46 protein-coding genes and 1 pseudogene (2 of these 47 running past the window's edge) are annotated in these 57671 nt (G+C 51.6%); 23 read left to right on the forward strand and 24 right to left on the reverse strand.

Annotated features, from left to right (window positions below; translation table 11 throughout):
* From AC286M_RS09335 to AC286M_RS09370, 8 genes are all read right to left on the reverse strand, one after another.
* Positions 1-293 carry the 5' portion of a GAF domain-containing protein gene (locus tag AC286M_RS09335; protein WP_488204118.1) on the reverse strand. 142 nt of this gene lie to the left of the window's left edge, so only the first 293 of its 435 coding nucleotides appear in the window; the start codon lies at positions 291-293; its stop codon lies beyond the left edge, outside the window.
* Positions 294-343: 50 nt separating this feature from the next.
* Positions 344-1333 (reverse strand): pentapeptide repeat-containing protein, encoded by a 990-nt coding sequence (locus AC286M_RS09340; protein WP_488204119.1) that lies wholly within the window; start codon positions 1331-1333, stop codon positions 344-346.
* Positions 1334-1697: 364 nt separating this feature from the next.
* On the reverse strand, positions 1698-2285 hold the full coding sequence (locus AC286M_RS09345) for an endonuclease dU (protein ID WP_488204120.1): 588 nt from the start codon (positions 2283-2285) through the stop codon (positions 1698-1700).
* A gap of 126 nt (positions 2286-2411) precedes the next feature.
* On the reverse strand, positions 2412-3020 hold the full coding sequence (locus tag AC286M_RS09350) for an HD domain-containing protein (protein ID WP_488204121.1): 609 nt from the start codon (positions 3018-3020) through the stop codon (positions 2412-2414).
* 6 nt (positions 3021-3026) lie between these two features.
* Positions 3027-3392 (reverse strand): DUF2237 family protein, encoded by a 366-nt coding sequence (locus AC286M_RS09355; protein ID WP_488204122.1) that lies wholly within the window; start codon positions 3390-3392, stop codon positions 3027-3029.
* 261 nt (positions 3393-3653) lie between these two features.
* On the reverse strand, positions 3654-4559 hold the full coding sequence (locus AC286M_RS09360) for a ferritin-like domain-containing protein (protein WP_488204123.1): 906 nt from the start codon (positions 4557-4559) through the stop codon (positions 3654-3656).
* A 409-nt stretch (positions 4560-4968) separates the two neighbouring features.
* A complete protein-coding gene (locus tag AC286M_RS09365; RefSeq protein ID WP_488204124.1) occupies positions 4969-6465 on the reverse strand; it encodes an MBOAT family O-acyltransferase in 1497 nt (498 codons plus the stop codon).
* Positions 6466-6615: 150 nt separating this feature from the next.
* Entirely contained in the window at positions 6616-10041 is a 3426-nt protein-coding gene (locus AC286M_RS09370) for a hypothetical protein (RefSeq protein WP_488204125.1), read from the reverse strand.
* 421 nt (positions 10042-10462) lie between these two features.
* On the opposite strand from AC286M_RS09370, the gene AC286M_RS09375 reads away from it, so the two are divergent.
* Positions 10463-10717 (forward strand): hypothetical protein, encoded by a 255-nt coding sequence (locus AC286M_RS09375; protein ID WP_488204126.1) that lies wholly within the window; start codon positions 10463-10465, stop codon positions 10715-10717.
* A 278-nt stretch (positions 10718-10995) separates the two neighbouring features.
* Positions 10996-14124, forward strand: coding sequence for a phosphoenolpyruvate carboxylase (gene ppc / locus AC286M_RS09380; RefSeq protein WP_488204127.1), 3129 nt, complete (start codon positions 10996-10998; stop codon positions 14122-14124).
* A 232-nt stretch (positions 14125-14356) separates the two neighbouring features.
* Here ppc and AC286M_RS09385 read toward each other — a convergent pair whose 3' ends face one another.
* From AC286M_RS09385 to AC286M_RS09405, 5 genes are all read right to left on the reverse strand, one after another.
* Positions 14357-17584, reverse strand: coding sequence for an efflux RND transporter permease subunit (locus tag AC286M_RS09385; RefSeq protein WP_488204128.1), 3228 nt, complete (start codon positions 17582-17584; stop codon positions 14357-14359).
* Positions 17585-17690: 106 nt separating this feature from the next.
* Positions 17691-19112 (reverse strand): efflux RND transporter periplasmic adaptor subunit, encoded by a 1422-nt coding sequence (locus AC286M_RS09390; RefSeq protein WP_488204129.1) that lies wholly within the window; start codon positions 19110-19112, stop codon positions 17691-17693.
* A 556-nt stretch (positions 19113-19668) separates the two neighbouring features.
* Positions 19669-20409, reverse strand: a complete 741-nt coding sequence (locus AC286M_RS09395) for an SDR family oxidoreductase (RefSeq protein ID WP_488204130.1) — start codon at positions 20407-20409, stop codon at positions 19669-19671.
* A gap of 108 nt (positions 20410-20517) precedes the next feature.
* Positions 20518-21984 (reverse strand): DASH family cryptochrome, encoded by a 1467-nt coding sequence (locus AC286M_RS09400; protein WP_488204131.1) that lies wholly within the window; start codon positions 21982-21984, stop codon positions 20518-20520.
* Positions 21985-22315: 331 nt separating this feature from the next.
* Complete coding sequence (locus AC286M_RS09405) at positions 22316-22690, reverse strand: hypothetical protein (RefSeq protein WP_488204132.1); 375 nt, start codon at positions 22688-22690, stop codon at positions 22316-22318.
* A 10-nt stretch (positions 22691-22700) separates the two neighbouring features.
* Here AC286M_RS09405 and AC286M_RS09410 point away from each other — a divergent pair, with 10 nt between their 5' ends.
* The 4 genes from AC286M_RS09410 to AC286M_RS09425 all read left to right on the forward strand — a co-directional run bounded on the left by AC286M_RS09410 (position 22701) and on the right by AC286M_RS09425 (position 26349).
* Positions 22701-22979 (forward strand): lysozyme inhibitor LprI family protein, encoded by a 279-nt coding sequence (locus AC286M_RS09410; RefSeq protein WP_488204133.1) that lies wholly within the window; start codon positions 22701-22703, stop codon positions 22977-22979.
* Positions 22980-23055: 76 nt separating this feature from the next.
* Positions 23056-23982: a hypothetical protein gene (locus AC286M_RS09415; protein WP_488204134.1), complete on the forward strand. Its 927-nt coding sequence runs from the start codon at positions 23056-23058 to the stop codon at positions 23980-23982.
* 165 nt (positions 23983-24147) lie between these two features.
* Positions 24148-25275 carry a GNAT family N-acetyltransferase gene (locus AC286M_RS09420; RefSeq protein WP_488204135.1) on the forward strand — a complete coding sequence of 376 codons (1128 nt, stop codon included), beginning with the start codon at positions 24148-24150 and terminating at the stop codon, positions 25273-25275.
* Between the two features lie 84 nt (positions 25276-25359).
* On the forward strand, positions 25360-26349 hold the full coding sequence (locus AC286M_RS09425) for an NAD-dependent epimerase/dehydratase family protein (RefSeq protein WP_488204136.1): 990 nt from the start codon (positions 25360-25362) through the stop codon (positions 26347-26349).
* A gap of 258 nt (positions 26350-26607) precedes the next feature.
* Here the strand turns inward: AC286M_RS09425 and AC286M_RS09430 are convergent, their stop codons facing one another.
* Complete coding sequence (locus tag AC286M_RS09430; RefSeq protein WP_488204137.1) at positions 26608-27186, reverse strand: SMI1/KNR4 family protein; 579 nt, start codon at positions 27184-27186, stop codon at positions 26608-26610.
* A 259-nt stretch (positions 27187-27445) separates the two neighbouring features.
* Between AC286M_RS09430 and AC286M_RS09435 the strand changes: the two genes are divergently transcribed.
* On the forward strand, positions 27446-28774 hold the full coding sequence (locus AC286M_RS09435) for a TldD/PmbA family protein (protein WP_488204138.1): 1329 nt from the start codon (positions 27446-27448) through the stop codon (positions 28772-28774).
* Positions 28775-28781: 7 nt separating this feature from the next.
* Positions 28782-29258, forward strand: a complete 477-nt coding sequence (locus tag AC286M_RS09440; protein WP_488204139.1) for a GNAT family N-acetyltransferase — start codon at positions 28782-28784, stop codon at positions 29256-29258.
* Between the two features lie 169 nt (positions 29259-29427).
* Here AC286M_RS09440 and AC286M_RS09445 read toward each other — a convergent pair whose 3' ends face one another.
* Positions 29428-29661 carry a hypothetical protein gene (locus AC286M_RS09445; RefSeq protein ID WP_488204140.1) on the reverse strand — a complete coding sequence of 78 codons (234 nt, stop codon included), beginning with the start codon at positions 29659-29661 and terminating at the stop codon, positions 29428-29430.
* A gap of 631 nt (positions 29662-30292) precedes the next feature.
* Positions 30293-31417 (reverse strand): hypothetical protein, encoded by a 1125-nt coding sequence (locus tag AC286M_RS09450; RefSeq protein ID WP_488204141.1) that lies wholly within the window; start codon positions 31415-31417, stop codon positions 30293-30295.
* Positions 31418-31767: 350 nt separating this feature from the next.
* Here AC286M_RS09450 and AC286M_RS09455 point away from each other — a divergent pair.
* The 5 genes from AC286M_RS09455 to AC286M_RS09475 all read left to right on the forward strand — a co-directional run bounded on the left by AC286M_RS09455 (position 31768) and on the right by AC286M_RS09475 (position 39723).
* A protein-coding gene (locus AC286M_RS09455) for an ISKra4 family transposase (protein WP_488203071.1) occupies positions 31768-32852 on the forward strand; the annotation gives its coding sequence in 2 pieces (ribosomal slippage) (positions 31768-31954 and positions 31954-32852; 1086 coding nt in all).
* Between the two features lie 952 nt (positions 32853-33804).
* Positions 33805-34296 carry a GNAT family N-acetyltransferase gene (locus AC286M_RS09460; RefSeq protein ID WP_488204142.1) on the forward strand — a complete coding sequence of 164 codons (492 nt, stop codon included), beginning with the start codon at positions 33805-33807 and terminating at the stop codon, positions 34294-34296.
* Positions 34297-34632: 336 nt separating this feature from the next.
* Positions 34633-37938, forward strand: coding sequence for a sll1366 family intein-prone helicase (locus AC286M_RS09465; RefSeq protein ID WP_488204143.1), 3306 nt, complete (start codon positions 34633-34635; stop codon positions 37936-37938).
* A 754-nt stretch (positions 37939-38692) separates the two neighbouring features.
* The gene (locus tag AC286M_RS09470) at positions 38693-39184 is read left to right on the forward strand and encodes a helix-turn-helix domain-containing protein (protein ID WP_488203817.1); all 492 of its coding nucleotides are present in this window, start codon (positions 38693-38695) and stop codon (positions 39182-39184) included.
* Positions 39136-39723, forward strand: a complete 588-nt coding sequence (locus tag AC286M_RS09475) for a transposase (protein WP_488203438.1) — start codon at positions 39136-39138, stop codon at positions 39721-39723. Before AC286M_RS09470 ends, AC286M_RS09475 begins: the two co-directional genes overlap by 49 nt.
* On the opposite strand, the gene AC286M_RS09480 is transcribed toward AC286M_RS09475, so the two are convergent.
* The 3 genes from AC286M_RS09480 to AC286M_RS09490 all read right to left on the reverse strand — a co-directional run bounded on the left by AC286M_RS09480 (position 39692) and on the right by AC286M_RS09490 (position 43542).
* On the reverse strand, positions 39692-40291 hold the full coding sequence (locus tag AC286M_RS09480; RefSeq protein WP_488204144.1) for an ankyrin repeat domain-containing protein: 600 nt from the start codon (positions 40289-40291) through the stop codon (positions 39692-39694). The two genes, AC286M_RS09475 and AC286M_RS09480, sit on opposite strands and share 32 nt — an antisense overlap.
* A 198-nt stretch (positions 40292-40489) precedes the next feature.
* Entirely contained in the window at positions 40490-40888 is a 399-nt protein-coding gene (locus AC286M_RS09485) for an ankyrin repeat domain-containing protein (protein WP_488204145.1), read from the reverse strand.
* Positions 40889-40974: 86 nt separating this feature from the next.
* The gene (locus AC286M_RS09490) at positions 40975-43542 is read right to left on the reverse strand and encodes a U32 family peptidase (RefSeq protein ID WP_488204146.1); all 2568 of its coding nucleotides are present in this window, start codon (positions 43540-43542) and stop codon (positions 40975-40977) included.
* A gap of 248 nt (positions 43543-43790) precedes the next feature.
* On the opposite strand from AC286M_RS09490, the gene AC286M_RS09495 reads away from it, so the two are divergent.
* On the forward strand, positions 43791-44222 hold the full coding sequence (locus tag AC286M_RS09495) for a hypothetical protein (RefSeq protein WP_488204147.1): 432 nt from the start codon (positions 43791-43793) through the stop codon (positions 44220-44222).
* Positions 44223-44375: 153 nt separating this feature from the next.
* The gene (locus AC286M_RS09500) at positions 44376-44702 is read left to right on the forward strand and encodes a DUF6464 family protein (protein ID WP_488204148.1); all 327 of its coding nucleotides are present in this window, start codon (positions 44376-44378) and stop codon (positions 44700-44702) included.
* A gap of 52 nt (positions 44703-44754) precedes the next feature.
* Here the strand turns inward: AC286M_RS09500 and AC286M_RS09505 are convergent, their stop codons facing one another.
* The 3 genes from AC286M_RS09505 to AC286M_RS09515 form a co-directional block, all read right to left on the reverse strand.
* Positions 44755-46155, reverse strand: a complete 1401-nt coding sequence (locus tag AC286M_RS09505; protein ID WP_488204149.1) for a sensor histidine kinase — start codon at positions 46153-46155, stop codon at positions 44755-44757.
* A 154-nt stretch (positions 46156-46309) separates the two neighbouring features.
* On the reverse strand, positions 46310-46633 hold the full coding sequence (locus AC286M_RS09510) for a hypothetical protein (protein WP_488204150.1): 324 nt from the start codon (positions 46631-46633) through the stop codon (positions 46310-46312).
* Positions 46634-46710: 77 nt separating this feature from the next.
* Entirely contained in the window at positions 46711-46944 is a 234-nt protein-coding gene (locus AC286M_RS09515; RefSeq protein ID WP_488204151.1) for a hypothetical protein, read from the reverse strand.
* Between the two features lie 139 nt (positions 46945-47083).
* Between AC286M_RS09515 and AC286M_RS09520 the strand changes: the two genes are divergently transcribed.
* From AC286M_RS09520 to ruvB, 5 genes and pseudogenes are all read left to right on the forward strand, one after another.
* The gene (locus AC286M_RS09520) at positions 47084-47917 is read left to right on the forward strand and encodes a photosystem II manganese-stabilizing polypeptide (RefSeq protein WP_488204152.1); all 834 of its coding nucleotides are present in this window, start codon (positions 47084-47086) and stop codon (positions 47915-47917) included.
* 344 nt (positions 47918-48261) lie between these two features.
* Positions 48262-49533 (forward strand): MFS transporter, encoded by a 1272-nt coding sequence (locus AC286M_RS09525; protein WP_488204153.1) that lies wholly within the window; start codon positions 48262-48264, stop codon positions 49531-49533.
* 32 nt (positions 49534-49565) lie between these two features.
* The gene (locus AC286M_RS09530; RefSeq protein ID WP_488204154.1) at positions 49566-50012 is read left to right on the forward strand and encodes a hypothetical protein; all 447 of its coding nucleotides are present in this window, start codon (positions 49566-49568) and stop codon (positions 50010-50012) included.
* Positions 50013-50380: 368 nt separating this feature from the next.
* A pseudogene (locus AC286M_RS09535) lies at positions 50381-51279 on the forward strand (ISAzo13 family transposase).
* Positions 51280-51467: 188 nt separating this feature from the next.
* Positions 51468-52646, forward strand: a complete 1179-nt coding sequence (ruvB, locus tag AC286M_RS09540) for a Holliday junction branch migration DNA helicase RuvB (RefSeq protein ID WP_488204155.1) — start codon at positions 51468-51470, stop codon at positions 52644-52646.
* Positions 52647-52710: 64 nt separating this feature from the next.
* Here the strand turns inward: ruvB and AC286M_RS09545 are convergent, their stop codons facing one another.
* Positions 52711-53403, reverse strand: coding sequence for a Uma2 family endonuclease (locus AC286M_RS09545; protein ID WP_488204156.1), 693 nt, complete (start codon positions 53401-53403; stop codon positions 52711-52713).
* Positions 53404-53585: 182 nt separating this feature from the next.
* Between AC286M_RS09545 and AC286M_RS09550 the strand changes: the two genes are divergently transcribed.
* Entirely contained in the window at positions 53586-54395 is an 810-nt protein-coding gene (locus tag AC286M_RS09550) for a tetratricopeptide repeat protein (protein ID WP_488204157.1), read from the forward strand.
* A gap of 60 nt (positions 54396-54455) precedes the next feature.
* Here AC286M_RS09550 and AC286M_RS09555 read toward each other — a convergent pair whose 3' ends face one another.
* A complete protein-coding gene (locus AC286M_RS09555) occupies positions 54456-55208 on the reverse strand; it encodes a hypothetical protein (protein ID WP_488204158.1) in 753 nt (250 codons plus the stop codon).
* Positions 55209-56094: 886 nt separating this feature from the next.
* On the opposite strand from AC286M_RS09555, the gene AC286M_RS09560 reads away from it, so the two are divergent.
* Positions 56095-56490, forward strand: coding sequence for a hypothetical protein (locus AC286M_RS09560; RefSeq protein ID WP_488204159.1), 396 nt, complete (start codon positions 56095-56097; stop codon positions 56488-56490).
* Between the two features lie 476 nt (positions 56491-56966).
* Positions 56967-57671, forward strand: partial view of a polysaccharide deacetylase family protein gene (locus tag AC286M_RS09565; RefSeq protein ID WP_488204160.1) — the 5' portion only. Its footprint extends 669 nt past the window's final position; 705 of the gene's 1374 nt are visible here — the first part of the coding sequence; its start codon is at positions 56967-56969; its stop codon lies off the right edge, out of view.

The following is a 57671-nucleotide window of genomic DNA, read 5'->3' on the forward strand; positions in this document are numbered from 1 at the left end:
GTGTTGATTCTCAGCGCTTCGACTAAATCCTGGCGGACGCGCAAGTCTCCTTGGGTTTGGCAAACCAATTCCGCTTGCCCTGAATCCAAGGCAACCCCGCAGAGACCTGACGTTTCACGAGCGCCGCGCTTGCCTTGAATGGCCGCCGCATGTTTGCCGATAGCGGCGGCGTAGAAGATGGTTGCGCCATCTGTTTCGGACAAGGCCACAACCGCTGTTTCTGCTCCGACTAGGCGTTGCGTCTGCTGGGCGATGGTGGTTAAGGTTGCGGCAGATGGCGTTGATGGCGACATGGGCGGATTAGCGGCTTTGACTTCAGCTTTACTCTGATTTTTACTCTTTCTTACTCTAAGAGCGTACCGTCAGGCATGGTCGCTTCTGAGAAAATGGTATCGGATGAGAGGAGCGTATCCAATGCGGCACCGCGCAGGCTGGCTTTGCTAAAGTTGGCTCGCTGGAGATTGGTGCCAATTAGCTTTGCACCCCAGAGGTAGGCACCACGCAGGCTGGCATCTGATAGGTTGGCGGCTGTGAGGTCGGCTAAATTGAGCTTGGCTCCGGTTAAATCCGCGATCGCAAGATTGGCGTTGGTCAAATCAGCTTTATTCAGTGTTGCTTCGCTCAGATCGGCTCGGCGCAGATCCGCCTCGGTTAAATTGGCGGATTGAAGTTGCGATCGCATCAGATTGGCTACCCGCAGTTGCGTATGGCTCAGATTAGCCGCCGAGAGATTGGCATTGCTGAAGTTTGTCCCCGATAGCCGCGCCTCGCTCAGGTTAACGCCATCAAGGTCAAAGCCGCTGAAGTCAACCCCATTCAGCCAGGCTTCACTGAGACGAGTGCCGTTCAACACCGCATCTTCTAAGCAGGCTCCACTTAAGCGGGCTCCACTCAGATTTGTCCAGTTGAGGTTGGCGGATCGAAGATTGGCACCGCGCAGGTTAATGCCCTGTAGGTTTGCACCGCACAAGTTGACCCGTTCTAGGCTGGCTCCCCGCAGATTGACCGCTTTCAACACTGCACCACTCAGCTTGGCATCCGTAAGATTTGCGCGAATCAACGATGCTCCTTGGAGGTTGGCTTTCGTTAAATCTGCATTGGCCAAATTGCAGTAGTCAAGCTTGGCATAACTTAAGTCCGCACCGTAGAGGAATGCGTCCTTTAAGTTTGCGTCCCGTAGCGATACATGGCTGAGGTTGGCCGAGCCGAGATAGGTGCCAGTTAAGTCTGCCCCAGCTAACTTCACGCCATTGAAATTTGCACCCATAAAGTTGAGATCACGAAATGACCGTTCTCCCGCTTCGTAGCGCTTCACTAATTCCGACACATCCATAAGGTAATACCTCGCTAATCTGTCCCCAAATTCACTTTTTGCTGAATAGGAGCAACGCAAACCAAGATTTGAGGATACAGAACCCTGATCCTCGTGCCTTTAGCGTGCCCGTTTACACGCCCCACTAATGGAAATCTTGGTAAATGTGAGAATTAGCAACACAGCGATACGTTTGTTCACGCTGATCCCGAGTTCTCTTCGTAGGGATACCGCAATTGCCGTGTCCCTAATATCAAATCTGGTTGAAAACCCATCATTTATTTTTATGAAACATTTGCTCAGCAAACGTTTCATAAAAATAAATTGGGTTCTTATACACAGACTTGATATAACCCAGAGATTTCACCTGATTAAATTCGCGTTTCTAAGCTTGCCGACCGCTTTCGCCTGTGAGCACGGCGGCACCGATTAAATGGGCCAGTCGCAGCGCTTCCGGGACGTGACCGCGATCGCTAATTTGCTGAAGGACTTGAGCAATCACCACGGGATCGGCATCGCCACAGACTTGAAAATAAAACGGCGGAAACTCGTGTATGGTTCCCGCCTGCTGCATGATGGCGTATCGTTTTTCGAATTCGGGCAGTCGCTGCATGGCCTGCTGAATTCTGGCCAAGCGAGGCAAACGGCGCATGACGGCGACACAGGGCCGCTCTAGCCGCTGCGCCAGCCGGGGTAAGTTAATCACGTTAAATCCGCCCATACAGATGCCGTCCAGCAGGACAAGGTGAAGCTGGGGCAGAAACTTACCGTCGATCAGCAACTTGCAGACCGTATCCGTCGCGTCCCAGCCATCGGCCTCGATCTCGCCCCAGACCATGCCCTCGAACCGGGTGCCGCCACATACCACACCTGCGATCGCAACTGGCTCGCTCTGCCCACGTTGAAACGGCGCATCGTCAAATCCAATCACGCGAATGGTGCGATCGCGCCGCAGGAGTTCGCTCAGTTCCATACCACAACTAGTGGTAGCGTTACGGTCCCCCCTGCCCCCCTTGATAAGGGGGGTGGCGTTAGCCGGGGGGATCTTGTAACCTGTGGAACCTCATCAACTGTGGAAGTCCTGCATATCCTGGAATACTCAGTCATCTCGTAAGTAGCCTGCTGCAATGGAGTCCTCGATGATCGCTTCCACCAGTGGCCAGAGGGCAGGAGCACCCTGCTGGACGGGAGCCATCCGTTTGAGTACCTGACTGCGGCAAATATCATGAATCTTCCAAGTGCCGCCTTCGGTGTAGTAGTTGTGCAGAATCGGCTGGATACGGTCTAGAGAAGCGGCAAAGCGGGCATCGACGGTGGCTTGGGTTTCGAATTCATCCCACAGCGATCGCAACTCGGCCTGCTGGGCATCGGGTAAGAGACTAAATAACCGATCAGCGGCTTCCTGCTCCCGATCTGCCTTGTCTACGTGGCCTTGCGTGTCGTAGCAGAAGGTGTCGCCGGCATCGATTTCCACAATGTCGTGGATCAGCACCATTTGAATCACCCGCAGCACGTTAATCGGCTCTGGGGCATATTCCTCTAGCAAAACCGCCATCAGCGCCAGGTGCCAGGAATGCTCGGCGCTATTTTCTCGGCGCGAACTGTCGGTCAATAAGGTCTGACGCAGAACCCGCTTCAGCTTGTCGATTTCCATGACAAACTGCAACTGCTGGGCTAAACGGGCCGATTGATTTGCGATCGCTTGCATGATGTCTTACTCCGCAGCGTGCTGTTTTAGCTCGCTCATGGAGGCATATTCCAGGGTTGAGGCGTGGGTGGCCGACAGCACGACTTTGGGAGCCATGCCTGCATCTAGCGCCTCTTTCCAGCGGGAGGCACACAGGCACCAGCGATCGCCGGGTTTGAGTCCGGGAAAGTCGTACTCTGGGCGGGGCGTAACCAGGTCATTCCCTTGGGCTTTGGAGAAGGCCAGAAAGTCTTCAGTGACCTCAGCGCAAACCGTGTGGGCACCGATATCGCCTGCGCCTGTGTTGCAGCAGCCATCGCGATAGAATCCAGTCATGGGTGCAGTGCTACAGGTTGCTAGTTCGGTTCCAAGTACATTCGTCGCTTTAGACATCGTTTCTCCTAATCGTCACGTCTAGATGTCATTTTAAGTTCGAGTATAAGAACCCAATTAATCTTTTGTAAAAGCTTGGCCTAGCCAAGTATTCACACAAATTAAATTATTGGGTTTAACCGGACTTAACATCAGGCATTCAATGCTGAGTTTATTCTGACGCACATCTAGCTAGGTGTTTTGTTCCGTCATGTTTTTGTTAGCTACGGCTCAAGCCTCACACATCCTACGCAAGCTAGCGGGGTATCGGCAAGGGCGTTGTCAAACTGTCGCGCATAGTTCTGCGGGTAAGGGCTGAAAGTAGCCGTCTTGCTCCAGGGTGGCAATTAAACTGTGGGTTTGAGGAGCCTGCATCAGGTGGTGCAGCGTTTTGAGGCGGGTGCCGCTGTGGGTGAGGGTATCCAGCTCGGTGAGAATTTGAATTTTCTGGAGCTGAGACAAGTGACCTTTGACCTGCGCGATCGCATTTAGGACTTGCTGTGGCCCCACCTGAATCATCTGCAAAAACTGGCGCAGAATGTCTTGGATCAGGTTTTTTTGGGACGAGGACAGGTGCGATCGCAAAAATAAGGTCAAGCCTGCCCCATGATGGCGTGATTCGGCATCAATAAAGCCTTTTAAGCACTGCTGCAAGATGGGCTGCTGGCAGTCGCTAGCTAGGGAACGGTAGTGGCTCAGTCCCCAGCCTTCTAGGACGACCTGCAAGACAAACAGCATGACGGCGCGGTCTTCGCTTTCCACTAGTTCGACCAGCAGTTGCAAAAACGGGTCGCGGGTGGCCTGGGGTGCATCGGGTAAAAACTGGCGAATTTGGGCTAAATGCTGGGTTTCATCGGCTGCAAATAGTCCATACAGCATCCGCTCTTCCTGGGTTTCGGCCATCAGCACCATTTTGGCCATGTAGCCAACGCCTGCCTGCTCAATAAAGTAGGCTTCTTCGAGTAAGGCTCGATTTGCGATCGCAACGATCTGCTGCTGCTCCTCGTCAGTTGCCTTCTGGAAGATTTGCACCCGATCAAGGTTGAAATGCTGGGCGTTCCAAGCAGGAGCGGTAAGGTTGATAGTTACCTGCGATGAACTCGGCAAAGCGGCGCTGAGAATCCGGTGCAGCTTGTCATCGGCTGCAGCATGGGGAAGATGAAAACCAGCAGTGGGATGGGAATGCATGGATGATGAGGTTGCAGAGGCTGTAAGGGGTTGTAGAGAGCTGTAAAGGAAAAAAATGGATCATGGAGGGCTTTATGGTTTCAGCCTAGCTAAGTTCGAGTTTGGGTTTTGCTAATTGAGTCCAGTTATTGTTTTGGCGCAGTAAAGTAAAGTGCGATCGCACTCCTTTCTCCTCACGCCTTACTCATTTGACGCAAAACTGCGATTGCAACGATCGAAGGGAGCTATTCAGATTCGGGGCTGCCGGGTCTCTGTCGAGGCCTTACGCCTCGATGATGGTCAGTTGCTCATTGTGATTGCTCCTCCGAGTACAGTTGGACGGATTGTACTCGGAATGGCTTCCGGCACTCTCTCTATTTTTTGTCCTGTACTTAGACCTAGATGAAGCAAAACCTGTCATTGGGCTTGATTAGAAATCAAAATAGATGTAGGGAATGGCTTCGCTGGGAGACAGAATCCAGGCGATGAAGAAACAGAGCGGTACGAGTAGCAGCTTGACGGGCCAGTTGAGCTGTAGCTTGAGGGTGCGCTGGAAGCCGTAAAGCAGCGCCATCAAAGCCATGATTAAACTCAATAAAATCGCCAACTGGGGCCGACTAAAGCCGAGGGTTTCTACATAAACCTTTTGAGCAAACTGTATGTCTGCTTCATAACCCCAGAGCCGCTGCATCGCCAAACTGAAATCGCTCCAGGCGGGCAAGCGGAAAAACAGCCAGGTGCCAAAGACCATAAACTGGGTGGTCAGCCATGCGATCGCAACTCCCGGTACGCTGCTCCAAAATGCAGTCAAGGCAGGTCGCTGTTCAGATGCCTTTGCCACTAGGCGATGCACCGCCAGCGCCACCCCGTGCAGGCCACCCCAGATGATGAATCCCCAAGCGGCTCCGTGCCACAGGCCACCCAGCAGCATAACAATGATGAAGTTCAAGCAGGTGCGCTTCAGTCCTCGGCGGGAACCACCAAGAGGAAAGTAGAGATAGTTGCGCAGCCAGTCGCCCAGGGTAATATGCCAGCGTCGCCAAAAGTCGGCAATGCTGGTGGACATGTAGGGAAAGTTGAAGTTAATCGGCAGCTTCAGCCCCAGCAGCATGGCGCTACCGCGAGCGATGTCTACATAGCCGCTGAAGTCGAAATAGAGCTGTAGCCCATAGGCAAACGTGGTGAGCCAAATGTCGGCGCTGCCAGCTCTGGCCAGGTTATCAAAACTGAGATTGACGTAGAGCGCAATGCGATCGGCAATCAGCAGCTTTTTGACGGAACCCATTGCGATCAGCCAGAGTCCTTCGGTGGTGGACTCTAGATTGGGGAACTTGAGCGTTTCAAATTGAGCTGAAATGTCGTGGTAGCGGGTAATCGGGCCAGAGGTGATTTTGGGAAAGAACAGCTTATAGGCGGCAAACTCAATAAAGCTGTTGCTCGGTGGCGCACCGCGATACACGTCTACCAGATAGGCAATGCTTTCAAAGCAAAAGTAGCTGATGCCTAAAGGAATGAGTAGACTGTCGCTGACCCACTGCGCCTGAGTTTGCAGCAGCGAAATGCCCAGCAGTCCACCAATCGTATTCAGGAAGAACGGAATGTACTTGAAGCCAAACAGCAGCAGCAGATTGAGGCCAATTCCGAACCACAGCAGCGATAGCTGCTTGCGCGACCAGTCCTGCTGTGCCGATTCCCACTCCTCATTCGCAATCCGCCAGTCTAGCGGCACGGTGAGCGCATTTCCTAACCAGAAGTTGGCTAGCGTCAGCGCCACGATAAAGGGTAAATACAGAACTTGTAGCGAGGCAAAGAAAATAACGCTCGCTACCAGCAGAATCCACAGCCGCGCCTTCCGCTGCGGGAATGCCCAGTAGATGCCAATCAGGCTGAGCAGGAAGAGGCCGTAGATGAAGGAGGGGAAGTTCATGGGCGGCGGGATGGGTGGGAGGGTGAATGAGTGGATGGGTAGGCGGGTGGATGGGTGGGAGCGTAGGGGCGGGTTTAGGTGAGTGGTGAGTGGGTTAATAGACTAGATGAATGGCAAAACCCGCCCTTACAGGTACTGGGATAACCCGAATTAATTAGAAGCGTCTGGGTCGGATTGGGTGGCGGCGCTCCAGGGGATCATGGGGTCTTGGGCGATGCGTTGGGAGACTTGGTAGGCTCCGTAGCGGTTCAGGTGGCTGGGGTCGGAGAAGTAGGCGTATTGCTGAGGCCACATTTCGCTCAGGTCGCGGAAGATGAAGTCGTCGTGGGAGGCCGATTGTTGCAGCATCCAGCGGACGAATTCTTGCTCATGTTCAGACCGCGCGGCATCCATATATTCATCGGTGGTTGGCGTATTGATGAATACGACTGGAATGCCTTGAGCAGCGGTGAAGTCCAATAGGGCATTGAGGGCTTCAGCCTGCTTACCGTCTAGGCTGAAGTCTTTGTAGTCACCATCGTAGAGGCCGGAAACGCGCGCGTACTGCTGGTAGTAAGTGGCCGGATTGAACTGGGTGGAGATGGGCAAGAAGCCGTCCACGTCGATCATGGACTCTCCTTCATCAGCCAGCAGGACATCCGGGTCTTGCTCACCGACGGAAGCATTCACGGCCAGCGGTTCCGGTGTTGCAAAGGGTAGCCAAGCGGAGAAACGATCTTGCAGGAAGCCTTTAATGCGATCGCGTTCGGAATGCAGGGCCGACCAGTTTGAAACCGTCTCCTCCAACTTTTCATCCACGGTTTGATAGCTGCTGAACAGCGACGTATTGTTCGCTTCCGCCGCTAGTTCTGCCGCTGCCTGCTGAGCCGCTTCCGCCGCCTCGGCGTCTAGAGCTGCCGCTTCAGCAGCAAGCTGTTCGGCTCGTGCCGCCATCAGATCCTGATAGCCCTCGGAGGCGACAATGCCGTTGTAGGTGACATCAAGCCGTCCGCTGTTAAAGGCGCGGGCACCATCGGCCCAGATAATCAGCTTGGGGAGCTGATCTTGGCTGAGGAAGCGGCGCAGGATTAAATCGGCCACCTGAGCCGTTGCGCCGTTGATGCCAAAGTTGAAAATGCTGACATCCTCGTAGCCCTGAGCGGCTAAGTCCTCCTTCAGTTTGGCCGGATCAACGCCCCGCAGCGATCGCGAACTACCAAAGACCAGCACGTCCGGCACCCCAAACTGATCCACCTGTCGCTGGTAGAGCGCCATCTTGATATCCATTTGACGACTGTTAAACGTGCCGTAGGAGTAATCCAGGGTCGACAGACGATCTTGAAATGGTGACGCTTCGAGATCAACCTGTAGCGGATTCAGTTGCGGAGTTATCTCATCCTGATTGGGATCAATTACAGTCGGATCGCTGTCGTCGGTGAACCCTTCCTGCGCAAAACCGTCGTCACCTTCGTCTTCCTCACCGTCTTCACCGGGCAGGCTAAACGAAATATTGGCTTCTTCCCAAAACGGTGACTCCGTATCCAGCGGTGGGTCAGATGAGGCCAGCGCAGACTCATCGATTCGCATGGTGGATTCGTCAGCCACCTCCTGCTGGGCAGACTGCGCCGTCTTCAGAACTTGACCACCAATCCAATCGGCCTGAAACACGACGAGCATTCCTACCGCGCCCCATACAGCCGCGACGGGTAGCAGAGAGCGTCGCTGGTTAGAGGTTTCGGTTAGCGCGGACGGTGTATCCTGCGTCGTCTTCAAATCTTGAACAGACGATTGCGGGACGAAAAGTTGCGATCGCACCAGCAGTCCCTGCATCTGTTCACGGCTCTGCTGCCACAGTTCCGCTAGCCGATTCCGCACCGTTTCGGAGGTAATCTCTTCGCGGATCACCACGTCTTCTTCCGAGCGGAAAATCAGGTCGCCGACGTAGGCTTCCGATGCGGCAAATTCCGGCGTGGCTTCCGGCACAATCTGGCGCGGACGGGGCTGCAGGTCAATGCCAAAGCTCCACAGCGGGCGCTTTTGTCCAGCGCGCCGCCCGTAGACCCGCACGCCTTTGATACCTGGCACTTTCAGCCGCCGCATTTCCTTAGCCAGGATTTTGCCGACCTGACGACGGCTGGGGCACATCGGCGCATCGGCCATGATGTGCAGCACATCACCCCGCTGGGCAAGCTGGATGCGAATGCCACCCGTTGCCAGCTGATGCGGCAAGTCTGGATTCAGCGATCGCATCAGCCAGTAAGCCAACGCCGGACGATCCCCTTGGCTGGCTAATTCTTGCGTCCGAGTCGCCAGCGCCTCATGTTCAGTGGCAGGCAAATTCAGCCAGTGCATCCACACGGGAGAGGTCTGCGGGGCACCCTGACCGTATAGCACAGCCGCGTGAATACCCTGGGGCGCGAGAGATTGCAGCAGCGGTTCCAATACTGCCTGTACCGTCGCCTGATCCGGCAGTGAGGGCGAATTTGGGGTTGAGTCTGAATTAGAATCACTACTGGAACCGGAGTCTGGCGCATTACGCTTCTGGGAACGATGCCGACAGAAAAGATATAGCGTTGGCGATTTGAGTTCCGGCGTGACGTGGATGTCCTGCGGTAGGGCATCATTGGCTAAAGCTGCGATCGCATCTAGATCGCCCCAGCGCGCCCATTCTTTTAGCAGCTCGGTCTTGGGCGTCAGGTCAACCCGCAGGAACCATTCTGGCCTGGGTTCGCCCTGCACCTGAATCAGGATCACCGCGTCCCGAAAGCCCTCCAGTTCCAGATCGCGCAGCCGCTGAGCGGTCGGTTCCGCCACCACGCGCGGATTGGGACTGTAAGGAGCCTCGCAGAGAATCCACATCCGCTTGGTGGACAGCGCCACACCACCTTCTCGCAGCGGCAGCGTTTTGACTTTGACCTGAACGCTAATGCCCAGAATGTTCAAAATCTCGCTCAGATAGCAGGCAATGCCCGACGGAGTGCCCTGCTTGGCTAGGCTGCGGGTTGGCAGGACGAGAGCTGAGCTGGTTTGGGCAACTGAATGCGTGAACTGCGGCTGATCTGAGTTGGGTGGAGTCGTGACCGATGACTCTCCTGACTCTGAAGCGTTGAGCCGCCCATTGACCGATGCTGTAGCGGTTGCAGGTGCACCTAATTTAGAGGCTGAGTAGGATTCCGGCTGCTGCGTTTCGGGCTGAGCAATTTCCGTCAGATGAGGCGCATGTGCCGTCATCCCCTCCGCCATTTGCTGCACATCTGCCGCTTGTAGTTCGGCCAAATGCTGCGGCAACTGATTCAAGTAAATCGGCATTGTCCAGGCCGGACGGGTTTCATCCTGCTTGCGCCCGTAGAGCATGACCTGGTAGAGCGACGGCTGATTACCAGGGATGAGCGTATTGATATTGAGGATTTGGAGCGCCTTGACCAGCGCTTTTGCGATCGCAGACTGGCGCGGCACAGATGGGGCTTCGAGTAACACATGCAGCACATTGCCCCGCAAGCGCACACGGACGTGCAGATTGGGCTGATAACAAACCTGCCCGATCCACTGGCTCAGCGGAAATAGGGGATGGCGCTCATGAATCACGTTTGACATCATCTCAACTCAGTTTGCCAGAGGCGCTTTACAGAATACGTCACAAACACGTCACAAATTAAACGGTGGAAAAGGCAGTCAGCATCTCATCAACTAAGTCTGTATGAGAACCTGTTACTTCTAGTGTGAAAATCATGGTGAAAAGCTTGTGCTGCAAGCCTTTCGCAGGAATGATGGCGACAGGTTTTCAATCCGACTTGATATTAGCGAATAAACCGGAGAAAGTGCCTACAGACTAGCGCCAGATTGTTCAACGCTAGCGAATTTGCAAAAAACTTTACGCAGGGCAATAGACACGGGCCGAACAAGACGATTCATCGGTTTGGGCTACCAGTTTGTGATGATGGCGACCCAAAAGTTAGCTGATTATGGCAACCTAAAAGCAAATGCCTAGTTAATGCGCTAGTCAAAACAAGCCAACATCATGTTTAACTGTCTTATGCAATCCTCCTCTAGCCGCGATCGCACTCCTCAGTCCTTCAACTTACCGGGAAATCCAACCCTATGGCTGAGTCTAGCAACAATTCCTCTACTCCTGTTTTTGCTCAGCACCAAAGCGCTGTTCGACCTGATGCAGCAGTTCGGTTTAGCCAGTGAAGAGCTGTTCCGGGGCGACCGTCTGCCGGTGATCAACCTATTTGATCCCTTTGGCTCCGAAACCAACAATTCAGATCAGTAATAGTCTTCAACGGTCTTCAGCGATTGCGATCGCACATTGCGGCCTCTAATCGTGGCTAACTCAGACGGTATCGCTTTGGTTTACAGATGCGACAGATACGGCGGATAGAAGTGGGCACTGCTTACCGATCATTAGATGAAATAAATTGCGATCGCTGATGCCGTCACGAAACGCTGACAAATTAATCGTAAACTCTGAGGATAAGGCGAAGAACTATACCTTCTCTACCAAAACCTCCTAAAATTGCTGAGTATCCTAGCTAGGCTAGCGCAAGCTTTATGAGTTCAACCGTTCATTCCTCTGGTGATGCATTTAGCTCCAACGCAACAGGTGTCCAAGTGTTGACAGAACCCGTGTCTCCATCCAAAACATCCGAATCAGATCTTCTACTCCGCCGCCGTATCCGAATGATGGAGGGGATTTGGGAGTCTGTCCTACAGCAAGAATGCGGCCAGGAACTCCTCGATTTGCTGCGACAGCTTCGCTCCATGTCGTCCCCAGAAGGGCAGGCTCCGCTGACGCCAAACATTGAGCCGCTAGAGATCATTGAAGAGCTAGAGCTGGATGATGCCATCCGAGCAGCGCGTGCGTTTGCGCTCTACTTTCAGCTCATTAACATTGTGGAGCAACACTATGAGCAGCGAGGGCAGCAGGCTCAATATCGCGCTGGACAAGATGCCAATGTAACAGACGCCAATAATAGATCAACGTCTGCCCAGGTCGTTGCTGAGTCAGAATCCAGCAGTGTTGCAGCGCCAATGGAAACCGACGACAGCGCTCGGGGATTGCAAGCTGAGATTTTAGAGAAAAGCTGGCAAGATAGCGATCGCACATCGCAGCGTAAGATGGGCAACTTTCATTCCCTCTTTCCGCAGCTGCATCGACTCAACGTGCCACCGCAGCACATCCAAAGGCTGATTGATCAGCTTGATATTCGGCTAGTCTTCACCGCACACCCGACCGAAATTGTCCGGCACACCATTCGCGACAAACAGCGCCGCATTGCCGGGATTCTGCGTAAACTTGACCGGGTTGAAGACGGCAACACCATCTCGGCTTGGGAAGCGGATCGGCTGCGGCAGCAGCTCACGGAAGAAGTGCGGCTCTGGTGGCGCACTGATGAACTGCATCAGTTCAAGCCCTCTGTTTTGGATGAAGTAGACTTCACGCTGCACTACTTTGACGAGGTGCTGTTTGAGGCAATTCCGCTGCTGTACGAGCGGTTCGCCCACGCCCTGAAAAATGTTTATCCCCACATGCGTCCGCCCCAGCATGATTTCTGTAAATTTGGCTCTTGGGTGGGAGCTGACCGGGATGGCAACCCCTCGGTCACGCCTGCCATCACCTGGAAAACCGCCTGCTACCAGCGTAACTTGGTCCTCGTCAAGTACATTCACTCTGTGCGCAAGCTGACTCAACTGCTGAGTCTCTCGCTGCACTGGAGTGACGTGCTGCCCAATCTGCTGGAATCCCTAGAGCAGGATCAGATGCAGATGCCGGATGTCTACGATTCGCTGGCGATTCGCTATCGTCAAGAACCCTATCGGCTGAAGCTAGCCTACATTTGCCGACGCTTAGAAAATACCCGCAATCGCAGTCTCCAGCTGTACAATGGCGACCATCTCCAGACGGAACCAGAGGTCAATCCAGCCACGATGTATCGCTCAGGGGAAGAATTTCTGGCCGAACTGCGGCTGATTCAGCACAATCTTAAGGAGACAGGTTTGTCCTGTACCGAACTAGATACGCTGATTTGCCAGGTCGAAATCTATGGGTTTAGCTTGGCGCGACTCGATATTCGCCAGGAAAGCTCACGCCATTCCGACACGATCAACGAAATCACCGAATACCTCCAGCTTCTGGATAAGCCCTACAACGAACTGTCGGAGCCAGAGCGTACAGAGTGGTTGGTCAAAGAGCTTCAAACGCGCCGTCCGCTGATTCCCAATGAGCTGCCCTTCTCGGACAAGGCCAACGAAACGATTGAAACCCTGCGCATGGTGAGACGGCTGCACCAAGAGTTTGGTGAGAGCATCTGCCGCAGCTATGTGATCAGCATGAGCCACCACGTCAGCGACCTGCTGGAGGTGCTGCTGCTGGCCAAAGAAGCAGGGCTTTACGATCCGGCGTCGGGCATTAGCAGCCTGCGAGTCGTGCCGCTATTTGAGACGGTGGAAGACCTGAAGCGGGCACCAACCGTTATGTATGAGCTATTTGAGCTACCGCTGTATCGGAATATGCTCTACGGTGGTGATCCAGATGCAAAGCTGGCATCCAGCCAAAACCTGACACCGCCTGACTCAGTGCCGCTGCAAGAGGTAATGCTGGGCTATTCCGACAGCAATAAGGATTCTGGCTTTCTCAGCAGCAATTGGGAAATTCACAAGGCGCAGCAGGCTCTGCAAGCAACGGCGGAACCCTATGGGGTAGCGCTCCAGATCTTCCACGGTCGCGGCGGCTCAGTCGGTCGTGGTGGTGGCCCCGCTTATGAGGCAATCCTGGCTCAGCCCGGTAAGAGCATCAGCGGTCGGATTAAAATCACCGAACAGGGCGAGGTACTGGCCTCGAAGTACAATCTGCAAGAGCTGGCGCTATACAACTTGGAAACGGTGGCAACAGCCGTGATCGAGGCCAGTTTACTCAGTACCAGCTTTGATGAGATTACGCCCTGGAACGAAATCATGGAGGAGCTGGCCTCTAAATCGCGATCGCACTATCGCGCCCTGATTTATGAACAGCCGGATCTGGTTGAGTTCTTCCATCAGGTGACGCCGATTGAAGAAATCAGTCAGCTGCAAATTAGCTCCCGCCCAGCACGGCGGGGCGGCAAGAAGGATTTATCCAGCCTACGGGCCATTCCCTGGGTGTTTAGCTGGACGCAAACCCGCTTCCTGCTGCCTTCTTGGTACGGTGTGGGGACGGCTCTGCAAGATTTCCTAGAGAAAGAGCCGGAAGAGCATCTGAAGCTGCTGCGCTATTTCTACTACAAGTGGCCGTTCTTCCGGATGGCAGTTTCCAAGGTGGAAATGACGCTATCGAAGGTGGATCTGCAAATTGCTCGCTACTACGTGGATGAGCTGACGCAGCCGGAAAATAAAGAGCGGTTTGATGACATGTTTGAGCAGATTGCTCAAGAATACCGACTCACCTCTGACCTCGTCCTGAAAATTACGGGGCATGAGCGTTTACTGGATGGCGACCCGGAACTCCAGCGCTCGGTGCAGTTACGTAACGGCACCATTGTGCCCCTTGGCTTCCTGCAGGTGTCGCTGCTGAAGCGCCTGCGCCAGCACAAGTCCCAGGCCGGAGCGGGCATTATTCGCTCCCGCTACAGTCGCGGTGAACTGCTGCGCGGGGCACTGCTGACGATTAATGGCATTGCTGCCGGAATGCGAAATACGGGCTAATTGCTTCAACCTGCGATCGCACTTTCCCAGTGTCTGAAAGTGCGATCGCTCAGCTCATCACGGATCATTTTCTTTTCTTTGTTCTTCTAATTCTCGAATCGTCTGCACCAGTAGTAATTTTCAGATTTTCCTTTTGCACTTTGCAAACCAAAACCTAGAAGGGAATATTGTGCCGCCGCAGTGCGGCGGCACAATATTCCCTTCTAGGTTTTGATTACAGATATGAAATGACCTAAAAATGTTCTTCCGAGTAGGATGGGTCGCCGCTGGAACTCGATGAGCCATCTGGTGATTGACCATCAGCATTATCATATCCATTCCCAGATGGGCCATCATAAGCATAGTCAGAATGGTGTCCTCGGTGAGGACTGAGCCGATTTGTAATTTGCTTAATCACAATGTAGAGAATCGGCACCACAAACAAGCTCAAGAAGGTTGAAATAAACATGCCGCCAAACACTGCCGTTCCCAGAGACTGACGGCTTGCTGCTCCAGCACCCGTTGCAATGACCAAAGGGAAAATACCGCTCAGTGTCGAAATTGCCGTCATCAAAATTGGGCGAAGCCGTTGCTGAGCCGCTTCTAAAGCGGCTTTCGTAATAGACAAACCCTGCTCACGCAGTTGGTTGGCAAACTCCACAATCAGAATCGAGTTTTTGCTGGCCAGTCCAATCAGCATCACCAGACCAATCTGGCAATACACATCATTTGAGAACCCGCGTAGGCTTTGAGCGATCAGCGCTCCCAAAACCGCCAGCGGCACGGCAAACATAATGATTGTCGGGTCAACGTAGCTCTCATACTGCGCCGCTAGAACTAGAAATACCAGCACCAAGCCCAGACCGAAAATAATCGGTGCTTGACCGCCGGATTCAATTTCCTCTAGCGAAGTGCCCGACCATTCATAGCCTAAACTCGGTGGTAATACCTGCGCCGCCACCTGCTCCATTGCTTGAATTGCGGTTCCAGAACTGGCCCCCGGTGCAGCTTGGCCATTAATTTCAATTGAGCGGAAAAGATTGTAGTGGTTGATTGTCTGTGCGCCCGTGGTTGATGTCACCGTGACCAAGTTGGCCATCGGAATCATCTGTCCCTCGCTAGACCGCACATAGAGCTGATTGATGTCGTCAGGATTGGAGCGGAATGGCTCGTCAGCCTGCACGTAAACACGATAGGTGCGTCGGCCCAGGTTGAAGTTGTTGACAAACTGAGATCCCAAATAGATTTGCAGCGTTGAGAAAATGTCGTCTACATTTACGCCCAAGCTCTTGGCGCGATCGCGGTTTACCTCCACCAATAACTGAGGCGTATTGGCCGCGTAGGTACTAAACACGTTCTGCAAATTGGGGTTCTGATTGGCAGCCCCCAGCAGCGCACCCATGTTTTGCACGAGGGTTTGGATATCTACGCCGCGCCGATCCTGGAGCTGGAACTGGAAGCCACCAAAGCTGCCTAAACCCTGGATGGAGGGTGGATTGACGGGCAGCACCCTAGCATCCGTCAGTCCCATCAGCGGGCCACGAACGCGATTAATGATAGCCTGAGCTGATTGATCTGGATCTTTCCGTTCTGACCAGGGCGTCAGCGTGGTAAACACAATGCCACTGTTGGCCGTGCCGCCACCAAAGCTGAAACCACCCACCGCAAAGGTGGCTCGCACTTCATCCAGCGGCAGCAAAATTTGCTCAATCTGCTCCATCACGTCGCGGGTATAGTTGAGCGATACCCCCTCTGGCCCTTGCACAATCGTAATGAAATAGCCCTGGTCTTCATCCGGTAAAAAAGCCGACGGCACGCTGGTATATATCCAGAACGTACAGAGCAACAGCAGGGCAAAGACGCCTATCACCACCGATTTGATCCGCACCAGCAGTTCAAGTATCCGACCATAGCCGTTGCGAACGGCATCCAAAAAGCGGTTAAAGGCATCAAAAATCCGACCAACCCAACCGTGCCGGGGCGGATTGCGCCGCAGTAAGAGGCCGGATAGTGTCGGCGTTAGGGTAAGAGCGTTAAAGGTGGAAACTGCGATCGCAAATGCAATCGTCAGCGCAAACTGGCGATACAGCGCTCCCGTAGTGCCTGGGAAAAAGGCCACAGGAATAAACACCGCCATCAGGACGAGGGATGTAGCAATGACCGCTCCGGTTAGCTCCCGCATCGCCACAATTGCCGCCTTACGAGGGTGCATACCCTGCTCAATCTTGGCCGCCACGTTTTCCACGACAACAATGGCATCATCCACCACCATGCCGGTCGCCAACGTCAAGCCAAACAGAGTCAAGCTGTTAATCGAAAAACCAAAGATCCGCACAAAGAAGAACGTGCCGATTAGGGAAATCGGGATGGTGACTGCCGGAATGACGGTCGTGCGCCAGTCCTGCAAAAAGATGAAGATGACCGCAACAACCAAACCAACAGCTGCCAGCAGTGTCCAAACCACCTCAGACAGCGACTGCTCAACGTAGTCCGTGGTGTCAAAACCAATGTCATACTGCATGCCAGGCGGAAAGTCTGCCGCCAATTCTGCCATTCGCGCTCTAACGCCCCGCGCTACGTCGAGGGCATTACTGCCTGGAATCTGATTGATACCCAGTCCAACGGCCTCATTGCCGCGAAAGCGCAAAAAGCTGCTGTAATCTTCTGCCCCTAGCTCTACCCGGCCCACATCTTTTAGCTGAGTCAGCGCTCCACTCTCGCTGGTGGCAATAATGATATCTTCAAATTCCTCAACACTCTCTAGCCGACTTTCGGCCCGCACATCAATCTGAAACGGTTGATCAGACGGCTGTTGACCAATTCGGCCTGCACCAATTTGGATATTTTGTTCCCGCAGCGCATTGGTAACATCCTGCGCGGTTAAATTCCGAGCCGCGAGTCGATTCGGGTCAAGCCACAGCCGCATGGCGTATCGGCGTTCACCAAAAATCTGCACGTTACCGACGCCGTTCACCCGCTTTAGCTCATCAACGATATATAAATCGGCATAATTGCTCAAAAAGGTGCTGTCATACTCACCATCATCTGAAAACAGGCCAAAACCCATTAACAGGCTGCTGGACTGCTTACTGACGCTGATACCTGTCCGGGTAACCGCTTCAGGCAACTGGGCCTCGGCTACAGATACCCGATTCTGTACGTCAACCGCAGCAATATCCTGGTCACGAGTGGCATCGAAGGTGACGGTAATATTGCTGACGCCGCTGTTAGTACTGTTAGATGTGATGTAGCGCAGTCCCTCAACTCCGTTGATTTCCCGCTCCAGAATGTTGGTCACGGCTTCTTCAACCGTCTGGGCATCAGCACCAATATAGTTGGCCGTGACGGAAACCTGTTTGGGGCTGATATCGGGATACTGGGCAACTGGTAGCGTCGGAATGCTAACCACTCCAATCAGCAGCACAATCAAGGCGCAAACGGTGGTGAAAACTGGGCGTTTGATGAAGTAGTCAACAAACATAGAGCTTATGAATAAAACGTAGATACAGTGGAATCGAAACTATGAAATGCAGGGACTGCCCGATTCATTATTCCTGTATGGAAGTCCGGCACATCACGGCGAAAGCTTAGGGAGAGGGCGGTTGTCCCGGCGGTGGAGCTGCACCAGCGGGTTGAATGGGTGCGCCATCGGTCAGATTGAGAATACCAGACACCACAATGGTTTCACCGGGTTCTAAGCCGCTGATAATTTGATAGTTATCGCCTTGGATATCACCGAGTTCAACCGCTCGCTGCTGGGCCACAAGCTGAGGTGCTTCACCTGCCGGATTCGCTGCTGCACCACCACCTGTGCCTGCGCCGCCTAACTCAGCATTACTCTCAGCATTACTCTCTGGGCTACTTTCTGGGGACTGAGCCACAAAGACAAATGCCTGATTGCCCAGACGGGAAACTGCCGTCACCGGAACTAAAACTCCTGGTTGCTCACGCCAAATCACAGTTGCTTCTACCCGCTGATCGTCCTGGAGCAATCCTCCAGCGTTACTAAACTGGGCTTTTGCCAAGATCGACTGAGTGGTTGCATCAACCTGGGGTGATACAAACCGAATCTGACCAGTGGCCAGCGGTGTCGTTTCACCTGGTCGCCGAAGCTGCACTTCTAATCCAGGCCGTAATCGCTCCCGTTCCTCGACTGGAATCGACAGATTCAGTTCTAAAGTTTGGTTTTGGGTAATCGTCGTTAGCGGATCACCCGTTTGCACAAATTCCCCTAGCTTGATGGGAATGTCGCCAATCATGCCTTCAATGGGGGCTACGATGCGCGTATCTTGAAGATCTTCCTGGGCAGCACTCGCTTGCGCTTGGGCGCGACTGAAGGCAGCCTCGGCTTCAGCAACAGCGGACTGGGCGGCGGCAACCTGCCGTTCGGCAGCGGTATAAGTGGCTTGAGCCGTATCGCGATCGCGGCGGGCAATATCCAACTGCTGGGCTGACTGCGCACCTTCAGACGTGAGATAGGCCGTCCGCTGATAGTCCTGCTGCTGTAGCTCTAGATCCGCTAGAGCACGGGCCTGTTCAGCTTGAGCTGACTGAAGCTGTGCCTGCGCTGTATTGTATGCCGCACGAGCAGCGCTGACGCTTGCTTCGGCGGCACTGTATTCGGCCTGACTGCGATCAGGGCTCAGTTCCACAATCGGATCGCCAGCGGCAACCTCATCACCTGGGACAACAAAGATCTGAGTGACACGACCATCCACTTCAGGTCGCAGCACCACGCCCTGCTGGGCATCGAGAACACCCAAAAAGTCAGAGCTGTCCTCAATTGTGCCAGATTGGATCTCTTCTAACTCAACTGGAATGGCCTGTCCCTGCATCATTTGCTGCTGCGGTGGCCCACCCCGACGTAGAGCAAACAGAGCAATCCCACCGCCACCCAGCAGTAAGACCAGGGCACCTAGCAACCACGGCCATCCCTTTCGCCCAAGCGACTGGAGCGTGCGCTGGGAGGAATCGCTGGTGGTGGTGGGGTAGGATTGTGAAGACTTCATAGCGCAATTCCAATTGAGATAGCGGTTTGTAGATACAAAGTGAACCAACTAGCAGCAGAGAATATTAATTAACTAACTAGATAGTTATATTAGGTTACTAGCCAAATGTAGGAAAATACAGTCTGAAACAACCTATACCCTGGGACAACCCATGCCGCTGCCCTTTCGCGAAATAAACTTCTGAAGTCTTAGCCAGTCTTGTATGCTCTGTGCTTACAAGCGCTAGATCATCAACAAAACTAACGTTTGAAGATTCAGAACGAAAAATGACTTTGGCCGCAAAACGACTTTGGCCGCAACAGGATTTTAAGTATAAGAATGAGTGTATGGGTGTTTGCCTACTAATACAAACGAACTACAATGTAAAGCCTAACAATTACATAGCTGTTGAGAACGTTATCGAGACTCAAGATTGCCACAATGAAAAGGCTGGCTTGAATCGAAAACTTTTGTTAAGTATTGCCTGATTTTAACAGAATCCTCTAAGAGATCACGTATCGCTGATCTCTTCCTTTAGACAGACTTACGTCAACTCAGCGGCAAAATCTCAAAATTTTCATTTCGACTTACCGCGCAACAAGCGAGCTACTAGCCCCGGACTGAACCGATGCAGCCACTCCTGCATGTGCATCATACCGACAGGGATATGCTCATGATTGTGCTTCATAGCATGCAAAAGCGCCTCAGCCACCTCATCGGGATGGATTTTCCAGCCGCCCCGCCCTTGCGTCATCGCTGTGTCCACCAGCGGGGGAATCAATTCAAATACCTGAATGGGTGATCCTTCTAACTGGTAGCGAAGCGCCTGAGTAAAGTTCTTCAGCGCCGCTTTGGTGGCAGAGTAAACCGGGGCAGACTGCTTGGGACTTTGGGCGACAGCCGACGTGATATTAACTATAGCCGCCGCCGATTGCAGGCGTAACAGCGGAATGAACTGGTGGCAGAGCTGAAGCGGCGCAAGCAGGTTCACCAAAATTTCTTCCCGCATTCGGTTCATCGTCGTAGTTTCCGTGCCAAACTGGCACTGAAACTGAACGGCGGCGTTGTTCACCAGCACATTTAGATTGGGATAGGAATCCGCCATCGTTGCCACCATTTTCTGCACCGCATCTGCATGGCCCAAATCGCAACAAAAGGGAATCAACTCTGGATAGTCTTGGCTTGTAGCCTGCAACTGAGTTGGGTCTTTGTCAACAATGATCACCTTATTGTCGTGCTGCAAAAACGCAAGCGCGATCGCACGGCCAATGCCAGCCGCTCCTCCGGTAATTAGAACTGTGTTGCCTTTGATTTGCACAATAGTTGGTCACTCGCTTCAGAAAATGGGTCGATGGTGGGTTGAGTTATCTCGGTAGCAGGACGGGATTGGTAGAGTTGATGGTCGTATCGGACGAATAACCTCCCTTCAAGTCCGTCCCACGGCCTGGTTATAGATGCGCTCATTGGCTTTAACGGACTGCTGTAAGTTCACGACCGGATTGGGATAATCCACTCCCAACGTTACGCCATAGCGTTTTTGCTCTTCGCGGCTCAGCGTCCAGGGTTCATGCACCTTGTTGGCCGGAACCTCAGTCAACTCCGGTAGCCAATGTTTCACGTATATGCCCTTGGCATCGTACTTACTGGCCTGCACCGGAATGTTGAAATAGCGAAATCCCCGCGCATCGTTGCCGACTCCCGCAGTGTAGTTCCAGTTTCCATAGTTACTACAAACGTCGTAATCGATCAGTAATGATTCGAACCACTCGGCCCCCATGCGCCAGTCAATCCCCAGATTTTTGGTCAGGAAGCTGGCGACGTTTTGCCGTCCGCGATTCGACATAAAGCCCGAAACCTTCAGCTCTCGCATATTGGCATCCACCAGCGGAATACCCGTTGTGCCGTTCTGCCAGCGCTCGAATCGCTCCCAGTCCTGCTGCCAAGGAATTGAGATGCCTTGCAGCCCCGATGGATAAAAAATGCGATCGCGGTGTTTGGCGCAAATAAACCGAAAATAATCCCGCCATAACAATTCGAACACTAGCCAGTACGTAGATTGATTGCGGGTTCGTTGCTCCTCATACGCCTGCACCTGGTCGTGAACATAGCGGGGTGATAAGCAGCCCATCGCCAGCCAGGGCGAGAACTTTGACGAGTAGTCGGCTCCCAACATGCCGTTGCGGGTTTCCTTATACCGCTTCAGGTGATCGCCCTGCCAAAAGTAGTCGTGCAGACGCCGCATACCAGCGGTTTCACCACCCTCGAAGACCATCACCGATCGCGGATCGGGTTCGGCAGGTTCTAAACCCAAATCAGCGAGCGTCGGAATCTCACCGACAGTTAAATCTTCAGGTAACGGGGGCAACTGCTCAGGCGTCGGCAGCGCCACGTTAATCGCCGCATCCTTTTCCACTGCCTTGCGAAACTGAGTAAACACTTCCGGGATGCGAGGAATCGGAAACGGCAAATCATCTGGATGATAGAGCGTTGCGCCCCAGTAGCCGACCAGCTTAGTGCCCAGCGGCTCCAGCGCGTCTTTTAGCCCATGCTCAACTGCCAGTTCTTCCGCCGTTACCTCTCGGTGATAGTAAACGGCATCAACTTGATGAGCTTTAACCAGTTCGGGAATCACCGTTTCCGGCTGACCCTGCTGCACAATCAGGTTGCTACCCCGTGACTGGAGCGACTGCCTTAAATTCGTCAAGCTCTCGATTAAAAAACGCGCTCGGTGAGCACCCGTCTTGGGAAAGCCAAAGGAAGTCTGCTCAAAATGGCGGGGGTCAACGCAATATAGTGGCAGAACCTGCGCCCTTGCATCTACGGCATCATATAGCGGCTCGTGATCATGCAGTCTTAGATCATTACGAAACCAAATTAGAACTGTTTTCCCCACGGTCAATTTCTATTGCGACAACTCCATCCGCTAAGCACAAGCAATAGCTAATTATTAAGATATGATACGTTTCTTGATTTTTCATCACATCAGTCGCGAGGTGCATAATTAATCAGTTTGCTGTGACAGCCGCAAAATTGGAGCTTAAACGAGCGTATCCGCAGACTGATTAATTGGATGTGAATACCATCTACCAGGGAGTTCAGCACACAGACGCAGCGGTTTAGTTGTGTCGCTTTGGCTTCCTGTCTATAGCGCTGCTTTGGTTCCGGATGCCGTTGCTAGAGTCAGAGTAGATAATTATTGATTTCCCTTGGTCTCCCATGAAAGCTCAACCGATTTTGCTGGGTGTTGCGATCGCAGGTATAGCGGTCTCAGTTGGATATTTGTCTTTGAGCAAACAAGCTCCCTCTTCATTGGATAGTCCGGGGCCAACTGCGATCGCAACGGATGCTGCACCCGCATCAAGCTCAGCCGCTGATGTGGCGGTGGCTGACGAGGCCAGCGCATCGCCAGCATCTTCGCAACCGTCTAAGACACCATCTACTAACCAATCCGACAGCACGTCAGACAGTACGTCAGACAGCGCATCAGACAGTGCAAGCTCACAAGCTGGGACACAGGCTGGCGCAATCGAACCAAAATTCGATGCTTCTACGGGAGACAACGACGTTGCAGCTCTGCCATCTTGTAGTGACGCTGTCACGCAGACCGACATGAATATCTGTGCCCATCAATCCTATGAAGCGGTTGATGTTGAACTGAATCAGACTTATCAGGCACTCACACAAGAACTCAATGCTCCTGAACAGGAACTGCTGACGGATGCAGAACTGGCCTGGATTGAATATCGTGACAATACCTGTGAACTCGAAGCTGCACCCTATGAAGGTGGCACGATTCAGCCGCTGATTTACTCGCAGTGTCTGACCCGGATGACCGAAAACCGGACGGCGGAACTGCAGGCCCATCTAGATGAAATCAATTCCCGCTAAATTGTCAGCTCATTCGCTGATCAGTAAAGTCCCCATTACTCAACACCTAGTTCGTTTTCCTGGAGATTGATCAATTATGTCTCGCCATTCTGTGAAATTCATGAGTCTAATTGCGGCGGCGCTGATGACTGGGGTTGTGGGTTGCAATGCTCCGTCGTCGGATTCCGCGTCTACCGATACATCGAATACGACTGAAACCGAGCAGGTGGATGCGGTGAATGCCACAGATGAAACAGATGAGACGGATGAGACAGGTGCGATCGCATCTTCTGCTGAATCATCTCAATCAGGAACCGACGCAGCGTCCAGCCAAACCGCCAATGCGTCAAATCCACTCAAAGCTGGCCAATACTGCTACGAAGCTGAGACAGATGACGTATCCGGAGTTGTACGCTTGACGGTAAATTCGGATCGAACCGTAAGGGGTGATAGTCAGGCTAGCATCCACAATGAAGAAGCAGGCTATTACAGCTCCTATCGGCAAGACTTTGCGGGAACGCTAGACGGCAATCAGCTTGATTTGGATGTGACGACCTGGATTGAGTATGACGTGCAGAATGAACAGCAAACCTGGACAGCCTCGGCCCAGCAGCTCGACGATACCAGCAACGTTTATAGTCCGGTAGACTGTGAGCTGGTGCAAAATCTATTCGTCAATGCCGATGGTCTAGAGGCCGAAGACCTGACGGCTTATGCAACTGCAGTACATGAGCATCGAGTTCAGTTCCCGACTGGCAGTACGTCCACAACTGTGGAACGTGGCGTTGTTCGGGCTGAGCGGGATGTGCTACTGCTCGGTGCTCAGGGCGGTCAGGAGATGACGCTGGATATCTCGTCTCTAGAAGACAATGCCGCGTTTGATGTTGTTTCGCCCAGTGGCCAAATTATGGTGACAGAAAGCACTAGCGAGCAATTATTCCTACCGGAAACCGGTGATTACCAAGTCATCGTCGGTTCAACGCGCGGCAATACCAGCTATCAGCTCTACATCGAGATTGATTAGCAGAATTGTTTAGCAGTTCAACTGAGACGTAATTGAGGCGTGATTAAGGCGTGATTGAGATATCATCCACATTGCCTGATCAGCGCCACCTGCAAACTGTCTCCTGCGAATTCTATTGGCCAAGCGCTAGAGCTATAGTAATGGACGAGTGCTCTAGCCAGAACCATGAACTTCCAGATCCAGCCCGTCACCACCCCCGAAGACATTGAGCAATTTCTCGACGTGCCTGCTCGTGTCTATGCCAACGATCCCAACTGGGTCGCCCCCATCCGCAGCAGCGAGGCCAAAAAGCTGGCACCGGATAATCCGTTTCTGTCCTATGGCAAGCTACAAGCGTTTATTGCCCTAGCGGACGGGGAGCCAATTGGTCGAGTTGTAGCGGCTGTCAATCAGCGGCTAATTGAAGTGGAGAAAAAGCCATTGGGCTTGTTTGGCTTTTTCGAGTGCATCAATCAGTTCGAAGTGGCACAAGCCTTATTGAATGCCGCGACTGACTGGCTGCGAGAACAGGGTATGGCGGAAGTCCGTGGCCCGATTGATCTATCGACACACAACGACTGCTTATTTTTGGTAGACGGATTTGATACGCCGCCGCTGGTGATGATGCCCTATAATCCGCCCTATTATCCAGAATTTATGGAAAAAATGGGCTGGCACAAGGCAAAAGATGCCTATGCCTATGATTTCCCGCTGGATGAGGGCCTGCCGTCAAAATTTGAGAAAGCCTATCGTATTGCCAAACAGTCAGGTGTTACGTTCCGGCCACTCAATATCAAGGGCAAAGCCTTTGAGCAAGATGCGCGGTCGCTCTATCGGCTGTTTACGGAAGCCTTTGCCAACAACTGGAGTTCCACACCACGCACCGAAGAAGAGTTTTTAGAGGAAGCAAAAGACCTCCAGCAGCTTGTCGATCCCGATTTGTTCCCGATCGCAGAAGTGAATGGCAAAATGGTGGGCTTTTTTATGGGCTTGCCGGACTACAACATTGCCCTGAAGCGGCTCAACGGTAAGTTCAACTGGTGGGGTATTCTCAAGTTCCTCTGGTATCGTCGCCAAATTGATCAAGGACGCGTGATTGCGATTTGTTCACTGCCGGAATATCGGCGGAAAATGGTGCCGCTAGCGCTGATTTATTTGGGTATGCAGGGCGGCATCAAGAAAGGCAAACCTTATAAGCGGGCGGAACTCTCCTGGGTTTGGGAAGACAACATGCCCTCGCGCCGCTTAATCGAGGCATCCGGCGGAAAGTGGTACAAGACCTATCGAATCTACGAAAAATCGCTGTCAGAATAGAAGTTCTGTTTGTGAAAGCTTGGCTCAGCCAAGCTTTCACAAACAGAACTGGTTAGTTTTATGAACGGCAATAGGACGGTAGCAATGAAAGCATTAGTCACGGGTGCCAATGGATTCACCGGATCTCATCTGGTCGAAGCGCTGAATCAGCGGGGCGATCAGGTGGTGGGACTGGTGCGTCAAACCAGTGATCTATCGCGCTTGCAAGATGCCGAGATTGAACTAGTCTATGGCGATATCTGCGATCGCGATTCTCTCTTAAAAGCAATGACCGATGTGGACGTGGTGTTTCACATTGCCGCCTATGTGGAATTGGGACTGGTCAACGAAGCCTATATGGAGCGGGTCAACGTGGAGGGTACTCGTAATGTGCTGGAAGTGGCGCAGTCTCTGCAGATGGAACTGGGCAAACCGACGAAGCTGGTCTATTGCAGCACAATCGGCATCTATGGCGACACCCAGGGGCAAACGATTGACGAAACCTTTCAGCGCACCCAGACGACCTATTCCTCGGTCTACGATCGCACGAAGCTCCAGGCGCAGCAGTTGGTGGATCAGGCGGCACGCAATGGTTTGCCAATTGTCAGCCTGATGCCCGCTGGTATTCTCGGCTCGGATGATCCGCACTTTGGGCCAGCGGTACAGCTTTTCCTCAAGGGCTGGATGAAGTTCTGGCCCGGTGGCGACCGGGTGACGGGGGTGGTGCATGTGGACGATTTGGTCAGCGCCATGCTGCTGGCGGCGGATAAGGCACCAGCGGGTGAACACTACATCATCTCGGCAGGCGATTTGACGACGCGAGAAATGTTCCAGCTACTGAGCCGAGAAACGGGCATTCCCGCACCTAAAGATCCACCAGAAGCTGTCGTGCGCTTCGTGGGCAATGTGCTTGACCCAATTGGCCGCGCCTTTAAGTGGAATCCGCCCATCGGTCGCGAACGGGTTCACTATATTTATGACCGCTGCGTGCGGGTGGATGCGAGTAAGGCACGGCGGGAACTGGGCTGGCAACCGCGATCGGTGGAGGCGCTGCTAAAGCAAATTGTCAAAGAAATGCAGGCGGCTAAAAGGTAGTAGCGCGACACGCCTAAAATGCGGGGTTGTCCCATTCCTTAAAACAGCGATCTTGTAGAGTGGGCACTGCCCACCTTACCCAGCAAATTAAGCTGGCCGCGCTAGTAGGTTGGGTAGAGCAACGCGAAACCCAACAAAAACTCTGTCAACACCCAAAACTTGTAAATGTTGGGTTTCATTCTTCAACCCAACCTACAAGATTTGCGATCGCACTGAGACATAGCATCAAAAGCAGCTTCTTCGTCTGCCAGATGAGCATCACAAATCATTTACATCAACTACGCTGCCGTATTCTTCGGAATAAACAAACTGCCCCGACGCCAAGCCCTCGGCATATTGCTTCAGCCAATCCCGAAAGCTGGGCGCAATAAGCTTGCGCTCGTCGTCATCGTGCCACATTGTGATGATTTGTCCGACTTTTCCACCATCAGGCGGGTTCAAATCTAGACAGTCATGATTTCCTGCACCGTCATGGGTTAGCGGTATCCACTTGTCGCTCCACCAAACGTGGCGAATGCCAGGGTCGGGGTTACTTTCTTGAGTTGGATCATGAATTTGGAATTCACCGCTATCTAGCAATTCTTTCCAAACTTGCCATTCATCCCGAATCCGTTCCAGCGACAGAAATTCTCGCCCATTGATCAACCCATATCTATAGGTTGATTGGCCGTTATGAACGTGATAGGAAGCTTTAACATCTTCAGGAAATTGAATAGAGAGAAGATTTTCCAACTCAGCAATCTGAGCATCGGATGCTCCCGGTTGTAGCGTGTCTAATACCTGTGGCGCATTTGCCTGCATCCATTTTTTGATTTGGCTCCAAATGTCTTGCATCATTGTTTTATAGTCAGTGTGCAGCTCAGTTGACATCACTCTGCCTCCTGCGATCGCAGCTTCACGTTGCAGCTTTATTGCATTGTATGAATCTTGATCCGGCTCCGTATCAGCACAGCCAGTTCTCACTCAAACCTGTTAAGCGGGACTAAGGATCTATTGTTAATCCCTCATTTTTTGGCGACACTAATAGATCTAGGGGTGCGATCGCAGGTTGATGCCTTCGATTGCCGATCCTGTGCCGTCATTCAATAGAAGCTCTATGCCCCCAATCCCTACCTCTACTCAGTCAACCGTTGAACAACTGCTAGAACTGGCTCAGCCACGGGTTGATGCCGCCGAAGTGTATTACGTGGCCAGCCAGGACACGCCGATTAGCTTTGAGAACAATCGGCTGAAGTCGCTGGAAACGAAGGCGCTGCGGGGCGTAGCGCTGCGGGTGATTCACAATGGGCGCTTGGGCTTTGCCAGTTCGACGGATTTGACGCGGCTGGATGACTTGGTCGATGCGGCCATCGATACGGCTAAGATTGGCAGTCCGGCAGAGTTCGAGTTTGCCGCCAACTTCCACGATAACCAGCCCGCCAGCGACTACACGCCGCCCAGTTCCGAGGTGCTGGTGGAAACGGGACAGCGGCTGATTCAGCAGGTGCATGAGTATAACCCAGACATCCTGGTAGACGTGAGTTTTCACGTTCGTTCCGGTCAGGTGCAGATGGCGACCACGCAAGATGTTTATGCCGAGCGCTCCAGCCAGTCGATCAGCGGCGTGATTGGCGGCAACCTGGTGCGGGGCGAAGACTTTCTGCAAATTTACACCTATGGCGTAGAGTGCGATCGCACTCCGGATTTCGATCAACTGCTGAAAACCCTGCTGCAAAAGTACGAATGGGCCGACCGCGGCCAAGCCAAAATCACTAGCGGCAGCTTTCCAGTCATCTTCACACCTCGCGCAGCGGCTCAGGTTTTGGGCGGACTGTTTGACACGATTCTGTCCGGGCAAACGGTCATTCAAAACGCCTCGCCCCTGTCCGACAAAGTGGGCGAAAAAGTGTTTGATGAGCGCCTGACCCTATTTGAAGATCCCAGCATTGGCCCTTCGGCCTGCACGTTTGACGATGAGGGCACACCAACCAGCTACACCAAGTACATCGATCAGGGCACGGTGCAAGGGTTCTACTGGGATCGCCGCTGGGGCGCACGAGCCAATCGGGCATCTACCGGGAACGGTTTCCGGGGCGGGTTATCGCGTCCTAGTCCATCAATGGCGAATCTCTGCTTGGCACCGGGGCAAACCTCAATGGCTGACCTGATTGCGGGCATGAAAGAAGGGCTGATTGTCGATCAGGTTCTCGGCGCGGGACAGTCGAACCAGCTCGCGGGTGAATTCTCAGTCAACCTCGATTTGGGCTACAAGGTGGAAAACGGCGAAATCGTTGGTCGCGTCAAAGATACGATGGTGGCAGGCAGCATTTTCGAGGCGTTCCAGCAGCTTGAAGACATGGGCAGTGAATCCGAATGGGTCGGCGGCAGCATGTACCTACCCTGCGTCGCGTTCAAACAGCTCGGCGTATCGGCACGGCAGGCATAGCGACATCGTGTCGACTCTCACCATCCGAGATGCAGCGCCACCTGATGTGGCGCTGATTTTGAGTTTCATCCACAAAAAAGCCGATTTTGATCGAGCACTGGGTGGCTTTTCCGGTAAGCTACAGGCGACGGAAGAGAAGATGCAACGGGCGCTGTTTAGCGAAATTCCCTTTGCCTATGTGCTGCTGGCGGAGCTTGGCGCAGAACCCGTAGGCTTTGCTCTGTATGGCTTTCACTTTTCCTCGTTTGCCGGACAGCCCAACCTCTGGCTAGATGATTTGTACGTGGAGCCAGCGGCGCGGAATCAGGGAGTTGGCTCGGCGCTGATGGCGCGTTTGGCTGAAATTGCCCGCGCTAATGACTGCACACACCTGGGCTGGAATGCGGATGCACGAAATGCTGAAGGGTTGAGATTCTATCAGCAGTTGGGTGCAGAAATAATTACCTTGCCAGAAAATCGGCGGTTCCTACGTTGGCAAGGATAGGAAAAGCTGCGATCGCACCCATTCATCAACACAAAACCAACTACCTTCAACCCACCTTCGACGAGGTCCAGGACGGTCGTTCGTCCTAGTCGAGGGGGGCTGGGGGCAATCGAAATGCCCCCAGTAGCCAGGTTCTACAACCCCTCAACCCTTGTTAAGCAGTAATCCCCTACAGCATTGTCCGCTTACGACTCATCACGCTGATGTATTCCCCATTGCGACCCGTGGGCAGCGGTTTACTCCAGGCAATGCGATCGCAATAGCCCAGCGTATCCAAACGATGAATGGCATCGGCTAGGGCAGAATAGTCGCCCAGTAGAATGTGGCGAACGGTTTCTTGATTGAAGGTTGGCAAGCTGAAGGCGGGAGAGACAGTGGCCTCTCCGCTGGATGATTGAAACATACGGGTGTCTCCGTTTTCGACTAAAGGAAAACGGGGAACTATCCAGATCCCTTATTTGAAGCGGTAAAGGCAAGATAGCAGGACTAAAATGATCCCAGTCATCTCGACTTACCTAGGTTAAGTTGGGATGATCAGGAGATTTGGGAGGTGGCACCCTCTCAGATCTCCGCCTAGAATCATTCCCCGCAAGACTAAAAGTATCAAGAAGCAGCTAGGCAGTTCAACCGTATTTATCTGTTTGTAAGGATTAGATTTGGAACTGCTGACGTGAAGTGCGATCGCACGTTTCTCTGAACGCATAAACCCCAAAACTGCGATCGCACTTTCCCAACCAAAATCACACCTTGCCCATTTCACCGTAAATTGGTGTTGAGCAACACGAAACTCAATGTTAACGTGATGCGATCTCGCTTCTTTGCACAGATTATGGAACTTGAAACCGAGATTGCACCCTTTGTATAGAATGCGTTGAAAGCAGTGAAGCATGCTACATACATAGCCGATACAAACAGCTTATGCCTGAACTAGCCCTTCGGCTCCAACATGCTTCGAAGCCATAGTGCAATAGACAGCAAAGATTCACTGTAGAATATTTTTAAGGAATTTGAGATCATCCTAAGTTTTAATACTATTATTTAGTCGGAGGTGTCGGCAAAAGTTTAATTACTTCCATTTCAGTGCTTGTAAGCTGTACAAGCTTTTCTAAGTTTTCGTAACCTGAGATCTCTATTCGGATTTGACCAGTTTCTTTACCTGCCTTTATCGGAAAAGAGAAAATCCCATTAGCATCAGTGTAAGTAATCAAGGGTACTTGATTGCCTACAAACAAAAGAACTTTTGCATCTTGAATACCACTGCCAGTTTTTTCATCAGAAACTCGACCCACCAAGCTGTTCTCCTTAACAACTGGATTTTTGGCTTTTATATTTTTCCTAGCTTGGCGACCATTGGCAATAATTGGAGCGATTACTCCAATTATTGTAGCGACCGCTCCAATTATTGCAACAGCTATAGGAACCCACCAAGGATTGTTAGCTATAGAAACCCACCAAGGATTAGGTTGAGGTTGTGGCTCCGAAGTCTCTTGATATTTCTCAAGTTCCTTTCTTGCCGCAATCATCTTTGGACGCACCAGAGTTTTATTTATTAAAGCCAGAACTGCATTAGTACGATCATCACTGTCAAACTTTCTTACAGCTATTCCATACTCTTCAGGTTCTGTACGAGGTAGGTATTCAGATACAGGGAAAATTTTGTAACCAGTCAATGGATCTCTGCTTTTCCGATAAAGTCCATCGCCTGTGACGCCCTCTTTTATAAGAGATGACAGTATGATTGAGTCGCTAGCAAAAGCATCTATTCTATCAGATTCTAAATCATCAAGAGCCTTGTCTCTGACATCGTTTCTGGAATTTTCCTGTGGCTCGCTTAGATTAGGATAGGGAACTGTACTTACGTAGAAACCGCCTACCACAAGCTGCGCCCATGTAGTCGTAGTTCGCATTACTGCAATCCTCATTCTCTGAAGAAGTTCTTCACGTTCTTCAGGATTTAGCTTAATAAGCTCGTCAAACTTTTCTGCTTTGAGAAGAAGCTTTATGCCAGTTTCAAGAAATTCATTTGAGAAGGCAATGCTTGCGCCGTAAGGTTCTCTATTTTGAGGCGATTTCGCAGGGTCAGGGTATACCAAATCTAGTGCTGATCTTGAGTTTGCACCACATTCAATATCAAGCCTGAAATTCGAATTGTTTGTCACAAGACCGTTGAACCTTGGATAATCTCTGCCTTTGTAATCATTTTCTATGGGAGTTTGCTCAATTTTAATTCTTAAATCTTGGAGATTTATTTCATCTTTTAGCTCCTTAAGAAAAGTTCCACAAAACCCACCATAATTCCCAGAAGTAGAACTACTAGCATCCTCTGGGTCAGAGTAAGTACCTAGAGGAGGAGTGGTAATCTTGATTCCAACTTTTAAAGTATCAGGCAGATTGGTTTGTGAAAAGCCTGCTTGAATATCAAGAATTGCTAGAGCAAAAAAAACGGGAGCACGTCATCCGCTGAGGAGATGAAAATATAATGGAGTGAGTGCCCTTATCGGATCCTGACATGACTCCAGACCAGCGCGACCAAATGCAGCATCACGTCAACGCTTTAGCACAGATCCTCTATGACGACGCCAAGGAACAGGGGATGAGGATGACGAGCTTAGGCGAAATCGAGCAAACGGTCCGTGAGCAAGTGCACCGTCATGTGTCACCCAACTTAGGTCTTTTTTTATCGACACAAGCGTCGGCAAAGATGAAGGAGAAACCCGAAAGCTAACCAGCATCCTTGGCATATTGCAGGTTGGCCGACAGCAGGCCAAGCGGCTTGGAGTCAAGCCCAGAGTCCAGTTCAGCCCCCTGGTCGAGCTGTGTTGTCTGCAGATGGGAGCAACGGTGTCCTTCGTGCAGGCGAGTCGGGATGTTGAACTGCTCACCGGGGTCACCGTGAGCGCCAAGAGTGTCGAGCGCATCGTAGGGCGCAATCCGATTGAGTCATCGGCTCCAGAGGAGACAGTCAAGGAGATGGCTCTCGATGGCGGGATGGTTCGCCTAGTGACTCCGAGCGGAGAGCCCAGCGAGTGGAAGCAGTACAAGGCGGTGCGGCTGGACGGTGACGGTGTGGGTATGGCCTGGTTTGACGACAATGATGCGCTGTTGGCCTGGCTCAGGAGCCTTTGCTGGGCCAGTGTTGTGTTCTGCTTAGGAGACGGACACAGCGGCATTTGGTCGCTCTACCAACAGATGGAGAGGCTCACTCGCCAGGAGGTCTTGGACTGGTATCACCTGATGGAGAACCTGTATAAAGTGGGCGGTTCCCTTCAACGGCTCAACCAGGCCAGACACCTTCTGTGGCACGGTCAGGTCGATGAGGCCAGTGCCCTGTTTGCGGGGCTCAACTCTCAGCAGTCTCAACGATTTGGGAGGTATCTGGAGCGACATCGCGCTCGGATTGTCAACTACAGGTACTACCAGCAAGAGGGGATGCCGATTGGCTCAGGCCCGGTCGAATCACTCATCAAGCAGATTGATGCCAGAGTGCAGGTCGCAGGTGCGCAGTGGAACCCTCAGAATGTTCCTCAAATTCTGGCGCTCCGCTGCGCTTACCTGAACAACCAGCTCAACCTTTATTCTCTCGCCAGCGGATGACGTGCTCCCAAAAAAACACATACTAGAAGGACTAAATTTTTAGTATTCTTAATCCTGATATGTCTAATTTTAAAGGCAGAATGCTTCACTCCTAAATCCTCTGATTAGGAACAGATAGAATAAGATAAACTTGAGAAAAGTTGAACAGCTATGGAGCTCAATCTGAATTAGACTTTACTTCAAGTAATCCGGAAAATTGCCGGATTACTTAAAAAGCACAATAAGTTTGGGCTACTTCACTTTTTCGTTTAAGGGATATTAGCACATGAGCTTTTGATCTTTCTAGACCCTCTAAGGGTAAGTCGCCTGAATTCTTGAGGATCATAAGTATTATTTGATACATAAAATAGGAACTAATGGACTTTGATGTTAGATAGATGATGTGTGTCCAAAAAGATGTTTCCAATCCTCGCGAGTTTTCGTTGAAATCCTCAAAAGATAAAGGCTCAATGCTGGAAGGGTAGGGAAAAGTTATGAGAATGGCACAAGCCCAGCGAAACCGGGTACTTCACATGGCTATACGTTGCTACCAAGCAAACGCAATAAAAAGGAAGTTATAGTTTAACTTCATGTCATCAGATAACAGTCCGGACAATTTTCTGAGCAAGCTCTGAAGCTCCCTGATTTTCGTTCGTTGAATCACCACAAAATAGGGTTGAAACCCTCATTCTTTCGTTGAGTTCCAAAAACTGTCCGGAGTATTGCAGATCATGTATCTTGATTGAACCGACCCTGTTGCTGGAGCAATCGCATTTCATTTTGCACACTGACCGCCGCTTTCAGGGCTTCATTCAAAACCTTGCTTTAGGCATTCTTTTTTTCTGATACTTGCAGCACCGAGAGCTGATAATCATCGGATCTGAATCGCCTATTGCTAAGGCGGCGATCTCAGCTCAGCCTACCTACTGTTTGGGATATGTGATGTGGGTAAGTGCGATCTCATCCAAATATAATGGCAGCATCTGTCACCACCTATTATCTTGAAATGCTTTCACCCGAAGCGCTCCAGGCCAAACCAGCCGTGCCAGAGCTGAGCATTGTTGAATGTCAAATCAAGCAGTTTCAATTCAATCGGTTTCTCTATCAGTTCATTGGTGAAGCGTGGCAGTGGACAGATAAGCTGAGTTGGACAGATGAGCAGTGGCGGCAGCTCGTCGAAGCCGATGATCATCGGACGTGGGTGGCCTATTGCCAAGGCGCGATCGCAGGTTACTACGAACTTCATCGCCCCGATGGTCAGACTGTCGAAATCCTCTACTTTGGCCTCGCGCCGCAGTTTATCGGTCAAGGATTGGGCGGTTATCTGCTGACCCACGCGATTCGGTCGGCCTGGGACTGGGCAGGCACCACGCGGGTTTGGGTGCATACCTGTAGCAACGACCATCCCAGCGCCCTACGGAACTATCAGGCGCGCGGGATGCAAATTTATCGGGTCGAGAATTAGCTTTATTTCTGTTGTGTTGTTGGGAGAGATGCAACGCATCTCTCCCAACAACACCTTTAGAACAGTGTCCGAGAATTGAAACCAGTGACTATCATGGATCTACGGCAGCGGAGCAGTTCGTTAGGCAGCTTTAGAGTATCGCAGGACGTGTAGCCCTCATCCCCCAGCCCCTTCTCCCACAGGAGAAGAGGAGCTAGATATTCAAAGTCCCTCTCCTGCGGGAGAGGGATTTAGGGTGAGGGCCACACGGCAAGAGTACTCATATAGCGCTAACGGCTGCGATATTCGTGTTTGTAGACCCCTGCCGATTGGCGTTCGTAAGAGACCTGAACCAGCATGGCGATTTTACACGGTGGGTGGCTGCCTCAATCTCAACAGTTATTTATTTGGGGCGAAACCTGGCGATCCGCTGAACCCGCCCCCGTTGACGACATCAGCACCGTGCCCGATCACCTATTTGCCACGACGCCGGACGAGTTGATTGCCTTTCTTCAGTCCGAGCAGGAGCAAGCCAGTGATGATACGCCTGCTCCGTTTCGTCTGCCCCTCAACGACGTGCAGCTTGGCCTAGCGGCGTCCGGCAAAACGTCAGCCACCAAAACCAAAACCCGCAAATCTGCCGCCCTCAATACCGATGCCAAACAGACCCGCTGGCGATCGCAACTGCTGAGCTTACCGACTCAAATCTCAGACAGTACCCTGATGCCCTGCTTGTCAGGACAGGTGCAAAGCGGTGCCGAGGTGGATCAGAAAACTGCGATCGCACTGTATCCTTGGCGGGTACAGGGTCTCTGGCTGGCACCAACGGAAGCGGTGCAGTTTTTGAACAGTTTGCCCTTGGGGTTAATCACCGAAGAAGATTCGACGATTGGGGCAGATCTGCGCTTTTGGTCGCATCTGCTGCGCTGGGCACTGGATCTGATGGCCCGGTCGAAATATCTACCTGCGATCGCAGTTGAGGCCAAGCAGAAAGCCATACCGGAAGCCCACTGGCAGGTGTTGCTAGATAGTGCCCTGGATCAGGCGCGGCTGGAGCAATTTTCTCGCCAGATGCCGAGTGTCTGCCGCCTGTACGATGGGCAGCAGGAGTGGAACGGTAACAAGAAGAATGGCTCAAGTGCAGATGCGATCGCACAAACGCCAATGCCCGCTAATCCGCGCCAGTTGATTCTCAGTTTCCTCAGCGCCGTGGTGGACGTGCAGGTGCGAGCGATTGCCCAGTCGCAGACGGTTCCGGCCACGCAGCTCTCCCGTGAACTGCCCGTGCGGGAATGGATTCAGGCATTGGGCACATCACCTGTGGTGGAGGCTGATGTAGAGCAGGTAGAGCGCTTGCAGGGTGCGTTATCAACCTGGACAGCTCCCTTGCAAAACCGTTTACGGGATGGCATCGCCAATTTTCGCACCTGTTTCCGGCTGAAATCGCCGCCCCAGGGCAAGCTGGACTGGACGCTGGAGTACGGCCTACAAGCGGCAGACGACGAGTCAATTTTTGTCGATGCCGATACCATCTGGCAGAATCCTGTCGCCAATCTCAGCTACGAAAACCGCACCGTCTACAATCCCCAGGAAACGCTACTCGGTGGCTTAGGCCTTGCCGCTCGTCTCTATCCGGTTCTGGAGCCGACGCTGGAAGAACAGCAGCCCCAGTCCTGCACGCTCGATCCGGTGCAGGCGTACGACTTCCTCAAATCCCTTGCCTGGCGACTGCGGGACAGCGGGTTTGGGGTGTTGCTGCCGCCCAGTTTGCAGGAAAAAGGCGGCTGGGCCAGTCGCTTAGGCTTGAACATCACCGCTAAAGCCTCGCGATCGCGCAAGCAGCAGCGCATGGGTTTGCAGAGTCTGCTCAACTACGAGTGGCAGCTCTCGATCGGCGGCCAAACCATTTCCAAGGAAGAGTTTGATCGACTAGTGGCGCTGAATACGCCGCTGGTGGAAATCAATGGCGAGTGGGTTGAACTCAGACCTCAAGACATCAAAGCCGCCCAAAACTTTTTTGAAACCCGCAAAAACAAGCTGTCCCTCTCCGTCGAAGATGCCCTCCGCATCAGTACGGGCGACTCACCAATGCTAGAAAAGCTTCCTGTCGTCAACTTTGAGGCATCAGGCTCGCTGAACAAATTGATCACGACGCTGACTACGGGCAACCAAACGCTGGAAGAAATCAGCGAACCCGCCGGATTCCACGGTGAACTGCGACCGTATCAAGCCAAGGGTGTATCCTGGCTGGCCTTTCTAGAGCAGTGGGGACTCGGCGCTTGTCTGGCGGACGACATGGGCTTGGGCAAAACGATTCAGCTAATCGCCTTCCTGCTCCATCTACGCGAACAGGATGCGCTGGAAGCGCCAATTTTGCTAGTCTGCCCCACCTCTGTCCTGGGCAACTGGGAACGGGAAGTGAAGCGATTCGCGCCCGATCTGAAAACCCTGGTGCATCACGGTAGCGATCGCGCCAAGAGTCCCGGCTTCAAAAAAGCTGCCACGGACGTCAATTTGGTGATCACCAGCTATGCGCTTGTATTCCGCGATGCCAAAGTGCTGAAGTCCGTCTCCTGGCAGGGCATTGTCCTCGACGAAGCGCAGAACATCAAAAATCCCGATGCTAAACAGTCGCGGGCTGTGCGCGATCTGGAAGCCCAGTTCAAAATTGCCCTCACGGGTACACCTGTCGAGAACCGTCTGTCCGAACTCTGGTCAATCATGGACTTCCTCAATCCCGGCTACCTGGGGCCACGCAACTTTTTCCAGAAGCGGTTTGCCGTACCGATTGAGCGCTATGGCGATGGCGATTCGCTGCAAACATTGAGATCGCTCGTTCAACCTTTTATCCTACGCCGCCTCAAAACCGATAAGGATATCATTCAAGATCTGCCCGAAAAGCAGGAAATGACGGTGTTCTGCGGCTTATCGGCGGAACAAGCGACGCTCTATCAAAAGCTGGTGGATGAATCCCTAGCTCAAATCGATGATGCCGACGGTGTCCAGCGACGCGGCATGATTCTGGCGTTACTGACTAAGCTGAAGCAGGTCTGCAACCATCCGGCTCAGTTCTTGGATGAGAATAAGCTGGGTAACTCGCCCCAGCGCTCCGGTAAGCTGCTGCGCCTAGTGGAAATGCTGGAGGAAGTCGTCTCCGAAGGCGATCGCGCCCTGATCTTTACCCAATTTGCGGAGTGGGGCAAACTGCTGCAAGCTTATCTAGAGCAGCACATGGGCCAGGAAACCCTCTTCCTCTACGGCAGTACGACCAAGAATAAGCGGGAAGAAATGGTCAACCGCTTCCAGCACGACCCGCGTGCGCCCAAGGTGTTTATTCTGTCGCTGAAAGCGGGTGGTGTGGGATTAAACCTGACCCGTGCCAATCACGTTTTCCACTTTGATCGCTGGTGGAATCCGGCAGTCGAGAATCAGGCCACCGACCGCGTATTCCGCATCGGCCAAACTCGCAATGTCCAAGTTCATAAGTTTGTCTGCACAGGCACGCTGGAGGAGCGGATTCACGAGCTAATCGAAAGCAAGAAAGCGCTGTCTGAACAGGTCGTCGGCACAGGCGAGCAGTGGCTCACGGAACTGGATGCGAATCAGCTACGGGATCTGCTGTTACTAGATCGCGATGCAATTATTGACGAAGACAGCGATTAATCGTACAAACCGCCAAAATAAAAAGCACCGCACTGTGCGATGCGGCGCTTCAAATGCTGAGAGCATGATTAACGTTGTTGATTGGTATGCTCACATCATCACCGAGATCAACGGGCAGCACCACCGACGTTTACGGAGATAAGCAGAAGTTAAGAGTTTAGGAAGAGGTTTAATCAACATGAGCATTGAATCAGAAAATATGTCGTAGATGCTAACGGTGCTAAAGCGGCTGTAATTTTACCGATGGCTCAGAATGAGCAGCTTCTAGAGGATTGCATGATTTAGCTGTCGTGGCTGAGCGCCGCTCAGAACAGCCGATCGGTATGGCAGAAATGAGAAGCAGGCTAAAGCGTAATGGAACCGTATGGTCAGGAAGTATCTGTCAATCCAGCGAGAGTTTGACGAAGGTGTTACAACTTGGACAGTGCGATCGCAACTCCTATAACAATCGCAACTCTCGTAACAATTGCAAATCTTTACCAGCAATGTAATCTACGCGAGAAGTGCGATCGCGCTATTACTCAGTAAGAGCAAGTACGGAGAATATCTCTGATAATATGCATCGGCTTGGCCCATTCGTACATCGTAAAAGATGCACCGTACTGTTTAAGAAGTTCCCCGATCTCATCTTTGCGGAATTCAAAGAACCAAGAGAGACCAAAATTAGCATAATCTTCTGCATACAGCAATCACAAATAGGTAATGAACGAGGGAGAATAGAATAAAGAGTTATCCTCACCGAAGTAAATCAGCCATGACCTCCCTGGAAGAATTTATCCAAAGTAATCCCTCTGCCCAAGAACTGAAACGCGCCTTGGCCGTGCAACTGCACCAGAGAGGTCAAAGCTATCGGGCGATCCGAGATATCCTACAGGTTTCTCTGGGATTTATTAGTGCGAGTCACCAGCGCTATGAAGAGCGAGGAGTCGAGGGACTGAAATCCCACTACTGGGGCACCCAAGGCTATTTAAGCGCCGAGCAGAAACAGGACATCTTTGAGTGGTTGCAGCAGAAAAACTGGTGGACACTAGAGGAGCTTGTTGAGCAGATTGAAGAGCGCTATGGAGTGCTCTATCGCTCAGCCCAAAGCTATACCCAACTGCTCAAAGACGCAGGGTTTAGCTGGAAGAAATCCCACTCGGTGCATCCGGGCCAAGAGGAGGCCAAAGTCGAGGCAAAAAAGCCGAGATTCAACAGTTGCTGGTCCAGTGGCGAGCCGAGATTGCCAGTGGGCAGGTGCGAGTGATGTTTCTCGATGAGTGCCATCTGCTCTGGGGAGACCTCCGTGGATATGGATGGAGTCGGCGCAATCAGCGAGTGGACATCCCCATTGCCTCCATTCGAGAGCGGCAGACCTACTATGGAGCCTTGGACTATTTGAGCAAGAGCTTTGTTATTCATGAGTATGAGGCAGGCAATCAGCACAATACCGTGGCCTTTCTGAAGTATCTTCAATCTCAGTATGATGAGTCCACTCGCTTTTTCATCATCTGGGATGGAGCCAGCTACCACCGTTCCAAGGTGGTTCGCAACTACCTGAGTCAACAGAATCATGGTACTCGAGAGCAGCACTGGAAACTCACTTGCATTCAGCTTGCGCCTAATGCACCCGAGCAAAATCCGGTCGAAGATGTTTGGTTACAGGCCAAGCGATTTAGTCGTAAATTTGCCCGCTTGTGCCACTCCTTTCGCTCGGTCAAACTCCTCTTTTATCTGGCGACTCATCTGCAAACCTTCATCTTTGAGAAAGCCTTCATGTATGGTTACTGTTCATGTCCTGTTTGAGATTGCTGTAGTAAAGAGGAGTATAACCAAATAAACCTGATTTAGCATGGATATTAGCTCCACCAGACAGGAGGAGCTTCACCATTGTTATGCTTCTCTTTATATTTGTTTGTGACACAGCTATATGTAGCAGAGTATCGCTGGTATCAGAAGAACCCACTCTCACATTTACATCGGCACCTGCATCAATAAGAAATTTAGCAATATTTTCATAGCCTTCCCTAACTGCAACACCTAGAGGAGTCAGGTGCATGCAATTTTTTATTTCTAGATTAGCACCTTGCTCTATAAACACCTTTACCATCTTCTCTTGATTGCAAATTACTGCCTCATGCAGAGGAGAGTCACCTCGATTATTCTGCACATCAACATCAGCTCCCATATTAATCAACAACAGCGCTGCTTCTGTCTGAGAAGTGTGTATGGAGTAAAACAGTGGTGTCTTACCTAAACCATCTTTCTTGTTGACATCCTCATGCTGTTCAAGGACTTGTCTAATGGCTTGAAGATTTCCATGTCTAGCAGCCTGATAAATATTACTTTCTTGAAAGTCTTCTAGAAAGTTCATCTCTTTACAAATCTCATCTTCACAGACATTAATTCAGTGCGATCGCAACTTTTATGACAATCGCAAATTTTATAACAATCGCAACTCCCGTAACAATCGCAAATCTTTGCCAGCAATGCATCTTGTGTGAAAGGTACGACCTCATTGGTGATTTTAGAGAGGCGAATAATATCAGTATTTTTAACATCAATAATCGGGTTATGCCAAATTGCTTCCTTCCCAGGTTTTTTCTGCAACTTTTCTTAGTTCGATTGAAGTAAGTGGAGCTAGGTAGTTATAGATTGCTTTGTGACCAGCGTAAGCGGCTATGCTAAGCGCAAATTCTTCTTCTGGCTCAAAATTGCCTCTCAGATTCACATCAGCACCCGCTTCAACTAGCAGTTTCACAACTGAAGAATATCCGTAGAATACAGCCCACATCAGAAGTGTCCAGTCTCTGTCAGAGTCTCTAGAATTTATGTCTTTCTGAATATGTATTAAATCCTCTATGGCTTCCCAATCTTCAAACTCCATAGCAAGGAATAGAGCATCAGCTAGACGATCTTTATTAGCATCATATAAATTCATCCATTCTGAGCCGCGATTTTCGGTAGACACTAAACCTCATCCTATTTTCATCTCTGCGGATCTAATTTCTCGTGGCTGCTAGCAATAGCGCGATCGCAAATTTCGTAGTCTCTAATTCAACTTTCATTTTGCAGAGTACCGCGTGTAACACCTAACTGACTGGTCAGCCGCAAATCCCGCCAAAGCTGGCGACCGTCAATTTCTCCACATAAAAGCTGCTGATAGCGTTCAATCGTTTCCGCGACTTGATCGGGTGATTCGCGTAGGAATTCTAAGCGGAAGTGGCGACCACCGTGCTGGATTAAATGCTGCACATACTCCGCTGCGGTTTGAGCCGTGCCGTTGAACACCGTGTTGCGACAGCCCGCATCGGCTTGCAGAATGTGTTCCGTGCCAACGCGATCGCGCAATTTGACCTCCTGCGTCTCACAGGGACGACCGCAGTTGGTGTAGTCCGTTCCCTCCGACAGAAAAGCGCAGAAGACACAGTGCTCCATGTGGAACATCGGCATGTGCTGGTGGATGGTGATTTCCAGCCAGTCGGACGGCACAGTTGCCAGTAGGTCAGACAGTTGCGCCACGTTCAGGTCATAGGACGCCGTCAAGCGCTCCAGACCGTAGTGGGACTTGAAATAATCCGCTGTAATCGGGTTGGCAACATTCAGGGAAAAATCGCCAATCTTGCGCTCCTGTTGAAACCACTGGAGCTGATCGTAGTTCCGCACCAGATAGCCGTCAGCCTCCGAGCGCTGCACCTGCTGAAGAATATAGGTTTCCAGCGGTTTCGTGATCCGGGGTGGTGCGACCCAAATGGTTTGCTGGTCAGACTGCTGCTGCCGGAACCAGCGCACCGCCTCGCGATAGGCGGCAGGATTTTCGAATTCACAGTACAGGGTTTGAATATTGCGATCGCAAGCCGCTTCCAACTGCGCCCGATTCCTTACCAGCACGATCAGCTCTGGCGTTACTGATGAATCCGGTGAGGATACGACAGGTAATAAATCCCGATAGGAAACTTGAGCGTGTAGCGTCCAAGGTTTCGGCTGGCTGCGCTGTTCTTCAAGCTGGGTGACGAGCTCGCGCCGCATCCGGTTCAGCTCACTGACGGGCAGCATCACGTTATCGGTCAGGTGATTGTCCAAGCTGCCAAGCTTGAATGGGGTATTACCCAAACGACCAAATTGAGATGTCAGTTTGTCAGTAGTCAACGGTTTGCTATGCGCTTCCACCAGCGGCATGGCCGAGTCCACTTGGGCAATATGACCTTGAGCATCACGTGCGATCGCACTTAGGACTTTGCCAACTGCGCCATCAATTGCGATCGCAATTTCGCGCTGGAAAGGCGGCGCAGTTTCAGCGAACGTCTGCTGAAGCTCCCGATCCAGTTCTGGGTCGCTGGTTTTCCAGAGCTTGTTGCCAACCTGAATCCGCTTCAGGTTAATCGCGCCGTCGCCAAAGGTTAACGTGGCGGTTTCGGTTTTGCCCTGACGCTTGTGCTCAACGGTGTAAACCCGTCCCCCTTCTTCCCTCGCTTCGGGATGGCCGTTATCGAAAACGACGCCATCTCCCGGTTTAATCGGTGCTTGCAGATTGATTGTGACTGTTGGATAGCGCCCAGCGTGAATGCGCGTCACTTCGCCCAGATAAACGCCCCGTTTTTTGCCGAAGCGGGCATGAACGAGGGCTTGATTGTTTATTCCTTCAAACCAGCCCGTATGCAGTCCCCGCGAAAACGCCATCTCCAGGTTGTAGCGATCTTCGGGTTGACTTGGATCGGCAGCGGGATTAGTCGAGGTTTGGCCTTGCGCCATTAGCCGATCCAATGCTTGCCGATAGGTGCGGGTGACATTAGCGACATATTCCGGCGACTTGAGCCGACCTTCAATTTTGAGGCTAGTCACGCCCGATTTAACCAAATCCGCTAAGACAGGCAATCCGGATAGATCTTGAGGACTGAGCAGATAACTGCGATCGCGCAAGTCCACCTGTTCACCATCAGCAATTAGGTCATACTGCATCCGGCAGGCTTGGGCACATTCGCCCCGATTGGCTGACCGTCCGCCCAGCGCTTCACTGGTCAAACACTGGCCGGAGTAGGCAACGCAGAGCGCCCCATGCACAAAGACTTCCAGCGGTAGCGCAATGTGCTGCGACTCTAGCTGAGCCTGAATTTTGTTGATTTCCTTCAGCGAACATTCCCGCGCTAGGACGACAAGCTGACAGCCTAAAGACTTCGCAAATTCCACCCCTGCTGCACTGGTGATCGTCATCTGCGTTGAGGCGTGAATCGGAAAATCAGGTGACAGGTGGCGAATCAGCCGACAAATGCCCACGTCTTGCACAATCACAGCATCCACGCCAGCCGCGATCATCGTCCGCAGATACTGCTCAGCTTCCGCCAGCTCTTTGGGAAATACCAGCGTGTTCAGCGTCATGTAGCCCTTGACGCCGCGCCGATGCAGATAGGCCATCAGCTCTGGCAGATCGGCTTCAGTGAAATTTTCGGCTCGCATCCGGGCGTTGAACCGATCTAGGCCAAAGTAAATGGCATCGGCTCCGTTTTCCACGGCAGCTTTAGCGCAGTCCCATTGTCCAGCGGGCGCAAGCAGTTCAGGCCGCTGATAAACCAGGCGTTCAGGTGAATCACTAGCTTGAGAAAACGAGGCGATCGGGGATGAGGTCATGGGAGAGAAAGATGCGAAACCACCAAATTCCATACTAATTGGCTGGCTTGGAATTGGGAGACCGTATAAATCAGCGGCTTCTGGCTCGGTGCGATAAAATCGGGCCAAAGGCTCCTAAATCCGGAAATTCTATGCTGTTCAGGCTTGTGACTGCACGTTGGCGATTGAAATTAAGATTGCAGTACTCTACGAGACGGCAACGCCAAACGCTGTGTTTATCGTATCTTCTCAGTTTGTTCCTAGTTGGATTGCTGCTACTGCCAGCTCCTGCCTTTGCTCAGGCAATTGACTCTGCTTCGCCACCATCGGTCACACCTGAATCTGAACTGATCCAACCTAAACAGCGGCCTGATATTCAGCCTGAATCTAAAACATCTGATACTTTCCTGAAATCATCAGAGCCTGTTAAGACCTACTTTTTATCGGTGCCGCCAGGTGGTGTAAAACATCAAATCGCCATCAGTCCGGCAGCAACTCAGCTACAGGTCACGTCCGAATCTGGCAGCACGGCAACTCCTTGTGGTGATGCGGTGCAGATGTATAGCTGTACGGCGGGTAAACCTGTCAAGATTCAGCGGAGTGCGGAAGATGCGATCGCAACTTTCATGGCCCGCAATTCCAGCGAACAGCCCGTTCGTCTTCGTTTAGATGTGTATGAAACTGTTACAGACCAGCCATAGATAGTTCATAGATAATCGACAGACACCTCTAATTCTCAGTAGAATGGCACTAAATTCAGGCTAATGCGATCTTCTCTCGCTGTTAGATAGTAGGGTTTCTAGCCATTTGTAAATTCCAACTTTAGCGACATCTATTCTCAATAAACCTTTTTTATGTTTGCGGCAATTGTGATTTTGGCTATCGGGCTTATGCCTCCGCTTGTATCCCTGTGGATTCTGCGCCGTTCTGATGAGCGTAACCGACAGCATTTAGCATTAGCCCTCGAATCCTACGCGACTCGCGGCTTGCCTCTGATGCGCCGAGATTCAGACCACCACTACATTGACGGCTTGGGCTATATCGTGGGCGACATCACCTGCCAATTCAATGCCCGCTCACCCTACATCCGCTGCGCCATCAATCCCTCCGGCCCCTGCGAGCAGTGCCGCCACTACGATCCAAAGTTTTATGGCAGTACACTGCTGAGGACTGAGGACTGAGGACTGAGTGGCAGGAATACGCCTTACTCCTCACGCCTCTCGCCTCACTCATCTAATCCGTCAGCGGTAGCCAGATCTCAAATTCTGTACCGGGTAATTCGTCTTCTGTAACCCGAGAGCGAGGCGATCGCACATTCAGATTGCCGCCGTGTTTGGCCGTCACGATGTGGTAGCTCAAGCCTAAGCTGGTTTCTTTCGCCATTCGCTTCTTGGTCGAAAACGTTTCTAGCAGGGCTTGGTATTGAGTAGCCGACAGTCCAGGCCCATTATCCGCAATTTGAATAACGACCCAGCGAGGAGCTTGAGTCGCAGGAGCCAATCCATCAGTTGAGCAGGAAGATAGGGTTCGAATTTGGGTTGTAATCTCAATTTTGGGACGTGGATTCGTGGGTTCTAGGGTTTGGCAGCGCCTATTTTCACCAAATTCTTCGTCAAGGCAGCAAATCACAGCGGGTTCCAACAGCGCTTCTACGGCGTTCATCAGAATATTCATAAATACCTGGCTGAGTTGGCCAATGAAGCAGTTGACGGGCGGCAAGGCAGCGTAATTGCGCACTACCTGAATTTCGCCAGACAGCCGCTCTTTCAGCAGGATCAGAATGCTGTCAATGCAATCATGTAAATCGGCGGGCTTAGGATAGACTTCATCAATGTGGCAGAAGGTTTGTAGGCTGCTGGCCAAGGTTTTCAAGCGGGTCGCTCCGCCACGGATACTTGCGATCGCTTTTGGTAAATCCGCCTTCACATAGTCCAGTTCCATGTCCTCCTGTAGCTCCAGCACCTGATCGGAGGGATTGGGACAGCAGGCTTGATAGGCGTCCAGTAAGGTCAGTAACTGTTGGCTGTACGTCGAAACGTGGGCGAGGTTTCCCCAGATAAACCCGACCGGGTCTAAAATTTCGTGCGCCACTCCATCGACTAAGCGGCCCAGACTGGCCATTTTTTCGCTTTGGATCATTTGGGCTTGGGCGCGCTCATAGTGAACTTGCGTCTCCAGTCCTCGCACTTGCCAGTAGGCGGTATTTAGCTCATGACTGCTCAATAGGTAATACTGATTGCCTTCGGCTTGAACCACAATCGGTTCAGTCTGAAATTCCGGCGGGCGACGCAGCGCTCGCCGGGCAGCGCTGGTGATTTTGGTAGTCCCTGCCATCAGCAGTGGCGTCGTTCGGGCATAGCTGTGTAGAACTTGAATCGGCTGCTGAAGAAACAGCTCGATGCCCTGGGGCCGCAGCAGGTATTCCAACAACCGCTGCCGAGAAATCATACCCAGAAACTGGTCTTGTTCGGTAATGATGACTCCGGGTAGCAAGGGTTCCCGCTCAAACATTTGGGCAACAGCTAATCCGGAAACAGTTCCATCAACGTTAAATTGACACCAGGTTAGATCCTGAACGGTTGATTCAAACGTCAATCCTAAACCGCTGCCCTCTGTCCATGTCGGCAGGTTCATCCCACTCGGTGCCGCCGATGGTCGGCAGCGGGGATCAGAGCTGGAAGAGTGTGAACGCTTGCGTGATGACACCACAGTAGAAACGAGACAATAGGAACAAGAGTCGAGGTCTTGTTCTCAGAATGCCCGACTTCAGAGAAAATTAAGCATTGGCTCAAGCGGTTTCCGATTCTTCAGTTATCAGTCGTTCCATAAATGCTTTGATCCGCATCCGGTTAATGTAGGGCCAGCCGCCGCTCAGCTCAATGTCTTTGAGCAGTCCATAAAGCGCTTGGCGGTTGTCTGGTAGCGCATCTTGGAATAGCGTTTCGCGAATGTCGCGGTGGAGATCTTCAAGTACACGCAGCAGTTGCAGTAGCTCCAGCACATCTGCCTGACGGGCTTGAGCGGCTGCTTGGACTTGAGTTGCGATCGCGCTTAAATCTTCAGGTAAATCTTGAGACAGAGAATCGAGTTGAGACATGGCGGGTTGAGACATCGGTTTATAACAAAAGGCTGAATGAACTATACAATTCGCAACAATTAATTCATTAAAGTCGATCAGAAAAATAGAGGTCAAACTGGCAGTCTGACAACACCATTAATCTCCCGTCTGAGGCTGGCGATTTGCGCTAAACACACGTCATCTTCTATATCTGACTGATTTCGCTGCATATTACTCCACTCCACACTAATTTGCGATCGCGCATCCATTTTTGACGGCTGGTCGCCACTTAGACTGAATTCAGCGATACGGAACGTAATAAACGCCACATAGCCATGTAAAATGCTGTAGTGAAAGTTGTTCAACCGTTTCGGCAATTATAGAGTTTAAAATCGACGCCTCTTTTGAGTGTGTCGAACATCTTACGTGGCTAGTGCTAAAGCCCCTTAATATTCATCTGCAGGAAACATCGCTTTCATCCGAATTGATAAATCGAGGTTGACCATGAGGTACCGTACGTTAGTTGTTACGCTATTGGCTTTGTGCTTCGGTTTCATTACCGCTTGTAGCGAAGCCCCATCCGCTAAAGACTTAGGCTCGTTGTCTTACGATCAGATCGTCAATACGGGGTTAGCAAACTCCTGTTTGCAGCTTGACGAAACTGCTCGTGGTTCTATTCCAATCCAGTCTGGCCAATCCTACAAAATCACCGATCTCTGCTTAGAGCCGACCACTTTCTTCGTCAAGGAAGAACCGCTGAACCAGCGTCAAGCAGCAGAATTCGTTCCGGGTAAAAGCCTGACTCGTTACACATCCTCATTGGATCAGGTCAGTGGGAAGCTGTTACTACAAGGTGACGGTAGCCTGGTGTTTGAAGAGCAAGATGGTATGGATTTCCAAGCCATTACCGTACAGCTACCCGGTGGTGAACAGGTACCCTTCCTCTTTACCGTTAAAGGTCTCGTTGCTCAGTCTCAGGCTGGTTTGAACGCAATTACCACCTCCACTGACTTTGAAGGTGATGTGCGCGTTCCGTCTTACCGGACATCCAACTTCCTCGATCCCAAAGGTCGCGGTTTGACCAGTGGCTATGACAACGCTGTTGCACTACCTGCACGAGCTGATGCAGCAGAAATCCTAGAAGAGAACATCAAGCAGTTCAAGGTGGGCTACGGCCACATCTCACTGCAAATTTCTAAGGTTGACAGTGCGACTGGCGAAATTGCCGGTACGTTTGAGACGGTTCAGCCTTCTGACACCGACATGGGTGCTAAAGCGGCAGTAGACGTGAAGGTTCGCGGTCTATTCTATGGCCGAGTTGAAACCGCTTCTGCATAAGCTGCATTCATCGGTGGTTCCATCTAGAACCAACAGTTCAATTTCAATTCAGTATTGATAACGAGGAGGGGGCGTTTTAGGACGTTCCCTTTTTTTGTTGCGTGAGGATTGAGTGCTGAGTGATGGGGTGGATGGGTAGTTGGGTGGATGAGTAATGGGTTGGTTGAGACATTCACATGATTTGATGTTGGGACGTTGGAACGTCAGAAAGTTGGAATGTTTCAGAGTTACCGTGGGATATGAATCAATGGGCAGTTTAATACCGAGGGGCATCTCCAAAAGTGCAAAGATTTGTTACACAGTAGAGTAGGAGCGTAACTGCACAAGATTTAGGAGTGTGAGTTTTGAAGGTTTTAACGCAGCTTGAGCCGTCAACCCGTCGGAACCTGATTATTTTGTTCAGCACTGGTCTGATGTTTTGGTCAGGACTGGCACTACTCCTGCCAGCGCTGCCGCTCTACATTGAGCATCTGGGCGGTTCAGGCTGGCAGATTGGGGTGACGATGGGCTCTTTTGCGATCGGACTCTTGGTATCCAAGGCTTGGCTGTCAAAGCTGGCCGACGATCGGGGGCGCAAGCTGGTGTTGATTATTGGCGTGGTTGCGATCGCACTTGCTCCCATTGGTTACTTACTAGCAGGCTCTATCCCTGCTCTGATGGTGGTGCGGGCACTCCACGGTATCAGCATTTCAGCGTTTGCCACGGCCTATAGCGCTCTAGTTGTCGATGCCTCGCCTCCCGGTAATCGCGGTGAGTTGGTCGGCTACATGAGCTTAGTTAATCCGCTGGGTTTGGCATTGGGGCCAGCAATGGGCGGTTTTTTGTATGAGTGGTTTGGCTTTACGCCGTTTTTTCTGGCCTCGGCGCTGCTGGGATTTGGCGGTTTGTTCTGCTCCTTCAAAGTGCAGGAGTCTCAAAGCTTTCTGGCCGCAAAGCAGGCGGTGCAGTCGGTTTCGCCGCAGCAAAAAGCGGAGGACAGCCGATTTTGGAGTTTGCTACTGACCGATCGCGTTCGCATCCCAGCGACGATTTTAATGCTAGTCGGTTTAGCCTTTGGCACGATTACGACGTTTGTGCCGCTGCTGATTCAAGAAGCCAATTTAACGCTCAATTCGGGATTATTTTATACGACGGCTGCGATCGCAAGTTTCTCGGTTCGCTTAATCACGGGTCGCGCCTCGGATCGCTACGGGCGGGGGCGGTTTATCACGGTTAGTCTCGTGTTCTACAGCTTGGCCATGCTGGCGCTGTGGCGAGTACAGACCGACTTAGGATTGATTGCGGCTGGCCTCTTGCAGGGAGCAGGAGCTGGCACGCTGATTCCGATGATCGCCGTATTAATGGCTGATCGGTCGCGCCCCAACGAGCGGGGCCGCATGTTTGGTCTTTGCATGATTGGCTTTGACCTAGGCATAGCCCTGGCTGGCCCAGTCCTGGGACTCTTCGCCACCTGGATCGGCTATCGCACGGTCTTTGGCATCTCGTCGGGACTGCTCATGCTAGGTATTTTGATTTTCCTGTGCTTATCAAGTAAAGACTTGCCCCATTCACTCCGATTCGCACTCTCTGGCGGACGAGATGTTTATGCGATCAAAGCCTCAGACGATATGGCATAACTACAGCAATAGTTCAGAATTGCGATCGCACAATGGATAATCAAGATGACCCAAATTACCTTTTTCCTCCCCAAGCAATTCCATATGCTATTGCAATAATTATGTTGATCGTTTTAGCGGGGATTCTGCTATTCAAGACGGTATCAACGGAGGTCACCTGTACTCGTTTACTGGAAAATTCAGTTGAGTGCAGCTTAGTGCGAAACACTCCTCTACTCCACATGAGTCCTGTAGAGATTGTTGACCCGCTGGCAGTGGACGTAATCCAGTATGATGTCCGCGGTCGCGTACCAAGCTACAGAGCCGAAATCAGAGCTGCTGGTTTCTCATATCCAATATTTATTATGTCAAGTTATGACTTTGATGTTGTTTATGGTGTCGCAAACAAAATAAACGATTTTTTACTCAGATCTGATGATCCTGAATTCTATATGAGCTATCCAGATGACGCTAAGGATCGTGGATTAAATAAGATGTAATTTTACCGTCTGTATTTGTAAGCTAGAGCAGTAGAAGATGAAGCAGAACCTGAATGCAACCCTACCCTGCGCCAATTGAAGCTCAAATGCAACGCTATTATCAATCGTTGTCTGAGAAGGATCGTCGTCGCTATGCCGCCATTGAAGCGATCAAACTCGGATATGGTGGGCAAGCCTATATCCGAGAGTTGTTCGGATGCCATCATGCAACCCTAGCGTTGGGACTGGCAGAACTGGATGATGAACCTGCTCTCAAACGGGAACGGATTCGTCAAGTGGGAGGTGGACGGAAGTCAGCATTTGAGACCATTGAAGGGCTAGATGCGTCATTTCTGCAGGTGTTGGAGCAACACACGGCGGGTTCACCCATGGATGAGACGGTGAAGTGGACTAATCTCAAGCGCCATGAGATTGTGGCCTTGCTGAAAGAGGACGGAATTGACGTGAGTGTGACGGTGGTCGATCAGTTGTTGGAGCGGCACAACTTTCGTAAACGCAAAGCGGTGAAAAGACTGGCAACTGGGGAGAGTGAACATCGCAATGAACAATTTGAGCGGATTGAGCAGTTGAAAGGCACCTATCAAGCTGCTGGCAATCCCGTCATGAGTATGGACACAAAAAAAGAGAATTAATTGGCAAGTTGTATCGAGCGGGGCAACTGTACACTCAAGAGCAGGGAGTCGAAGTGTTTGACCATGATTGGGCAACGCTCGCAGAAGGCGTCGCTATTCCCCACGGACTGTACGACTTGAGCGATAATATTGGCTACATCCAGATCGGCACGAGTCATGATACCAGTGAGTTTGCCTGCGAATCGATTCGCTACTGGTGGAACACCTATGGCAAAGCACGCTATCCCCTAGCTGGCTCGATTTTGCTGCTTTGCGATGGTGGGGGCAGTAACAGTTCTCGCTACTACATCTTTAAGCAAGACTTGCAAGCATTGGTCAACGAGTTAGGGATTGAAATTCGCATTGCTCACTATCCCCCCTATACCTCCAAGTACAATCCAATTGAACACCGCTTGTTTCCTCACGTCTCAAGCAGGTGTCAAGGGGTAATTTTTGAGAGTGTCCAGATGGTAAAAGAGCTGATGGAAAAGGCAACCACTCGCACAGGTCTCAAGGTCTTTACGACGATTCTCGATAAAACGTATCACAAGGGTCGTAAAGTTGCTGAGGACTTCAAAGCCAACATGAAGATTGTCTTCGACGAGCTTCTGCCGCAATGGAATTACACAGCAAAACCAGAATTACAGGTTATTTAATTCACAATCCTAAGTAGACAGAATCCAATATTTCTTCTACAGGGCAAATATTGAATAGAGCAAAACGAAAACTAATATTGAATGAGTATTTTCGCCTGATTCAAATGCCGATCTGCTCTCAGATGCAATCAATCACTAGGAAGAAAACGATAGTACAGGTATCCTGTGATCAGAGTTAGGTAAACGGCATGGCTATTATTTCGTCACAGCAACCGTCGCCAGAGCCAAGAAAAACGCGATCTCAGGTGCGTTCGGCTTCGCCGTTGTGCGGAGAATCGCAGTCCGTTGCTCCTGCACCAGAGCCACTGTTCCAGCATCAGCCCGATCAGACTGGCGATCAGCGCCATTCGGCGCTGTTAGAAGCGGATTCCCAACCTGATGAGTTTGGCAAGTCGGAAGAGGGTATTCGCCCCACTCGGCTGTCAGAATACATTGGTCAAAAGGCGCTAAAAGAAGTGCTCGAAATTGCCATCAAAGCCGCTCAGTCTCGGGGTGAAACGCTGGATCACCTGTTGCTGTATGGCCCACCCGGACTGGGAAAAACTACCATGTCGCTTATCCTGGCCGAAGAAATGAAGGTGAGCTGTAAAATCACCACTGCGCCAGCGCTGGAGCGACCAAGAGATATTGTAGGTCTGCTAGTCAACTTGAATCCGGGCGACATCTTGTTTATTGACGAAATTCATCGGCTGCCGCGCATGACCGAGGAAATTCTGTATCCCGCGATGGAAGACCACCGGATCGACATCACCATCGGCAAAGGTCAAAGCGCCCGCACCCGTAGCTTACCGCTGCCGCCGTTTACCCTGGTTGGCGCAACGACGCGAGTGGGAGCTTTAACGTCTCCATTGCGCGATCGCTTTGGTTTAATCCAACGGCTGCGGTTCTATGAACTGGATGAACTGACCGAAATCGTGCTGCGGACGGCTCAGGTACTCAGTACCGCGATTGAGCGTGACGGTGCAACGGAAATTGCCCGCCGCGCCAGGGGTACACCGCGTATTGCCAATCGTCTGCTGAAGCGGGTACGAGATTTTGTCGAAGTGAAGGCCGCCGGTATGGCCATTAATTCTGCGATCGCAGCCGAAGCGTTGGAACTTTTTAACGTCGATCCCTGCGGTTTGGACTGGACAGATCGACGGCTGCTGACGGTAATGATCGAAAACTTCAACGGTGGCCCCGTCGGTCTCGACACAATGGCGGCGGCAACGGGCGAAGATGCCCAAACGATTGAAGAAGTGTACGAACCGTACCTCCTGCAAATTGGCTATTTGCAGCGCACTCCCCGTGGACGCATTGCCACAGCCGCCGCCTGGGAACACCTCGGCTACCGTCCCCCCGAAAGCCAACTGCGATTGCTAAGCTAGCCTACGCTGTTGATGCGTTACGGCTAGCGCCTAACACATCCTACGAAACTACAAAACTGATTTTTTAAGCTTCCGAAAGCTGCTGTATAAATTCGCTATGTTCGCTAGTTGCCAATCCAGCTTGTAAAATCGTCAATACCTGAGCCATATTGCCAGCTAGCAGCTCATTCACCGCAAGCCACAGTCCCGGAAACCTCGCGCTGCGAATCACACCGCTCTCATCGGTGGGTAGCTGTACGTATTCACCGTTCTGCAACGCAAACCAGTCGAGCCGTTGATCAAAAACTTGCCAGACGATGTATTCCTGCACGCCGTTGCGTCGATAGGCACGTTTTTTATCGCCCAAGTCAATCGTTGCGCTGCTGGCGGCAATTTCGACGACTAATTCTGGAGCGCCTTCAATGTAGTCGTCATCACTGAGCCGAGTTTGGCCACCGCACTGCGGTTCAATCAGCAAGACCGCATCGGGTTGGGGGGCATTGTCTAGGTCTAGGCGAACCGTAGGAGTATCTCCAAGTTCTACGCCAGGCGTTGCTACTTTGTATGTCCAGAGCCAGCCCATAATATTACCGTGGGGTTGACCATGACTCCGAAAGCGCAACGCCGCTGGCATATAGACCACTCCCTCAATTAGTTCTGCTTTCTTTAACTTTGGCATCGCCGCAGAGCGTCGCTCAAACTCATAGCGATTGAGCCGATCGCCATTTTCCAGCGGCGGAACTTTAAACGGCAAGGATGAAAGCTGGAATTGAGCCATGATTTTCTCTACCAGTTGCGTTCTAGCTACCTACAGTCTATCGATTGAGCCAACTTGTGCAGCTATTATTCTCCCCTGCTTTCCTGCCCCTTTGCCCTCCTATCCACTACCGCTAGCAGCCACTACCCTACAATAAACAGGTAAGTAATTATGCTGTCACTACGCGATCGCAACTCATGAAAATGCTGCGCTGTTTATTGGTTCTTTGCTTAATTGGATTGCTCAATCTGATTGCTGCTCCCATGCCCTCGGCTTGGGCTGACGATGCTCCGCAGTGGAGTGAAGCCGAAATTGAGCAGTTGGAAGCGCTGGATCAGCAGGCATTTGCCGCCGCTCGGCAGGGAGATTTTGCCCAGGCGGAGCAAGCTTGGACGGAAATGCTGGAAATCATGCCAGATAACGCCGCCATTTGGAGCAATCGCGGCAATGTGCGGGTGAGTCAAAACAAAATTGAGGATGCGATCGCAGATTACAACCAGGCCATTGAGCTAGCACCGGATGCCGCCGATCCCTACTTGAACCGAGGTACAGCCTGGGAAGCCCAGGAGAAATGGCAGGCTGCGATTGATGATTACAATCGCGTATTAGACATTAATCCTGAGGACGCGGCGGCCTACAACAATCGAGGCAATGCGGAAGCGGGATTAGGACAGTGGGAAAATGCGATCGCAGATTATCAGAAAGCGTTTGAACTGAATTCAAATTACGCCTTTGCCCGCGTCAACTATGCTCTCGCCCTCTATCAAGATCAGCAAACCAATTTGGCAATTAAAACGCTGCGAGATTTGACCCGGAAGTATCCGAATTTTGCCGATGCTAGAGCTGGACTGACGGCAGCGCTCTGGGCAGAGGGCAAACCGGGAGAAGCCGAAAGCAACTGGGTTGCCGTGACGGGTCTGGATTCTCGCTACAGAAATATTGACTGGGTGCGGAACGTGCGCCGCTGGCCGCCTGCAATGGTCGAAGCGCTGGCGACATTTTTGAGCCTCTAACCCTTAATCCACAAAGCAGATGGCCGCCGCTGATGCGGCGGCCATCTGCTCTTTTTTGTCTTATAGCCCAATCGATGCACAGGGGACTAAGCGAATATTCTGCCCAAATCCTCCTGGGCCTGTTTCTGAAATCCAGCCGCGAATGCCGAATCGCTCAATCGGTGTCCAAATTCGTCCCCGCTCAATGGGTGGCACTGTTTGGGTGACGCGCGTTCCGGTAATGCGGAAGCCCTGTCCAGGCGATACACCCCCAATCGTAAAGGCTTGCGTATTGGGCTGGGTGTTAATGGCTAGATTGGCTTGGGCAATGCCGCAGCCGATCACTGGCCCGGTTGGCGGAGAGGGGGGCGGTACAGGTGGAGGGGCCGGAGTGGAAAAGCAGGGCACCAAGAAGGCCGTCAAAATAAAGCCAGTGACAGGTTGGCTAATCCGAATCCAGCCAAAGTCGGGCTGATTGACTGGGCCAGCCAGCGTCAACCGAGTCCCCGTAGGCACATCTCGTAAGCGAGCAGCGGCCAAGTCCGCACTACTGTAGATCCGTTCGAGACGGCGAGTTTGACGGCACTGTCCTGCCAAATTTTGGGCCAGTAGCTCAGATTCTGCCGCGTCGAGAAGACTGGAATTTGGGTCGTCCGGCATTGGGGTTGAAATCAGCGGTTGAGGAACCTGTTGCGCCGATGATGCCGCTTCTGTCGTCGAGAAATTGGCTACTTGTGCGGCAACAGGGAAACTGGCTAACGCCAAGAATGAACTTGCGATCGCAATGCTAAAGCAACTGATGGGTAGTCGGTGGGTGAATGAGGGAATTGACACAGAACTTGCCTAAGAGAGTCGAAGGCCATTAACGGGCTAGGGCGAGATCAGGCCGGATGGTACCGAAATTTTCTGCACTAGCCACCAATGTCCCCCCAAAATCCCGAATATTATAGCGGCTACTACCAAATCTGACTCAATTAAGTCGGTTGACATCAATAAACTCAACTTACAGACAGAGGGATCGCCCTGGCGCTGGATGTTGCGCTTGTGTAAACCAACCGATTAAATTTATGGACTGTTTATAAGTGGCTGCATATAAATAAACACATCTAAAAACCGGGGGAGCGCCCCTGAGGGGCGCTCCCCCGGTTTTTAGATGTGTTTATTTATGCCAACCTACTTAGAACAGATGATGAGAAAGAGGACACGTTTTAGCTGTTGAATCTTTCAGGCCTTTTTTAGGTTTGCGGTAGGTAAAACAAATAAAACTTTGAAGTCCTGATGGAGTATAGATTTCAAACGAAAAACCAAAATGTATAGCTCTGCTGGTGATAATGAATCTAGCGACACGTTTCTGTTTTTAGAAATACTGTTGAATGTCTTGCCAGATCAGGGATTCTAGATACTCAAGCTGTTCTTGCTGCGATCTCAGTTATCTTCATTGTTTGGTAAATAGCTTGACTTAAATTCACTTCAGCGAAGTAGATGCTGTCGTTAGTACAACGGAATATAAACCTAAATCAAGCAATGCTGAGGCTTTGGCCAAATTGATCGGCGGCAGCAGCATATTCTGTTGCATCTTTTACGAAAACTCCGTGATTCTATCTACGAATGAAGCGTTTAGCGAAAAAAGGTTAAATAAACACAAATAATGACGCAAATAAAAAATATGTACTTAGGATATTAAAAGAAGCAATCTCTCTAATAAAGGGCGACAATCATTATGGATTCAGTCCAGAAGCAAATTCTTGCTCTAAATACCAAAGTCGATGCGCTACATCAGGTGATTGAACAAATCAACGTTCGGGTGTTAGACGCTATTTCAGCCCAAAGTATCAGAACCGGCAACAAAATTGGTTCTGAAGCCAAGGGCTCGGCTGATTTCAATTCCATGAGCTATCTAGATACTCATCCTCATTTTTCGGGTCGTGGCTTAGATGAAGCCTTTGGCCACAAGGATATTTTGTCAGATGGCGACTATTTCGAGGCGGATAGCCCAAGCCATGAACGCGATATTGATCCGGCGATTCAAATCCAGCGGCTCACGGCTCAACTCACAGCGGCCTACAATCGAATTGCGGCTTTGGAGGAACAGCTACTGGCTCGTCGTGTTCTGTAATAACCTGTTTGCTGTCCTCGCAGGTGGGTTTGCTCTCACCAGTTTTCGCATTCTCAAATTTGTTAATTAGGTTCTTTTGCGCTTCACTTCAATTGTTCGCTTTAGCGGCTGTTGTTAAATTGGTGCAAACTCAACGATACGGTTGACAAAACAGTCTCTTCGCTACGTTGTTGTCTGAGATCCGGTTAAAAACGTTTGAGTTCAGTCGCCAGATGCCGATCAGGCTCAAAGTTCTTCAGACTAGTTTTTGTTAAGCAACTTAGAATGCGGTGCTGGGCGTACACAATGCGTCCAGTACCGCATTTCTTGTAACTTCACATCCTGGGATTTCATAAATGCCTCGCTCAACGTGGTGACGGCTGTATGGAGTGCGATCGCAATTTTTCTGTTTTGCCTAAAATTTTTGAAACTTTCGTGTGCCGTTTTGGTGAGTGCTTGCTAACATCCTCTCTAATTGATTCGTGCTGGTGTGAGGAATGTCTACTTCAAATACGCTGTATCAGCCTTCTCTGCTGGATTTGGCAAGGCAAGGCAATTGTCAGGCACTCAATTATTGGCTCAGCAGTTTGCTGGAGCCGCAGGGCATGCACATTCGGGTGCAGCCATCGCGAGCCGGCATGCTGAATGTGATTGTGGATGTGCATCGTGAACCGATTCGTCGTCGTCTGATTCGGTTTATCTGCTATCACATTTGGTTGCTCAATTCGTCAGTTATCGAGCGGGTACGAATTGTGGTGCGCGATACTACCCAAGGAGAAATTCTCTGGCACCAGTCGGTGCGGATCAAAACACCAGCGAATAATACGACCTCAACCCGTAAGGCATCGGTTCGTCTTCTGCCCGGTAGCAGCACGGCCAAGAGTCGCTTCCAGGTTCTGCGATCGCTGTTTTTGAATCAGTTTTCGGCTTTGGCGCTGGTGATTGTTTACTGCTTCATGTTTGCCAATGCCATCAATCAAGAAGCCAGTGAAAATACGGCGACCTACTCTGGCGATGCGATCGCATTCGTCTCGGCAGCAGCATCTACGCTGGAACTGCCCCGCGCCACATCAGCGGCCATTGTTGAATTTAGAAACTATGCCGAAGCCCAAACCCGCCATCTGATCCCCGAGGAGTATAAAGGGCAAATTGTGCGCAGTGCTCCCGCTGCTAATGGTGAAAAAGTCGTGGCGCTCACGTTC

Source organism: Thainema salinarum CENA647 (genome assembly GCF_057732415.1).

Coding starts and splice junctions, on each gene's coding strand:
- AC286M_RS09340 (WP_488204119.1), bottom strand. CDS start 1,333: ATGGATGTGTCGGAATTAGTGAAGCGCTACGAAGCGGGAGAACGGTCA.
- AC286M_RS09345 (WP_488204120.1), bottom strand. CDS start 2,285: ATGGAACTGAGCGAACTCCTGCGGCGCGATCGCACCATTCGCGTGATT.
- AC286M_RS09350 (WP_488204121.1), bottom strand. CDS start 3,020: ATGCAAGCGATCGCAAATCAATCGGCCCGTTTAGCCCAGCAGTTGCAG.
- AC286M_RS09355 (WP_488204122.1), bottom strand. CDS start 3,392: ATGTCTAAAGCGACGAATGTACTTGGAACCGAACTAGCAACCTGTAGC.
- AC286M_RS09360 (WP_488204123.1), bottom strand. CDS start 4,559: ATGCATTCCCATCCCACTGCTGGTTTTCATCTTCCCCATGCTGCAGCC.
- AC286M_RS09365 (WP_488204124.1), bottom strand. CDS start 6,465: ATGAACTTCCCCTCCTTCATCTACGGCCTCTTCCTGCTCAGCCTGATT.
- AC286M_RS09370 (WP_488204125.1), bottom strand. CDS start 10,041: ATGATGTCAAACGTGATTCATGAGCGCCATCCCCTATTTCCGCTGAGC.
- AC286M_RS09375 (WP_488204126.1), top strand. CDS start 10,463: ATGTTTAACTGTCTTATGCAATCCTCCTCTAGCCGCGATCGCACTCCT.
- ppc (WP_488204127.1), top strand. CDS start 10,996: ATGAGTTCAACCGTTCATTCCTCTGGTGATGCATTTAGCTCCAACGCA.
- AC286M_RS09385 (WP_488204128.1), bottom strand. CDS start 17,584: ATGTTTGTTGACTACTTCATCAAACGCCCAGTTTTCACCACCGTTTGC.
- AC286M_RS09390 (WP_488204129.1), bottom strand. CDS start 19,112: ATGAAGTCTTCACAATCCTACCCCACCACCACCAGCGATTCCTCCCAG.
- AC286M_RS09410 (WP_488204133.1), top strand. CDS start 22,701: ATGAATATCTGTGCCCATCAATCCTATGAAGCGGTTGATGTTGAACTG.
- AC286M_RS09415 (WP_488204134.1), top strand. CDS start 23,056: ATGTCTCGCCATTCTGTGAAATTCATGAGTCTAATTGCGGCGGCGCTG.
- AC286M_RS09420 (WP_488204135.1), top strand. CDS start 24,148: ATGAACTTCCAGATCCAGCCCGTCACCACCCCCGAAGACATTGAGCAA.
- AC286M_RS09425 (WP_488204136.1), top strand. CDS start 25,360: ATGAAAGCATTAGTCACGGGTGCCAATGGATTCACCGGATCTCATCTG.
- AC286M_RS09430 (WP_488204137.1), bottom strand. CDS start 27,186: ATGATGCAAGACATTTGGAGCCAAATCAAAAAATGGATGCAGGCAAAT.
- AC286M_RS09435 (WP_488204138.1), top strand. CDS start 27,446: ATGCCCCCAATCCCTACCTCTACTCAGTCAACCGTTGAACAACTGCTA.
- AC286M_RS09445 (WP_488204140.1), bottom strand. CDS start 29,661: ATGTTTCAATCATCCAGCGGAGAGGCCACTGTCTCTCCCGCCTTCAGC.
- AC286M_RS09460 (WP_488204142.1), top strand. CDS start 33,805: ATGGCAGCATCTGTCACCACCTATTATCTTGAAATGCTTTCACCCGAA.
- AC286M_RS09465 (WP_488204143.1), top strand. CDS start 34,633: ATGGCGATTTTACACGGTGGGTGGCTGCCTCAATCTCAACAGTTATTT.
- AC286M_RS09470 (WP_488203817.1), top strand. CDS start 38,693: ATGACCTCCCTGGAAGAATTTATCCAAAGTAATCCCTCTGCCCAAGAA.
- AC286M_RS09480 (WP_488204144.1), bottom strand. CDS start 40,291: ATGAACTTTCTAGAAGACTTTCAAGAAAGTAATATTTATCAGGCTGCT.
- AC286M_RS09490 (WP_488204146.1), bottom strand. CDS start 43,542: ATGACCTCATCCCCGATCGCCTCGTTTTCTCAAGCTAGTGATTCACCT.
- AC286M_RS09500 (WP_488204148.1), top strand. CDS start 44,376: ATGTTTGCGGCAATTGTGATTTTGGCTATCGGGCTTATGCCTCCGCTT.
- AC286M_RS09505 (WP_488204149.1), bottom strand. CDS start 46,155: ATGAACCTGCCGACATGGACAGAGGGCAGCGGTTTAGGATTGACGTTT.
- AC286M_RS09510 (WP_488204150.1), bottom strand. CDS start 46,633: ATGTCTCAACCCGCCATGTCTCAACTCGATTCTCTGTCTCAAGATTTA.
- AC286M_RS09520 (WP_488204152.1), top strand. CDS start 47,084: ATGAGGTACCGTACGTTAGTTGTTACGCTATTGGCTTTGTGCTTCGGT.
- AC286M_RS09530 (WP_488204154.1), top strand. CDS start 49,566: ATGGATAATCAAGATGACCCAAATTACCTTTTTCCTCCCCAAGCAATT.
- ruvB (WP_488204155.1), top strand. CDS start 51,468: ATGGCTATTATTTCGTCACAGCAACCGTCGCCAGAGCCAAGAAAAACG.
- AC286M_RS09545 (WP_488204156.1), bottom strand. CDS start 53,403: ATGGCTCAATTCCAGCTTTCATCCTTGCCGTTTAAAGTTCCGCCGCTG.
- AC286M_RS09550 (WP_488204157.1), top strand. CDS start 53,586: ATGCTGCGCTGTTTATTGGTTCTTTGCTTAATTGGATTGCTCAATCTG.
- AC286M_RS09560 (WP_488204159.1), top strand. CDS start 56,095: ATGGATTCAGTCCAGAAGCAAATTCTTGCTCTAAATACCAAAGTCGAT.